Here is a 57,671-nt window from a genome sequence, read left to right as displayed (position 1 = left end):
GGTCCGCTCATCGACATCGGCGTGCATATGCTCGACCTGGCGTTCTTCCTCATGGGCGAGCCGAAGCCGGTTTCGGTGTACGGCGCGGCATACGCGGAGTTCGGTCCCCGAAAGAAAGGCATCGGCACGTGGGGCAAGCCGGACTGGAACGGGACGTACGACGTTGAGGATCTGGCGACGGCGCTGATCAAAATGGAGGACGGCAGCTCGCTCACGCTCGAGGTCAGCTGGGCCGTCCATATGGATACCGACAATTCGCCGTTCGTGCACCTCATGGGCTCGGAGGGCGGCGCCGTGCTGCGCGGATCCGGCGGCAAGTTCCTGACGGAGAAGTTCGACCAGCCGATGGAGGTTTCCCTCGGCGAGCCGGCCGGCGACGAAGGCGCGCGCGTGCGGCTCAGCCGGCATTTCCTGGAGTGCATCCGGGAAGGCAAACAGCCGTGGACGTCCGCCGAGACGGGCCTTCGCAGCAACCTGATCATCGACGCGATTTACGAATCTTCCCGCACGGGCGGGGAAGTCAAGCTGGACTGGAGCTTATAAGGCTTAGGGACTCAATAAGGCGTCCATTGCAAGACGCGCGCTTTGGCGTACCGGCCTTCGACGAACGGCCAATTCACGACGTTCCACCAGTCTTTGACGTAAGCGCCCCGGTCGTTCTGATGCTTCAAGTAATAGGCGTGCTCCCACACGTCCAGCGGCAGCAGCGGCACGACGTCCCATTGCGACAGGTTCTGGTGCTTCTCGGCCGTGAGGATTTCCAGCCGCCGGCTCCGCGGGCTCCAGACGAGGATCGCCCAGCCGCCGCCTTCCACCTTGTTCGCCGCTTCGGAGAACTGCTTCCGGAACGGCTCGAACCCGCCGAAGCTGCGGTCGAGCTCCTGGGCCAAAGCGCCGCCGGGACGGCCGCCGCCTTTGGGCTTCATCGCGTCCCAGAAGATCGTGTGGAGGTAATGCCCGGCCCCATTGAAGGCAAGTTCCCGTTCCCAATGCTTCACCAGCGCGAAGTCCCCGCTCCGGCGGGCCTCTTCGAGCTTCTTCTCGGCGTTGTTCAGCCCGTCGACGTAGGACTGGTGGTGCTTGTCGTGATGGATGCGCATCGTGGCCTCGTCGATCCACGGCTCAAGGGCGTTATACGGATAAGGGAGGGGAGGCAGCGTATGGCCGCCGATCGGCACCGGTTTCGCGCCCCCCAAGGGGACGCCCGAGACGCCGACCGGATTCGACCAGGTGCCTTCGGGCCGAAGCGGGTGGTCGGCCGGCTGCGGGACGTCGATCTCGTCCGGCTCCTGCAGCACGTTCTCGTCGCGCCAGACTTCCGTTTCCCGCAGGATCGGGGAGAACAGCGCATCGGCGGCCGGCATTCGCCGGACGGCGGCGCTTTGCTTCCGGAGCAAGCCGATTTGCCGCGCGAATTCGTCCGACTGGATCCTCGACTCCTCCCACAACAGGCGCGCCGTACCCGCCCCGTTATCGGCGGCCGCTTCGTCTTCCCGGCCGTCCAGTACGCCTTTCAGCCGGCGTGCCGCCTCCTCCGCCGTCCGGCCGAACACGTCCTCCCATTCCTGCATCAGCCGGACATACGGCCACTCCAGCCCCGGCACGACCGCCCGGACCATGGAGGCGAACGATTTCTCGAGCCGTTTGCGCGCCGAGATTTCCTCCAGCAAACGAAGCGGCATCCGATCCCCGTAAACCCGAAGCATCACGAAAACCCTCTCCCCCTGCACACGTCTTGGTACTTTACGTACCGATCGTATGCGGAAGAGAGGGCCGATATGATACGAAGCTCATTTAAATGCTGAGCGCGGGGGCTTCGAAGGATTTCGCGATCGCCGTTGCATGCACTTCTCCCAGGAAATCGGTCACCCGTTGCACGTATTCCTGACGGTGGGTGCGGAAAATCATTTCATGGATGGCGCCTTTCACGACCCACAGCTCCGACCGGGGGTCCGTCTGCGCTTTCGCGACGTCTTCCGCCAGGTAGAGCGGGGCTTTGGCGTCGGCCGTTCCGTGGATCACGAAGATCGGAAAATCGAAGGAAGTGCCCAGCGCCCTCGCGGCCGGGACTTGCTCCAGCCCGGAACCGGCCAGGAGGGGCAGGAACCACTTGACCAGCGGAAGGGTCGGATAGGCCGGCAGTTCCAAATGGCTCATGCGGAGATTGTAAAGCAGGGTGTCGTCCGTCGGGACGAAGGTACTGTCCAAAATCATCGCGTCGACGGGGGCGTGCTGGAGGGCGGCCTGAAGCGCGGTGCCGGCGCCCATGGAGAAGCCCCAGACGACCACTTCGGCGGAACCCCTGCCGCGGGCGTATTCGATGGCGCCGAGCAGCTGCTTGGATTCGAGGACGCCGCCGGTGGCGGGCGCGCGGTGCAGCGCGTCGGCGAAGGCGTAGTCGAACATCAGCACGTTGTAGCCGTAGCCGTGAAGCAGGTCGGCCAAATCGTACATCGGCACCCAGCTTTCCTCGCGGTTCGTCCCGTAACCGTGGCTCAGCACGACGGTTTGCCGGCTGCCATCCGCGGGAATCCACCAGCCGCTGAGCCGGATTTTGCCGTCCGAGCTCGCGAAGGCGACGTCCTCATAGGACAGATGTTTGGCCGACATCGGGTTGGAAACGAGCGGCGCGACGTCGGGATGCGTCAATTTCCAGGCAATAAACGCATGAAGGCCGGCATAGAGTAGAACGAGGGTCAGCAGCGTGGACAGGGCAACGGTTTTGAGCACGCGGAACGCGCGGCGGGCAGCCGGCGTCTCCCTCGTTTCCGGGATGGGGGGGAGAGAGACGCTGCCGCTGAGCGGAATCGGCGCGGGCAAGGAATTCATGGGGCATCGCCTCGTTTATGAAAGCGTTTTAATTTTTGGTGTACCTTAATCGTAGTGGTCGGAAAGTACCCCGTCAACGGTCCTAGGAGATTTGTAAGAGGCGTGTAACCAAACTGTAATGATCGCCTTCCGCGTTTACTCGGAGGGCCGTTTTGCGTTATACTGTGCATAACGGAGTTTCATGCAATGAAACGGAGATGAACCCGAAAATGGAAGAAGAAAAGCGAACCGTCCGCGCGGTGGAGCGGGCCCTCGACATCTTGATCTGTTTTACTTCGAAATCCGAGTGGGGGCTGTCGGAAATCGCCTCGGAGGTCGGGTTGCATAAAAGCACGGTGTTCCGGCTGATGGCCACGCTCGAGGACCGGGGGTTCGTCATCCGCGACGAAGCGACGGAGAAGTACCGGCTGGGACTCCGGATACTCGAGTTATCGTCCAATTTGTCGAGGGAAGGCGATCCGTCCGTCGTGCTGCTGCCGGGGATGGAGCGGCTGCGGGACGAGATCGGGGAAACGGTGAGCTTGTACGTGCGCGACGGCAACGAAAGGGTGCGGATCCAGGCGGTGCAGAGCGCGCAGGCGATCCGCCGGGTGGCGCCCGTCGGCGCGAGGATGCCGCTTTCCGTCGGCGCCTCCAGCAAGGTGCTGCTCGCGTTCGCCGAAGAGCCGGTGCGCAAGGAAGCGATGGCGGACCCGGCTTGGCCGGCGTCGGTCGATCGCGCCGCTTACGTCCGCCAGCTCGACGAGATCCGGGCCGCCGGCTACGCCACCAGCTTCGAGGAGCGCGAGCCCGGCGCGGCGGCGGTATCCGCGCCGATCTTCAACCGCGCGGGCAAGCTGGCCGCGGCGCTCGCCGTGTCGGGACCGTCCAACCGGCTGACGCCGGACGTCATGCACCGCCACGCGCCGGCGATCATGGAAGCCGCCCAGCGGATGGGCAAGCTGCTGGGGTAATGGGCCGTTAAGTTTGCATCGACGGACCGTCCATAAACGATAACGCGGAGACGATCCAAGCGATTCTCATGGCGGCGGAAGAAGAGCAGTCCCCGTGGTGATCCAAATCGGCCAGCGCGTCATCCACCATATCGGGCTCGAACCGATGAAGGCCATGATCGACGTCCTGGCTGCGATCTATTTTCTGTTTCCTTGGACGGTATACGGGGCCGCCCATCTTTCCTTTGCCGCCCAGAAAGACCTCGCGGTCGGCATCACGCTGTCGGCGATTCTCCCGCTCGGCGTCGCTACGTTCCTCCTCGTTGTCCCGCTTCGGCGGATGACGGGCGGAACTTTTTTTTGGGATTTTAGATTGACAGGCTGGGAATGGCCGGTATAGACTTCGATTAAACCGACTTATTTGCTAGGAATAAATGTAAGCATTTTATTTGGAGGATGATCCCATGGCAGAAGAGAGACAGCTTCAACCCGAAACGCTGGCGGTACACGCCGGCCAGCAGCTGGACCCCGCTACCTTGTCCCGCGCCGTGCCGATTTACCAGACGACTTCCTACGGCTTCCGCGATACGGAGCACGCGGCGAACCTGTTCGCCTTGAAGGAATTCGGCAACATCTATACCCGCATCATGAACCCGACCTCGGACGTATTCGAGCAGCGCGTCGCCGCGCTGGAGGGAGGAGTCGGAGCGCTGGCGGTTTCTTCCGGACAAGCCGCCATCACGTTCTCGATCCTGAACATCGCCAGCAGCGGGGATGAGATCGTCTCGTCCTCCACCCTGTACGGCGGAACGTACAACCTGTTCTCGCACACGCTGGCGAAACTCGGGATCACCGTCCGTTTCGTCGATTCCAGCAATCCGGAGAATTTCCGCAGCGCGATCAACGGCAAGACGAAGGCGATTTTCGCCGAGACGATCGGCAACCCGAAGGGGGACGTCCTCGATGTCGCGGCCGTAGCCGCCATCGCCCATGAGAATGGGGTTCCGCTCATCGTGGACAATACGTTCCCGAGCCCGTACCTGCTCCGTCCGATCGAGCACGGGGCCGACATCGTGATCCACTCCGCCACCAAGTTCATCGGCGGGCACGGCACGTCCATCGGCGGCATCGTCGTCGACGGCGGCAAGTTCGACTGGAAAGCAAGCGGCCGTTTCCCCGGCCTGACCCAGGCCGATCCGAGCTACCATGGCGTCGTCTACACGGATGCCGTCGGTCCGCTGGCCTACATCATCAAAATGCGCGTGCAGCTGCTTCGCGACATGGGCGCGGCGCTCTCGCCGTTCAACTCCTTCTTGCTGCTGCAAGGGCTCGAGACGCTGCACCTGCGGATGGAGCGCCACAGCGAGAACGCGCTGAAAGTCGCCCGCTTCCTCGAGGCGAACCCGGCCGTGGAATGGGTCAGCTATCCCGGACTGGAGAGCCACCCCAACTACGGACTGGCGAAAAAATACTTGCCGAAAGGCCAAGGCGCCATCCTGACCTTCGAAATCAAGGGCGGCGTCGCGGCCGGCCGCAAACTGATCGACTCGGTCAAGCTGTTCTCCCATCTGGCCAACGTCGGCGATTCCAAGTCGCTGATCATCCATCCGGCGAGCACGACGCACCAGCAGCTCTCGGAAGCCGAGCAGGCTTCGGCGGGCGTCACTCCGGGCATGGTTCGCCTGTCCGTGGGCACGGAGTCGATCGACGACATCCTGTACGACCTGGAGCAAGCGATTAAAGCCAGCCAGGCTTGATTTGGACTCATCCGGCGCTTCCGGCGCTCGATATCCCGTTTTCCTGAGCGACGGGGATATCCCCTTCAGTCAGGAAAACAAGAAAAGGCCGTTCCGGCGGGCAGAGCCAACGACTCTGCAAGCGGAACGGCCTTTTCCTTACAACGCGTTAACGGCGGCTTCGATCTTGGCCAAAGCCTCCTCGAGCACGGAGCGGGGGGCGGCCAGGTTCATCCGCATGAATCCCGCGCCTTCCTCTCCGAAGCCTTTGCCCTCGTTCAGCGCCACCTTGGCTTTCGAGACCATGAAAGCCTTCAATTCGTCGGGCGCAAGTCCGAGCGGGCGGCAATCGATCCAGGCCATGTACGTCCCTTCCGGCATGACCATGGACAGCCGGGGAATCCGCCGGGTCAGGAAGTCCCGCAGGTACTCGGCGTTTCCCTTGATGTACGCCAGCACCCGGTCCAGCCACTCGTCCCCGTGCCGGTATGCCGCATCGGCCGCGGTCAAAGAGAACGGATTGATCGCCGTAAGATGGGCCTTTTCCATGAAGGTCTGAAACGCCTTGCGTTGCTCCGGATCCGGAATCAGAACGAAGGACATGGCCAGTCCGGCCATGTTGAACGTCTTGCTCGGCGCCATGCAGACGATCGTCCGTCCGGCCAACTGCGGCGCGGCGACGAGCAGCGGAGTATGGCGATGGGGGTTCAGCGCCAGATCCGCGTGGATCTCGTCGGCTACGACGATCAAGCCGAACCGCTCGCAGATCGCGGCCAGCTTTTCCAACTCCCCGCGGGTCCACACCCGGCCGACCGGGTTGTGCGGGTTGCACAGAAGGAGCATTTTCGCCCGGCTCGTTTCCGCTTTCGCCGCCAGGTCTTCGAAATCCATTTCGTATTTGCCGTCTACGAGCTTGAGCGGATTCATGACGGGCTCCCGTCCGTGATCCTGAACCGATTTGAAGAAGGGCGGATAGACCGGAGGCTGAATGATCACGCGGTCGCCCGGTTCCGTGTAAACCTGGACGCACGCGTTCAATGCGGTGACGACGCCTGGGGAAAAACAGATCCATTCCTGGTCGACGCGCCAGCCGTGCCGCCTCTCCATCCAACCGGCCACCGCTTCGTTCAAGTGCGCCGGCCGGAACGTGTAGCCGTATACGCCAAGCTCCGCCCGCCGCTTCAAAGCATCGATTACCGCTTGGGGACCTCGGAAGTCCATGTCGGCCACCCACATCGGCGTAAGGCTTTCTTCCCCGAAAACCTTCTGCGTCAGCTCCCATTTGACGGAGCCGGTCCCCGTCATGTCGATGATGCCGTCAAAGTCGCCTTTCACCGCTGCTTCCCTCCCGCGAGATTCCGATGAGCGTTTTTTGCCATTATGGTTGATCCTGGGCTGCGCCGGCTTTCGGCTGCAGCTTGCGAACGAATTCGAGTGCCTCCTTCAAGGTCGAGACCGGGACGAGCTTGGGCGAAAGCTTCAGGTCCTTGACGGTTTTCTCGGCGTCCTTCCAGTTGGAGAGGCCATTCGCTTTATCGTAAGGAACGAGGAAATAGTCCGCTTTCTCTTTATCGGCCGCCATCAGCTTATATTGGATGCCGCCGATCTGGCCGACGTTGCCGTCCGCGTCGATCGTGCCGGTTCCGGCGATGCGGTAGCCCCGGGTCAAATCTTCCGAGGTGAGCTGGGCCACGATTTCCAGCGTCATCATGAGCCCGGCGGAAGGGCCTCCGACGTCGTTAAAATCGAATTTGACCGGATCGGGCGGCGTCACCTTGATGACGCTGTTGTTCTGGAAGCCGACTCCGGTTTTCTTCGTTTGCGGCATGGAGATGAGCGGGACCGTGACTTTGAAGGGCTTGCCGCCCCGGGTTCCGGCGAGCTCCACCTTGTCCCCGGGTTGATGCGACGTAAGCGCGGCCACCAAGTCTTCCGCTTTGAGCGTGGTTTTGCCGTCGACGGAGGTGATGATGTCGCCTTCCTGAAGGCCGCTCTCGTCGGCTTTGGACTCGGGGAGGAAATGGACGACGATCACGCCTTTCTGCTCAACCGGGACCGTGCGGTCCATCGCCCCGTAAGCGGCCAGCAGGGCCGTCGCTTCCGAGCTGTCGCGCATCCAGGCGAGCAGGTTGCGATAAGCGGCCAGGTTGGTCGTGCCGCCGGTCGCCTCTTCCTGCGTATGGATATCCATGCGCGGATTCATCCACGCGTAGGCCAGCGAGAAGGCGTTGGGCTTGGAGTACGTGCTGACGGTCGTAAACAGGAAAGCGCCTTTTTCCTCCAGCTTGCGCCCGGTTTCCACCCGGGGATGGACGGGCTCGGCCGAGCCCGGTCCGTAAATGACGTAAGGCCAGGACAGGAATTGGGCGGCGCCCAGCGCAAGCAGAAGGAGCACGGCCGCGATAACGGGTAAATATCGCCGAATGAAGGACGGTTTGCGCGAGGCCAACGGCAAGCACCTCCGGATTGGTTGGGATGGGATGAACGGGAAATGTAACGGATGAGACCAAGCGTCAGGTTCCATTATAACCCACCTGGGCATGTCCGACCAAACGGCATCGAACGGGCTTTCGGCCGCGCGAAAAAGCCCTTCCTCCCCGGAGGGAGAAAGGGCTTTGGCGGCTCAAGCCTTATTTCTGGCCGGCCAGCATTTGGCGCAGCACCGTTTGCAGGATGCCGCCGTTGCGGTAGTAGTCCACGTCTACCATGGAGTCCAGACGGACGACGGCTTTGAAGTCGAACGTCGAGCCGTCTTCGCGCTTCGCGGTGACGGTGACGGTCTGGCCCGGCGTCACGTCGTTCGACAGGCCTTGAATCTCGAACGTCTCGCGGCCGGTGATGCCGAGCGACTTCCAGCTTTGACCGGGCTCGAATTGCAGCGGCAGCACGCCCATGCCGACGAGGTTGGAGCGGTGGATCCGCTCGAAGCTTTCGGCGATGACGGCTTTGACGCCCAGCAGGAACGTGCCTTTGGCCGCCCAGTCGCGGGAGCTGCCCGTGCCGTATTCTTTGCCGGCGATGACGACCAGGTTCGTATCGCTGTCCTGGTACTTCATCGAAGCGTCGTAGATGGACATCACTTCGCCCGTCGGCAGGTAGGTCGTCACGCCGCCTTCCGTGCCCGGAGCCACCTGGTTGCGGATCCGGATGTTGGCGAACGTTCCGCGCATCATCACCTCATGGTGACCGCGGCGGGAGCCGTAGGAGTTGAAGTCCTTCTTCTCGACGCCGTGCTGGGTCAGGTACAGGCCGGCCGGGCTGTCGGCCTTGATGTTGCCGGCCGGGGAAATATGGTCGGTCGTGACCGAGTCGCCGAGCAAGGCCAATACTTTCGCCGCGCGGATGTCCGCGATGTCGCCGGCTTCGGTGCCGAGGTTCGCGAAGAACGGCGGATTGGCGATGTAGGTCGACTTCGGATCCCATTCGTAAATTTCGCCTTCCGGCACCGCGATCTCGTTCCAACGCTTGTTCTGCGTGAAGACGTGCTCGTATTTGTCGCGGAACATTTGCGGATTGAGCGCGCCGGCGATCGCTTGCTGGATTTCTTCGTTGGTCGGCCAAATGTCTTTCAGGTAGACCGGCTGATCGTTCTGGTCATAGCCGATCGGATCGTTCGCCAGGTCGATGTTGACCGTGCCGGCAAGGGCGTAGGCGACGACGAGCGGCGGGGAAGCGAGGTAGTTCGCTTTCACCTGCGCGTGGACGCGGCCTTCGAAGTTCCGGTTGCCGGAGAGCACGGCGGCGACGGTCATGTCGTTGTCCGCGATCGCTTGGCTGACTTCGTCCGGCAGCGGGCCGGAGTTGCCGATACAGGTCGCGCAGCCGTAGCCGGCGACGTAGAAGCCCAGCTGCTCCAGGTAAGGCAGCAGGCCGGCTTTCGTCAGGTAGTCGGTAACGACCAGGGAGCCCGGGGTCAGCGAGCTTTTCACGTAGCCCGGTTTCTTCAGGCCGCGCTCGACGGCTTTCTTCGCCACGAGGCCCGCGCCCAGCATGACGCTCGGGTTGGACGTGTTCGTGCAGCTCGTGATCGCCGCGATGACGACGGCGCCGGTCGTGAGCTTGCTCGTTTCGCCGTTCGGATGTTTGACGTCCGCGGTTTGCGCGATTTTATCCTCGGACAGGCCGTAGCCGCCCTTGTCGATCGGCATGCGGACGATTTCGTTGAACGACTGCTTCATCGCGGTCAGTTCGACGCGGTCCTGCGGGCGTTTCGGTCCGGCGAGGCTCGGCACGATCGTCGACAGTTCCAGCTCGATCACGTCGGAGAAGACCGGATCCGGCGTGGCGTCCGTGCGGAACATGCCGTTGGCTTTATAGTAGGCTTCGACCAGTTCGATTTGCTTCTCTTCGCGGCCGGTGAGACGCAGGTAGTTCAGCGTTTCCTGGTCGACCGGGAAGAAGCCGATCGTCGCGCCGTACTCCGGCGCCATGTTCGCGACCGTCGCGCGGTCGGCGAGCGAGATATTCGAGAGGCCGGGGCCGAAAAACTCGACGAATTTGCCGACGACGCCCTTCTTGCGCAGCATTTGCGTAACGGTCAGCGCGAGGTCGGTCGCGGTAGCGCCTTCCGCCAGTTTGCCCGTCAGCTTGAAGCCGATGACTTCCGGCATGACGAAGTAGAGCGGCTGGCCGAGCATGCAGGCTTCGGCTTCGATGCCGCCGACGCCCCAGCCGACGACGCCCAGGCCGTTGATCATGGTCGTGTGGGAGTCGGTGCCGACGAGGGAGTCCGGATAGACTTCCGTTACGCCGTCTTTGTTTTTCGTGGCGGCGACGGACGCGAGATACTCCAGGTTGACCTGGTGCACGATGCCGGTCGCCGGGGGAACCGCGCGGAAGTTATCGAACGCGGTTTGCGCCCAGCGCAGGAAGCGGTAGCGTTCCTCGTTGCGCTGGAATTCGATGTCCATGTTGTAGTTCAGCGCGTCGGGGCTGCCGAAGGCGTCGACCATGACCGAGTGGTCGATGACGAGGTCGACCGGCACGAGCGGGTTGATCCGCTTCGGGTCGCCGCCGGCTTTCTTCACGGTGTCGCGCATGGCCGCCAGGTCGACGACGACCGGCACGCCGGTGAAGTCCTGAAGCACGATGCGCGCGGGGATCAAAGGAATTTCTTTGTCCACGCGGCCTTCCGCCCAGGAAGCGAGCTGCTTGACGTGTTCCAGCGTGATGCCGCGGCCGTCGAACTGGCGGACGGCGGCTTCCAGCAGGACTTTCATGGAAAAAGGCAGTTTGGATACGGGGCCCAGGCCTTGCTCTTCCAGAGCTTGCAAGCGGTAGTACCGGTAGGATTGACCGGACGACTGCAGGTCGGCTTGGACATTGTACGGCAGGTTGGACAAGTGGTTCAGCCTCCTTGCGATGGTTCATGTTTCATTCTGTGAAACGCGATTTCATAATAACATTTCCGATATCCAGTATACTCGCTCGAGGCCGTGCCGTAAAGCCTTTTTGCCTGCGGGAACGCCAAAAAGCGTCTTTCTCCCGTTTTAGAATCCGCATCTTTCGGGGAATCATCCGGTCCGTTCCTGGAATGGTTCGGCATGGAGGGACGCTCCCGCGAATAAAATGAAACGACGCGGTTTTGGCCGGAAAACGGGCGGAAGGGGGCGGATTCGATGCCGGAATCCATCATAAGGGAGGCCGATTGGAAAAACGCCTTGTTTGCGTACGTCAGTTCGGTCAACGAGGCGGGTTTGCGGGGGGACGACGATTTCCTGAGCAAGGTGAAGGACCCCGCGCACCGCAGGCGCCTATCGGCACGGTTGTCCGAGTCGTTGCGCCGCGAAGCGGAAAGGGGGATCCGGGTGTCGCGCTCCGAGGTGCGGACCCGGATCGAGCGCCGTTTCGGCGGCGGCAAAGACGTTGCCGTCGACGTGTCGATGCACGTCGTCCGGACTTGCGAGCAAAGGGGAATCTCGTGGCAGGAGGAACGGGTGGAACGGGAACGGATCCGTTTCGTGTTCGCGGCCGGCCGCTGGGAGATCGATACGGCGGAACCGCTGGCGGGGGAAGGCATGCGGCGCGTTCATGCGCCGGTTCCCGAAGACGATCCGGAGGAGCTGTTCGAACGCAGGGACGCGATGCCTTCCGTACCTTTGATCCACGTTGGGCCGCAGCGGGGCAACCGTTCCAAGGTGTATGCGGGAGGCGGTCCGGACGGAGCTTACGGATACGACCCTTATCGGCGAGGGATCCCTTATCGGCGCGCGGAGGCCGTGGCTTACGCCGAAAGATGGTGGAACGAGATGAATCCCGCATATGAGGGATTCGAGGTGAATTGCACGAATTATGTCTCCCAGTGTCTCTTTGCAGGCCAAGCGCCTATGAACTATACTGGGAAAAGGGAATCGGGCTGGTGGTATAAAGGCCGCCTGAACGGCCGCGAATGGTGGAGCTTCAGCTGGGCGGTCGCCGACGGCCTGCAGCGGTTTTTGTCGCTGCCGCGCGGCTACGGGCTGCGGGCGGAAGCGGTGGATTCCCCCGACTGGTTGCAGCTGGGGGACGTCATCTGCTACGACTGGGACGGCTACGGACGATTCGGACATAACACGATCGTCACCGCGTTCGCTCCGGACGGCACGCCGCTCGTCAACGCGAATACCGTAAGCAGCCGGCACCGCTATTGGGATTACCGGGATTCATACGCTTGGACGGGGAAAACCCGGTACCGTTTTTTCCATATCGCCGATGAGTTTTAAAAGACAGAGATCCGGAGGGTAACCATGGGGAGCAAAATCCGCGTCGGCCTCGTGTACGGCGGAAGATCGGGAGAGCACGAAGTGTCGCTGCAGACCGCGCTCGCGGTTTTGAAGGCGTTCGATTACGACAAGTATGAACTCATACCTTTCTATATCACGAAACAAGGGCAATGGCGCTCCGGTCCGCTGCTGACCGCGCCTCCGGCCGCCGTCGCCGAGCTGCAATTCGGCGGCTCCGCGCAAGGCGAGAAGATGTCGGGGGCTGCCGGGATTTCCGCGCTGCAGCCGATCTTGCGCGGCATGTCCGAGCGGATCCTGGCGGAGCGTGCCGATGCCGCGGCGAACGACGGCCGGCCCGTCGACGTCATGTTCCCGCTGCTGCACGGCACGTTCGGGGAAGACGGGACGATCCAAGGGCTGTTCGAAATGGCTGGTTTGCCCTACGTTGGAGCGGGCGTGTTGGCTTCGGCCGTCGGGATGGACAAGGTCGTGATGAAGACGTTGTTCGCCCAGGCCGGCTTGCCCCAGGCGGCGTATAGGCACTTCACGCGATTCGGCTGGAAAGAGAACCGGCAGGCGAGAATCGCCGAAATCGAAGAACTCGGCTACCCCTGCTTCGTCAAACCGGCCAATCTCGGATCGAGCGTGGGCGTGTCGAAAGCACGCGACCGGGAAGAGCTCGAAGCTGCCGTGGAGACGGCGCTCCGCTACGACCGCAAGGTCATCGTGGAAGAGTTCGTCGATGCCCGGGAGATCGAGGTCAGCGTACTGGGCAACGACGAGCCCCGGGCATCGGTGCCCGGCGAGATTCGCAGCTCGAACGAATTCTACGACTATAAAGCGAAATACGTCGACGGCAAATCCGTCATGGAAATCCCGGCGAACCTTCCGCCGGAGGTGGCGGAGGCCGTCCGCACGATGGCGGTCCGCGCCTTCAAGGCGATCGACGGCTCCGGCTTGTGCCGCGCCGATTTCTTCCTGCGCCGCAGCGACGGCCGGCTGCTTATCAACGAGGTGAACACGATGCCGGGTTTTACGCCGTTCAGCATGTACCCGCTGATGTGGAAGGAAACCGGCCTGTCGTACCGGGAGCTGCTCGATACCTTGATCCGCCTGGCGTTCGAACGCTTCGAGGAGAAGCAGTCGATCGATTACGGCGGTGGGGAGTAACGTATAGGCGTGATGGTACCTCGTGAATAAAGGAATTCAGTTCCTCTATTTCGTAGAATCCGCCATGCACCGCTCGAATAACGGAACAGAGTTCCTTTATTTAGCGGAAACTGCCATGCGCTGCTCGAATAACGGAGCAGAGTTCCTTTATTTAGCGGAAACTGCCGTGCGCCGCTCGATTAACGGAATAGAGTTCCCCTATTTCACGGAAACATCCATACGCCGCTCAAATAACGGAACAGAGTTCCGTTATTTTTTTTATTTTATACCGGGTCCAGCGTTGTTCTCCCGAAGCAGGTTCGAGTAATCGCAAGTCCACCATTTCCCGAAGAATTTTGCGGACGTGTTTGTTGCTTAAACCCGTGGTATCCATCGCATCCGCAGGTGTGATCGGTTTTGCCGCACGTATGGCAAATCTCAAGATCTCCTTCTGATAGACGGATAGTCCCTTCCAATCCGCACTCTCCTCCCCGTACCATCGCTCCAGCATCCGGCGCAACGTTCTGCGGCAGTGTTCAGGATCTTCCCGAATATCGTCCGTGGAGAAACGGAGGATGTTCCAGCCCTTCAGCGCGATCGCGTTTTGCCGCCGGCGTTCTTTCTTGAAGCTGTTGCGGTCGGCATCCCGGGCATGCGGATTGAATCCGTCGGACTCCAGATCGGTCGGCCCAGGATCGCGAAGATAGGCGAAATCCAGATAATAGTAGTTGCCATCCTCATCCACGACCTCGTATTCCGGGTGCAGGTGTTCGAAGCTTCCGACTACGGGCCGCCAAATATGCTCCAGAAGCAGCTTTTCTCCATAACCGTGCCCTTCTTTCAATCGCCGCAAACGTTCGCCTTTCCGCCGCGATAAGTGCATGTCCATCCATTTCCGATACTCCGTTTCGAATCCGCCATGTCCATCCCTCCCCAAAAAATAACCGCCCCCGGCTATTGATGCCGAGGGCGGTGTGCTTCACGCGCCTGATTGCGGATGATTTATCGACTCCAGTCTACATTTTGCCAGTTGGGGGATCAAGACAATTCTGAGCGATTGGGTTATCCGGCTAAGATGTTGTTGGCGAAGGAGGATGTGCCACGATTTCACCGGCAAACGGGATCCTGAGCCAACCGCTATCGCCGATTCATTCGGCCGCATCCAATCTTGATGACGCGGGAGCGGCAGATGTTTTCGGCGGCTCGGCGAAATATTCGACGAGAAAGTCCCGGAACCGGCGGGCCGCCAAGGACAGGTAACGTTTGTCCTGCCACGCCAGATTGAAAGCCCGATGCCACGAGGGCTCTTCGATCCGCACCTGCCAAAACGGCTGCTTCGCCTCCTGCCTGCCCGGCACGAGCGCGACGCCCAATCCGGCCTGCACCAGCTCCGCCAGCGCCGACGGTTCCTCGACCTCGCATACCACGTTGCGCCGGATCCCCGCTTTCTGGCAGAACGCGTCGTTGGCGCCGCGGAAGGGATGCCCCGCCCGATACTCGATGAACGGCTCGCCGGCCGCATCCGCCAGCCGGATGCTCCCCGTGCCTTCGAATCGGTGCCCGGGCGGCACGGCGAGCAATATTTCCGCGTTCAATACGGCGATCTCCCGGATCCCCGGCCGGTCGAGGGGCGCGGCCGTGAAACAGAGATCGGCCTCGCCGGATTCCAGCAGGCGGACCATCTCCTCCGTCGAAGAGGGGGCAACTTGCACGATTCGGAAATTGACTTCCGGGTGCCGCGCGCGGAAAACGCCCAACGAATGGGTTACGCGGTGCAGCGTATTCGTCGCCAAATGAATGCTTCCCCGCTCCATGCCCGCCAAATCGGCCACCTCTTTCCGACCCTCCTCCAACGCCGCCAGCGCGGTGTCTACTTTTCCTAGAAACGCCCTGCCGAACGCGTTCAGCCGGATTTGCCGATTCGTGCGGTCGAACAGCGGAACGCCCAAATCGGACTCCAGGCGGGCGATCGTTTTGCTAAGCGCGGGTTGGGCGACGCGCAGCTCCTCCGCCGCCTTCGTCATATGCTCCAGTCGGGCCACCGTTTGGAAATATTGCAGCTGCAGGAGCTCCATTCAACATCCCTCCGAACGTCAGAACGATATACCTGAAGTTATGGATATATGCTTCAACATATATTTTTCTATATACGATTTCCATTATATCTTATTAACCAAAGAGTGGTAAGGAGGCAAGGAATATGGCGATCGAACAGCCGCTTCATCAACCGAATCCGCAAAACCCGCATCAAAACCGGCAAGATCCGAGCCCCTCGCGGCTTCATCGGCAATCTCCGGAAGATCCGCAATCGACTCCTCAGGTGGAATCTGGGGAAAAACTGATCCGCGTGCTCGCGTTCACTTTGATCCTATCCTCGATGAGCGCGACGATGTTCAATTTCGTGATACCCGAAATCCGCGAGGATTTCCGGCTTCCTTTCTCCCAAGTCAGTTGGGTTTCCGCCATTTATTTGTTGATCTACGCGATCGGGGCGGTGATTTACGGCAAACTCGCCGATACGTTCAAACTCAAAAACCTGCTGACGTTCGGGCTGTTCTTTTTCTTCGCGGGGTCGTTGGTCGGGCTGGCCTCGCAAGCTTATTGGATGGTGTTGTTGGCCCGGGTTCTGCAATCGGTCGGCGCGTCCGTGATCCCGGCGACGGCGATGATCATCCCGGTACGCTATTTTCCCGCCGAAACGCGCGGTCGGGCGCTCGGCATCTCCGCGACCGGCCTTGCGACCGGCAACGCCGTCGGGCCCGTCGTTTCCGCGTTGGTCGTCAGTTTTCTCCACTGGCGCTGGCTGTTCTGCATCCCTTTGCTCGTCCTCTTCACGCTGCCGTTTTACCGGAAATACTTGAATCACGAGCAGGGCGGAGGAGGCCGGATCGACTGGCTCGGAGGCGGCCTGCTTGCCGGCACGGTGGCGCTGCTGATGCTGGCCGTCACGACGGGGGAATGGCAACTCGCCGCTGGCAGCGCCCTGTTTCTTATCGGGTTCCTCGCACGGATCCGGACGGCGAAGGAACCGTTCGTCCAGCCCCGGCTGTTCCGGAACCGCCAGTATACGCAGGGGCTTGTCCTGTCGGTGTTGATCATGGGAGTCGGATTCTCCCTTTCCTTGCTGACTCCGCAATTGTTAGCCGACGTGCACCGGTTGGAGCCGGGTTGGATCGGCTTCGCGATGGTGCCGGCCGCCGTCATCTCCGCTTTATTGGGGCGCAAGGGGGGCAAATTGGCGGACGCGAAAGGCAATCCGTTCCTGTTCATGACGGCGTCCGGGCTGCTGATCGTCTGTTTCGCTTTGATGTCCTCTTTCACGGGAATCTCGCCGGTTTGGATCTCGGTTTTTCTCGTGTTCGGCAACGTCGGCCAAATGTTCATCGGGATCGCCCTGTCCAACACCCTTTCCCGGACGCTGCCGAAGGAGCAGACCGGGGTGGGCATGGGGCTCATGCAGCTTCTGAGTTTCCTCAGCAGCGCCGTATCCGCAGGCATTTACAGCAAAGTGACGGACCACGGGGCCGGCCTGTCGCTGAATCCGCTCAACGCCGAGCCGGAATCTTATATTTACGGCAACGTATACGCGGTGCTGGCCCTCTCCCATATCGGCATTCTGGTTTTTTACCGCTTCGTGTTCAGCCGGGTACGGCAAGCCGGGGATTGACCCGTCCGCCCGCTTCCTTTTCCTCCTCCGGCAAGCTTATAATAAGTCAAACGAGAGGAGGAGGGACCCCTCATGGGCTTCCAGACGGAATTCAATTCGGTATGCAAATTCAAGTCGGAGCAGGAGCTCTACGAGCTGCTGGAGTATGGCCGGGGCAAAATGGTGAAGAAGCAGTTCCGCGTCTACCCGACCGGCCAGAAGGTGATCGCCTACGCGCCGGACAACACCGCGGTCGCCATCGTCCGCATCGTGGCTTCGATCGCGGAGATCAATTTCCAGGGCGAAGAAGTGACCGAAGTTGAAATGGAGCTCATCCGCAAGCTGACGGAGGAAGAATCGCGCGTGCAGACGGCGCTGGCGCATGAAATGTTTTTCGGGGAGCAAAAGTAACCTTGGCGCCGTCGCCGCGCTTTGACGCGGCCGGGCCAAGGGGGCTCTACCATGAAAGTCCGGTTCGGTTACGTGGCGATGTCCGTCCAGCTCGAGAACGCCTCGCCGTCGAAAACGATGACGATGAAAACTTTCTCCAAGCTCGCCGACCGTCCGGCCGCCCTGCGGAGGCTGGAGTCGATCGCGCGGGAAAATCTCCATAATACGCTCCGTTTGCTGAAGCATAACCGGTACATGGACGTTCACGTCTACCGGCTGACCTCCAAGCTGATCCCGCTCGCGACCCATGGCGACCTCGAAGATTGGGACCCTTATACGCCGCTCGCCGAAGCATTCGCCGAAGTCGGGGCGTTCGCCAAGGAGCACGAAATCCGCCTGTCGTTCCATCCGGACCATTTCACGGTGCTCAGCACGCCGCGGCCCGAGGTTTACGCCAGCTCGGTGAAGGACCTCGCCCATCACGTCAAGATGCTGGAAATGATGGGGTTGGACGAGCGGGCCACCTGCAACATCCACGTCGGCGGCACCTACGGCGATAAGGAAGCGGCGGGCCGGCGGTTCGTGGAGCATTTCGGCGAGCTCGAGCCCAGGATCGCCCGGAGAATCACGCTCGAGAACGACGACAAAACGTTCACCGCGTCCGAAACCCTCGCCATTTGCGAGCGGGTCGGCGCTCCCATGGTGTTGGACTTGCATCATCATGCCGTGAACAACCCGGGCGGCATCGAAGCGGAAGCGCTGTGGCCCCGCATTCTCCGCACGTGGGACCGCCGCTACGGCGGCAACCTGCCGCCCAAAATCCACGCGTCCAGCCCCAAAAACGCCGGCGATCCGCGCGGACACGCCGATTACGTCGACCCGTTGCCGCTGGTCGATTTCCTGACCCGGGTTGCGCCGGATACGCCGGCCGTCGACGTCATGATCGAAGCCAAGCGAAAGGACGAGTCCCTGTTCCGGCTGATGGAGGACCTGAAGCGATTGGAGGCCGACGGCGCTCCGATCGCGGTCACGGGCGGGGCCGGCATCGAAGTGTATTGCAAACGCTCCTGAAATGCGTTACGTTGGACAAGGAGGCTGCGGGTTCCATTTTTGGCAGCCGTTCCATATCCACGGAGGAGGAGCCGAGAAAATGAGCGGATTGCTGGAAGGCAAAAATATCGTGGTCATGGGCGTGGCGAACGAGCGGAGCATCGCCTGGGCCATCGCGCAATCGTTGGCGTCCCAAGGGGCGCGCCTGGTGTTTACATACGAAAGCGAACGGGTGGAGGAACGCGTGAAAAAGCTGGCGGACACGATCCCCGGCTCGCTTACGCTGCTTTGCAACGTCGGCTCCGACGGGGATATCGAAGCGCTGGCCGCCCGGTTGAAGGAAGAGGTCGGCGTTCTGCACGGACTGGCGCACTGCATCGCCTTCGCCAAGTCGGAGGAACTGGACGGCGAATACGTGGCGACGTCCCGCGCCGGCTTCGCGCTCGCGCACGACATCAGCGTCTATTCGCTGACGGCGGTCGTGCAGCGGCTGTATCCTTTGATGACCGAAGGCGGGAGCATCGTGACGATGACGTACCTCGGCGCGGAACGCGTGCTGCCGAACTACAACGTCATGGGCGTCGCCAAAGCGGCCTTGGAAGCCTCCGTCCGCTATATCGCCGGCGACGTGGGCAAGCACGATATCCGCGTGAACGCCATTTCGGCCGGTCCGATCCGCACCTTGGCGGCCAAGGGCATCGCCGGCTTCAATACGATCCTTAAGCAGGTCGAGGAGAAAGCCCCGCTGCGCCGGACGACGGAAGCCTCCGAGGTCGGCGACACCGCGCTGTTCCTCATGAGCCCATGGGCTCGCGGCATTACGGGAGAAGTCATCTACGTGGACAACGGTTATCATATCATGGGGATTTGAGCTTTCGGACGAAGCTCGGACAATCCCAGAGCAGCAGCCATGACGGCTGCTGTTTTTTTTGTAGGCCGGTGACCGGGAGTTGAGGGCCGGTCGGCGTCGTGGTACAGTGAGGAGAATGAAGGAAAGCTGGTGAAAGGCATCATGTGGGGCAGTTTGCTGATTTTGTTCGCGATCGGGGTCGTATCGGCCGTGTTCGGCAGCATCGTGGGACTGGGAGGAGGCGTCATCACCGTTCCGGTTCTGGTGCTGACAGGACAAGCGCTGGCCGGGGAGCCGGTATCGGCGCAGACGGCGGTCGGGACGTCGCTCGCCGTGCTGATTTTCACGGCGCTGTCCGCTAGCTGGACCTATGCGAAGCAGGGCAAGGTGGACTTCCGCAGCGGCTGGCTGATCTTCGCCACCAGCGGCCCGGCGGCCATGGTCGGCGCCCAAGTGTCGCGTCTGATCCCGCAAGGGCCGTTCCAGCTGGCGTTCGGGATCTTCATGTTCGTCATGTTCGGCCTGATGATCGCCCGCGAGAGAATGGCCCCTTTGCAAACGGAGTGGAAAATCAAGCGCACGTTCACGGACGGAGCGGGTAACCGTTACGAATACGGATATAATGCCGGTCTCGCGCTGCTGATCGGATGCGGGGTCGGGGTGGCTTCCGGGCTGTTCGGCATCGGCGGCGGCTCGCTTTTCGTCCCCCTGATGGTGCTGCTGTTCCGGTTCCCGCCGCATGTGGCTTCGGCCACGTCGATGTTCGTCATTTTGCTGTCCTCGGTATTGGGTTCCGCCGTTCACGTATGGCACGGGCACGTCGACTGGCTGCTCTTCGCCGCGCTCGCGCCTGGTGCCCTGGCGGGCGGACGGCTCGGCGCCGTCGTCGCCTCCAAGCTCACCGGCCGCCAGCTCATGCTGCTGCTCCGGGCGACGCTGCTGGCGATGGCCGTGTATCTGATCTACAAGGGCGCGTCCGAAATGTAGAAGATCCGCCACTGGGCGCGCAACCGCGAAGCCGGAGTTTCGTATAAACTATCGACTGACCGATATCATTCATCGCGTAATCTTTTTTCATGATCGAAGCGATTTGAGGGATGCATATGGATAATCAAAGTCCGGAGACCATCGTAGGGGGCAAAAGCTTCACGGCGGTGGCCATTAACTGCGCGGCGAAAGCCGGAGAATGGGTGAAGAGCAGAAGCGGCAATTTCACCCAACTCGATCAGAAGTTTTCGCAGCACGATCTGGTGACGGAAGTGGACAAAGGCGCCGAGAGGCTGATCCGCAATCTGATCGCCACCCATTTTCCCCACCACTCCTTTCTGGGGGAAGAAGGCGTGGAGCCGGGACCGGAGGCTTCGGCCCGGGCGCTGGAAAGCGCGGCTGACGCGGAATATTTGTGGATCGTCGATCCGATCGACGGCACGACGAATTACGTGCACGGCTTCCCGTTCTATTGCGTGTCCATCGCGCTGGCGCACCATGGGCAGGTGATCGTCGGCGTCATTTACGATCCGGTCCGGGACGAATTGTTCCTGGCCGAAAGAGGCAAGGGCGCTTACGTACACGGACGCAAAATGAAAGTGTCGGAGGACGGGGAACTCTCCCGAAGTTTGATCGCCACCGGGTTACCCGCGGACCATTTGCAAGCGCTGCCCGCCAACCTGAAGGGCATCCAGTCGCTTGCGCCGAAGGTTAGGAACCTGAGAGTCGCGGGCTCCGCCGCGCTGCACCTGGCTTACGTAGCGGCCGGACGGCTGAGCGGTTTTTGGGAAGTCGGGCTGAACGCATGGGACATCGCGGCCGGTTCGCTGCTGGTCGAGGAATCCGGCGGGACGATCACGGACATGAACGGGGAGCCCTACCATCTCGGGGTGCGCAACGTGGCCGCCAGCAACGGCCGGATTCACGGGGAATTCATCGGTGCTTTGAAAACGGTTTGACAGGCAGGCCGGTTCGAGGCTATAGTAAAAGCAAGTTAATCATCGTCGGAGAAACGGAGAACACGACGCCCTGTGTGCATCTACGGGTACGTCTGTGTTCTTTTTTGTTTCGCGGAGAGGAGAGTCGGAGCTTTGGAATCCGGATACGTACTGGCGATCGACCAAGGAACGACGAGCTCGCGGGCGATATTGTTCGACCGGGCGGGCCGGGTTTTCGCGATGTCCCAGCGGGAGATCAAGCAGCATTATTCCCAGCCCGGCTGGGTAGAGCACGATGCGAACGAAATTTGGCTGACCGTCCTGGGCGTGATCGCGGGGGTCATTTCGGAGAGCGGGATCCAGCCGGAGGAGATCGCGGCGGTCGGCATCACGAACCAGCGGGAGACGACCGTCGTGTGGGACCGCGTCACCGGCATGCCGATCCATCGGGCGGTCGTGTGGCAATCCCGGCAGACGTCCGAGATTTGCGAGGAGTTGAAGGCGCAAGGGCATGAATCGTTGTTCCGGAGCAAAACGGGGCTGCTGATCGATCCCTACTTCTCGGGTACGAAGGTCAAATGGCTACTGGACCATGTGGAAGGCGCGCGGGAAAGGGCCGAACGGGGGGAGCTGCTGTTCGGCACGATCGATACGTGGCTCGTCTGGAAGCTGACCGGCGGAAAGCGGCACGTAACCGATTACTCGAACGCGTCCCGCACGCTGATGTACAACATTTACGAGCGGAAATGGGACGAAGAGCTGCTCCGAATCCTCGGCGTCCCGGCCTCCTTGCTGCCGGAAGTGCGTTCTTCTTCCGAAGAATACGGGTACACGGTGCCGCACCATTTCTTCGGGAGGCGCATTCCGATCGCGGGCATCGCCGGGGATCAGCAAGCCGCGTTATTCGGCCAGGCGTGCTTCGATAAAGGGATGGCGAAAAACACCTACGGGACCGGCTGCTTCATGATGATGAACACCGGAACCGAACCCGTCGCCTCCGAGCACGGGTTGCTGACGACGATCGCCTGGGGCATCGACGGCCGGATCGAATATGCTTTAGAGGGAAGCATTTTCGTCGCGGGATCGGCCATTCAATGGCTGCGCGACGGACTGCGGCTAATCGGGGACGCGGCCGAAAGCGAGACGGCCGCCGCCCAGGTCGAATCCAGCGAAGGAGTGTACGTGGTCCCCGCGTTCGTCGGTTTGGGAACGCCTTATTGGGACAGCGACGTGCGGGGTTCGGTGTTCGGCCTCACCCGGGGCACGACGAAGGAGCATTTCGTGCGGGCTACGCTGGAATCGCTCGCGTATCAGACCCGCGACGTGCTGGACGTAATGAGGCGGGATTCCGGCCTTAAGCTGCAGGTGCTCCGCGTCGATGGCGGGGCGGTCGCGAACGAACTGCTCATGCAATTCCAGAGCGACATTCTGAACGTGCCGGTGGAGCGTCCCGTCGTGAGCGAAACGACGGCGCTCGGGGCGGCTTACTTGGCCGGCCTGGCCGTCGGGTATTGGAGCGATCCCGGCGAAATCCAGCGGCAGAGGGAAGTCGCCGCCTGCTATACGCCGGCGATGCCGGAGGACCGCCGCGAGAAGCTGTATGCGGGATGGAAGGCGGCCGTCCACGCCGCCATGGCCTTTAAGGTTTGAAATCATAACATCATACTCGGTAGGAGTTTCGGAGAAGCCGCGCGGCATCGCCTCCCCAAAGGACGGCGGTGTATTTGCGGCTTCTTTTCGTTGTTGGCGGAGCCGGGACATCCTCCCGAAATAAAGGAGAAGATCAACCATGAATGGAACTTCGAATGCAAGCATCGCCTTTTCCGGAAAAAACCGGGGAGAATGGATTCGGAAAATGTCCTCCGAGACGTTTGACGTGCTGGTGGTCGGAGGCGGCATCACGGGTTCGGGAATCGCGCTCGACGCCGTGACGCGAGGCATGAAGACGGCCTTGATCGACATGCAGGATTTCGCGGCAGGTACGTCCAGCCGCTCGACCAAGCTGGTGCATGGAGGACTGCGCTATCTCAAGCAGTTCGAAGTGAAGATGGTAGCCGAGGTCGGCAAAGAACGGGCCGTGGTTTACGGCAACGCGCCTCATGTCACCACGCCGGAATGGATGCTGCTGCCCATCTATAAGGGCGGCACGTTCGGGCGTTTTACGACCTCCATCGGGCTCAGGCTGTACGACTTTCTCGCGGGCGTCAAACGGGAAGAAAGAAGAAGCATGCTAAGCGCCCGGGAAACGTTGAATAGGGAGCCGCTGCTTCGTACGGAAGGACTGCTTGGCGGCGGTTACTACGTGGAGTATCGGACGGATGACGCGCGGCTCACGATCGAAGTCGTCAAGAAGGCCGTCGAGCAAGGAGCGGTTGCCTTGAATTACGTCAAGGCGGCACAGCTGCTGTACGATGACCGCGGACAGGTGAACGGGATCGAAGCCCAGAACGTGTTGACCGGGGAAACGTTCGAAATCCGAGCCCAAAAGATCGTAAACGCGGCGGGCCCCTGGGTCGACGTGATCCGCGAAATGGACAAGTCAAGAAAAGGAAAAACGCTGCGACTGACCAAAGGCGTTCATTTGGTTTTCGATCAGAGTCGGTTTCCGCTGCGCCAAGCCGTTTATTTCGACGTCCCGGACGGCCGGATGATTTTCGCCATTCCCCGGGACGGGAAAACGTATGTCGGAACGACCGATACGGACTTCGTCGGGGATCCTTCCGAGCCGGGCGTCACGCCCGAAGACCGCGATTACATCGTGAAAGCGGCGAATGAGATGTTTCCTTCTCTACGCCTAACGACCGCCGATGCCGAATCGGAATGGTCGGGCGTTCGCCCGTTGATTTACGAAGAAGGAAAGTCGCCGTCGGAGATCAGCCGGAAGGACGAAATCTTCCAATCCCATTCGGGTCTCATCACGATCGCCGGAGGAAAGCTCACCGGTTACCGCAAAATGGCCGAGACCGTCACCGACCTGCTGGCGCGCAAGCTTTCCCAGGAAGGCCGCGGGACGTTCGGGCCTAGCGTGACGAAGACGCTGCCGCTTTCGGGAGGCGATTTCGGCGGCGATGCCGCCCGATTCGAGGCGTTCGTGAAAGAACAGACGTCCGCGGGAATGGAGCTGGGCCTTTCGCGGGATGAAGCGGAACGGCTGGCGCGGCGCTACGGCACGAATGCGCCCGCCGTGTTCGCCCTCGTTCCTAAAGTGCGGGAAGACGCGCATCGAAATGAAATTCCGCTGGACCTTTATGTCTCATTGCGATACGGTATGGACGGAGAGATGTGCGCGTTGCCCGAGGATTTCCTGATCCGAAGGACCGGAGCGCTGTTCTTCTCCGTAGATACGGTCCGCCGCCATTACCGGAAGGTTATCCGAATCATGGCGGAGGAATACTCCTGGACGGAGGACGAAATCGCCCGGTACGAACAGGCGATGGATAGGAAAATTCAAGAGAGGAGCAGGCGCATTTGAAGCGTTTCGAGCAGAAGATCATACCCGCCATCCGGCAATTGAAGGACTTGGAAGCGGCGTTCCGGACGGACCATGAATACGTGGTCCTCATGAACGTCCATGTGGCCATGGCCCGGTCGATCGTCTCCCAAGCCGAGAAGAACGGCAAAAAAATCCTTCTCCATGCGGATTTGATCGACGGGCTGAAGTCGGACGAGTACGGCGCCGAGTTTCTCGCCCAGGAAGTCAGGCCGGCGGGGATCATCTCCACGCGGAATAACGTGTTGCTCACGGCCAAGAAGAAGGGTCTGATCACCATCCAACGTTTTTTCCTGCTGGATTCGACCGCATTGGAAAACAGCTTCGTGCAGATCGAGAAAACAAAGCCCGATTTCGTCGAACTGCTCCCGGGCATTATGCCCGTCATCATCAAACAATTCGCGGAAGCGGCCGCCGTTCCGGTCATCGCGGGCGGCTTGATCCGAACCGAGGACGATGTCCGGTCGGCGCTCGAAGCCGGAGCCGTGGCCGTCACGACGTCCCGCAGACCGCTCTGGAACGTTAGTTGATCAGCTTTCGGAGTGAGTATAGCCAGAAATGTCCATCCTATAACCGGGAGTTTGGCGGAGTCGAACTCTCTCTGCGCGGAATAAGGGGGTAACGAACTTGGACAAGAACAAAGAACAGGAAGAAGCGGAGCGACTGCTCGCCGAAAGGCTGACCGAAGGAGAGCCGATATCTTCGAACCCGCAGGAAGAGGCCGTCAGGCGGCTTCCCCCGCGTTGGGAAATTCGGATTCAAACCGAACGCGACCCGGTCGCCGAAGAAACGGCCAAATACCGGACGATGGCGAAGGAAGTCGACGGGCGTTACGACGACCGTTCCGGCGGCCAATAAAGCTAACAAGCGATACGACGCACGCGCATGACATCAAGTGAAGCTAACAAGCGATACGTTCGCACGCTCATCACAGCCAATGAAGCCAGCAAGCGTTACGAGCCCGTTCATCACAGCCAATGAAGACACCAAGCGTTACGATGCGCGCACATGACGACAAAATAAGCGAATGATCGAGTAATGGCCACATTGCCCGCGAATCGAAGTGTTGACCTAACCGCGTGAAAGTGCCTGCCGGGAGACGACCCAAAGCGCGGTTTGGCCCCACGCGGATTTAGCCCCCCGTGCTCAGCTTACCAACCATAAGAGCGTACCGTGCCAACCACACTTTCTTCGAAAACCTTTCATTCCTAAATCCAACCACCTTAATCCATGCAAACAGATCCTGAGGCCAATTACCTTTTACTTGCATCCCGGCCAAATTATCTGGAATGTCCGGATCGTATACTTGCAATTCTAGACTGCGTTCCATCGACGGGCATGCCTAGAGCGTCTTGCCGCCGGATCGAACCGCCTGTCTCCGATTCCTTGCGTAAGCTCTTTACCCGTGATCCTTGGAGTAATCGCACTGAAGTTCAATAGTTTGTGAAAAAGAGCGATGTGGTCATTTGCACCAAATATATAACAAATTTGATTCAAGTAAGCTTGCAGGTGCTTATCTCCGATTCCGCCGCTGAACATGCTGTTGATCCACGTCCTCGCTCCTAGGATCGCGCGGTTTAGATTGCGATTCCTCTCAGGGCCGTAATCCTGAGGGACAATCTTGGGTTCGGGCGCAGAGGGGTCCACGTATTTCTTGATGAGTGCTTGAATGGGCGTCGGCTGAACGACCCGTCTATGGACTTGATCGTCGTCCACCTTGACGATCCGAAGTTGCATGATTTCCCCAAGACGGCTGAACTGGGCAACGCCCAAAACCGTTTTTGTCCATTCCGTCAGGTATGCCGCGGTCGGCATGATCGTCCTACGGTAACGGGCGGGTTGGATTCGAACGATTCCGGTTAGAATCTCTTTCACTAGCGAGTGTCCCATGGCATGACGGATCTTATGGCACATGAGCCATGCTGTCTTATAGGTAACTTGAAGGATTCGGGAAATTTCTTTGGCGCTGTACCCGCTCGGGAGGGCGTGCAAAATCATGGCATGAACCCATTTTCGCAACGGGGTCCGACTGCCCTCCATGATCGTTCCCGAGGTGAGAGAGCTTTGATGGCGGCATTTCCTGCATTCGTATAATTTCCTGCTTCTCGTGTGAATGACGTATGGGTACCGGCCTCCGCAAATCGGACACGAGTAGCCGTTAGGCCATTTCATCCGGAAAATCGCCCGTTCGCAAGCTTCTTCCGTATCGTATTGGCGGCACAATTGCTCATATTCTCGATATGCGGTTGGCAAGAGCATTCGTGAACACTCCTCAAAACTTCCTGTTTTCTTCCATTATACCAAACATATGTTCCTATTTGAAGGAGGGGAATACAGATTCTTGAAAAATTAATCGCTGCGAGCGCTTGGACGGATCGGATACTGCCTCTCTCGCTGCGGATATGGATTAAGAATCGAGGAGGTAATGATGTTCAATACAACGTGATTCCTATTTCCTGACTGACGGGGATATCCCGCTCAATCAGGAAAACGGGAAGGTCAGTCTGGGAACGAGATTACGCACGGCGTGAACACGAGGAACTTTCGAGTAGCCTTTATCGAGCAAGTCGATGAAGATTGAAAATGATTTCGGAAAGTAAGAAAGGGGAGGTGAAAGGAAGGAGGGTGGCGGAGCGTGAAACGAGCGAGATGAAGCGATGATCCAGGCTAGAAAAAACTCCGCCCGTCACCGGACCATAAAACTTGGCCGATTCAGGGGCGGAGTTCAGCGTCAATGCTGCGAAGCCAACTCACGGAAACTGGCGTCCGCCGCGTCCAAAGTCAGATCGATGTCCGACTCCGTATGGGCGGTCGTAAGAAACCAGGCTTCGTATTTGGAGGGGGCCAAGTAGATCCTGCGGTCGAGCATGAGCCGGAAAAACCGGGCGAACGCTTCGCCGTCGGTGTCCTGGGCTTCATCGTAGTTCGTAACCGGATGCGAACAAAAATGGGTGGAAAGGGCTCCGACGATCCGGTTGACGGTCAGAGGCACTCCCCAGCGGTCTGCGGACTCCCGCAGCCCGGCAGCCAAGCGGGCTCCCAGAGCGTCCATCCTCTCGTACACGCCCGGCTCGCGCAAGACTTCCAGGCAAGCCAGCCCGGCCAACATGGAGGCGGGATTGCCGGCCATCGTGCCGGCCTGGTAGGCGGGGCCGAGCGGGGCGACGCGGTCCATGACTTCGGCGCGGCCGCCGTAAGCGCCGATGGGCAACCCTCCGCCGATGATTTTGCCCAGAGCCGTCAGATCCGGCTGAATCGCCGCCGGATCTGGGAACGCTCCGTACGTTTGGGAGGAGCCGTAATGGAAGCGGAACGCGCTGATGACTTCGTCGAAGATGACCAAAGCGCCGGCATCCCGAGCCATGCGGCAGAGGCCTTCCAGGAAGCCGGGCTTCGGCATGACCATGCCGAAGTTGCCGACGATCGGCTCGACCATTACGGCCGCCACATCTTCTCCCCATCGTTCGAGAGCGGCTTTCAGGCCGTCCAAGTCGTTATAGGGGACGGTAATCACTTCGCTGGCGATGCCGGCCGGCACGCCCGCGCTGTCCGGGATGCCCAAGGTCGAGGGGCCCGAACCCGCCGCGACCAGAACCAAGTCGGAGTGTCCGTGATAGCAGCCGGCGAACTTGACGATTTTGGTCCGTCCCGTGGCCGCCCGGGCCACCCGGATCGTCGTCATGACGGCTTCCGTGCCGGAATTGACGAACCGGACCTTGTCCATCGACGGAATCGCGGCTTTCAGCGTCTCGGCCAGCCGGATCTCATGCTCCGTCGGCGTTCCGTACAAGGTGCCGGTTTCGGCTGCACGCACGATCGCCGCCGTTACACTCGGATGGGCATGGCCGGTAATGATGGGCCCGAAGGCGGCCAAATAATCCAAGTAACGGTTGCCGTCGACGTCCCAGAAATAGGCGCCGCTTGCCCGTTCCATGAAAACGGGGGCGCCGCCCCCCACCGCCTTGAACGAGCGGGAGGGGCTGTTCACCCCGCCGACGATATGCCGGAGCGCTTCTTGATACAGCTGCTCCGAACGGTTGCGATTGTTCATTCGCTTTGCTTCCTTTGCTTTCGTTTATTGGGACGATTCGGACGAGTCTTCGGCGGAATCGGTCGATTCGCCTTGAGCGGAGTCCGCCCCCGTCCCTTGGGAGGAATCCTGGGCCAGCGTCGCGGAGACGAACCCTTTGAGGGCGTCCGAATCCCGAATGCCGATGACCGCCGAGCCTCCGACCGTCTCCTCGGAGATCAGTTCCATCGGAGGGATTTGGGCGGAGCCCGCTTGATGGGATTTGTACCCCAGGCTGGCGAGCTTCAGCATGTCGTCGGGAGACATGTTCGTTTCGACGTAAGGCGTCACTTTGGACAAAATGTCCGGGAAGCGGATCAGGTTCCAGCCGGATTTCAGCTTGTCGGCGATGGCCTTCAGGAAATTGCGCTGGCGCTCCGTCCGCGTGTAATCGCTCATCGCGTCGTGGCGGAAGCGCACGTATTGCAGCGCCTTCTCGCCGTCCAGGTGCTGCTGCCCTTTTTTGAGATCGATGTCGAACTTATGGTCGTCGGCCGCATCGGTATAGTGCATGTCTTTTTCGACGTAGTAATCGATGCCGCCCAGGGCATCCACCAGTTTGATGAAGCCTTGGAAATCGACGTAGACGTAATATTGGACGTCCAGCCCGAGCAGGTTGCCGACCGTCTTCATCGCGAGCTCCGGTCCGCCCAGCGTAATGGCCGTATTCACGCGCCCTTTGCGATGATCCGGAATGTCCACGTACGTGTCGCGCAGCACGGAGGACAGGTGGACTTTTTTCGTGGTAGGATCGAAGGAGGCGACCAGCATCGAGTCGGATCGCGCGACCTCTCCTTGCCTAAGCCCCCGTTCGTCGCCTCCCATGAGCAGGACGTTGACCCTCTCCGTACCGGTCCATTCCGGCGGTTTGTACTCCGGCTTGCTATCGAATTGCTTAAAACGGGATTCCGTTTGGGGTTTGCTTAATTGATCGACTTGATGGTAAAAGGAATAGGTCCACCAGGCGGCATAGCCCGCAAGAACCGCCAAGAAGGCGCATATGCCGACCAGCGTCCATTTCTTTCGTTTGGTCATCGGTGACTTCCTTTCCGGACGGATCCTGGGGTAAGATAACATATTATAAAATTATAAAGTTTCGACAGGCGGCGAAGCAAGTTCGCCGTACGGGAGGAAAAACGTGCCGGCTATTGACGTATACGAACTGCGGAAAGCGTTCAAAGTGCAAAAAAACCGCGAAGGATTGGGAGGCGCGCTGAAGGATCTGTTCAAACGCGAATATACCGAAGTCGCGGCGGTGAAGGACATCAGCTTCCAAATCCCGGAGGGGGAAATCTGCGGCTACATCGGGGAGAACGGGGCGGGCAAATCCACCACGATCAAAATGCTGACGGGCATCCTGGTCCCCACCTCCGGACGGATTCGGGTGAACGGCTACGTTCCGTTCGAGGATCGCGAAGAATTCGTCCGCGGCATCGGAGTCGTATTCGGCCAGCGCAGCCAGCTCTGGTGGGATATCGGCGTCATCGAATCGTTCCGGCTGCTGCGCAAGGTATACCGGGTCGGCGAGGCCGACTTCCGCCAAAGGCTGGACGAGCTGGTCTCGACGCTCCAGCTCGAGGAATTGCTGCATCGGCCCGTCCGCAAGCTGAGCCTGGGCCAGAGAATGCGGTGCGAATTAGCCGCGGCCTTGCTGCATCGGCCGTCCATTCTGTTCTTGGACGAGCCGACGATCGGGCTCGACATCGTGGTCAAAACCGAAATCCGGGAATTTCTGAAAAGGCTCAACCGGGAGCATGGAACGACCATTTTGCTGACCACGCACGACTTGCAGGACATCGAGGCGCTCTGCTCGCGCGTCATCATGCTCGATGACGGCCGGATCATCTACGACGGAGGGCTCGACGAGCTGAAGGAAAGATGGAGCAAAGGCCGCGAGGTGCTGTTCCAGTTTACGAACCCGCTTGAAACCGCGGAATTGTCCGGGCTGACGGACGGGCTTCCGGTACGCTGGACGAAGGAAAACGATTTGACCGCCAAAGTGTGGATCCCCCGGGAGCTGAACGTTTCGGACGTGTTGTCGAGGGTCGTCGGCTCGAAAGAAATCAGCGACATCAAAATTTTCGAAACGAACACCGACGAAATCGTCCGGGAAATTTACCAGTCGGGAAGCGCGCAGACGGCGGAAGACGCGAGACGGCTGACCGGCGATGGGCCCGGCGAAGGCGGTGCCGAAGGTTCGGACGGCGTCCGGGAGCCGATTCGCGAGAAAGAACCGGCGGGAGGCGTGCGTTCGTGACCTCCGCGTATCTGGAACTGATCCGTATCCGATTCCTCATGATGCTCGCCTACCGGGTGAATTATTACAGCGGCATCCTGGTTTACGCGATCAACATCGGGGCGTACTACTTTACCTGGAAAGCCATTTACGGGAACGCGGAGACGCTCGCCGGCTTTACGGCCGGGCAGATGACGACTTACGTGGCCGTCTCCTGGATGGCCCGGGCTTTCTACTTTAACAACCTGGACCGGGAAATCGCGAACGAAATCCGGGACGGCAGCGTGGCGGTGCAAATGACCCGGCCGTACAACTACTTGCTCGTGAAAATGATGCAGGGCTTCGGGGAAGGGATTTTCCGCCTCGCCTTGTTCATGGTGCCGGGGATGATTCTGGCGTGCTTGATCTTTCCCGTGCAGCTGCCGACCGATCCGGTCCGCTGGGCGCTCTTTTTCGTCATGATCTGGTTCAGCTTCCTGATCAATTCCCAGCTCAATATCCTGACCGGCTTGTTCGCTTTCTTCGTGGAGAATAACGAAGGCATGATGCGCATGAAGCGGGTCGCGGTCGACCTGTTGTCCGGCGTCATCGTGCCGATGGCGTTTTTCCCGCGATGGTTCGAATCCGTCCTGCAGTGGACGCCGTTTCCCGCGATCACGTATTTGCCGAGCTCGGTCTTCACCGGGCGGATGAGCGGAGCGGAAGCCTGGCAGGCGCTGTTGGTGCAGGCCGTCTGGTTCGCCGTTCTGATCGTCCCCATTCTCGCGATGTGGCGGGCGTCCCGGCGACGCCTGTTCGTGCAGGGAGGTTGATTGGATGAACGGATGGTCGTTCCATTTGTCGCTGTTCAAGGAATACGTCGGGAATTATTTGAAAACGAAGCTGACGTATCGGGCCGATTTCTGGGTCGAGGTGATGTCGGACCTGCTGTTCTCGGCGATGAACCTGGTGTTCATCTTCGTCGTGTTCCAGCACACTCCATCGCTGGCCGGCTGGAGCCGGGCCGAGGTCGTATTCGTATACGGTTATTTCATGATTCCGTACGGCGTTTTCGGAACGTTCTTTAATTTATGGAATTTCGGCGAACGTTATATTGCCAAGGGGGAGATGGACCGCGTGCTGACAAGGCCGGCCCATTCCCTCGCGCAGGTGTTGCTGGAAAACGTAGACCCGCCGTCGATGATCGGATCGTTCGTCGGGCTGGCGATCATGATCTCCGCCTGGTCGACGCTCGGCCTGCCGTTCCACTTGTACGATCCTTTCGTCTTGTTGATCTTCGTGGCGGGCTCGGTTTTGATTTATGCCGGAATCTACATGACGCTGGCCGCGATTTCCTTTTACTCCGACGCGCCGACCGGCATCATTCCGCTCATGTTCAACATCCAGAGTTACGGGCGGTATCCGGTCCAAATCTACAACAAAGGCATTCGGTTCCTGCTGACGTGGGTGCTGCCCTTCGCGTTCGTGGGCGTCTATCCGGCTTCGTTCTTCCTCCAAAGCCATGGGGATTGGACCATGCCGCTGCTGACGCCGATCGTCGGGATCGTCTTCTGGACGATCGGCCTGACGATTTGGAACCGGGGCGTGAAACGTTACCGCGGAGCGGGATCCTAAGAGAGGATGGCGGAGAAGGAATGAAACCACTGGAAATCGGCAAAACCGTCCCCAACTTGGAACTGCCGGCTTCGAACGGGGAGACGGTCAAGCTGAGCGATTTTCGCGGGCGCAAGGTCGTGCTGTTCTTTTATCCGCAAGACTTGACGCCTACCTGCACGAAAGAAGCCTGCGAATTCCGGGACGCGCACGCTTCCTTCGGCGAAGAGGATGCGGTGCTGATCGGAATCAGCCCGGACCCGGTGAAGTCGCATTTGAAGTTCATCGAGAAAGAAGGGCTTCCTTTCCTGCTGCTCTCCGATGAGAAGCTAAAGGCGGCCCACGCTTTCGGGGTGTGGCAGGAGAAGCAGCTGTATGGGCGCAAATACATGGGGATCGTCCGGTCCACCTTTCTGATCGACCGCAAAGGCAGGCTTGTCCAGGAGTGGCGGAACGTCCGGGTCAACGGGCACATCGACCGGGTGCTAGAGGCCGCAAAAAGATTGAAATAGACGGCTCGCAGGGCTATAATAGCGACAATTGATCGAGGGGAGCTCGGCAGACAAAGTGAAGAATCAATCGCATGAAATGATCGTCGTCCTGGATTTCGGCGGCCAGTACAACCAGTTGATCGCGCGCCGGATCCGCGACCTGGGCGTGTACAGCGAGCTGCTGCCGTACAACACGCCGGCGGACAAGCTGCGCGAAATGAACCCGAAAGGGATCGTGTTCTCCGGGGGACCGTCCAGCGTCTACGCGGAGGGAGCTCCGGCGGCCGACCCGGGCGTGTACGAGCTCGGCGTGCCGATTCTCGGCATCTGCTACGGCATGCAGCTGATGACCCACCAGCGCGGCGGCAAAGTCGAACCCGCGGCCAAACGGGAGTACGGCAAATCCGACGTCGATTTCGCCGGCGCCTGCGACCTGGTCCACGGGCTGGAAGCCCGCCAGACCGTCTGGATGAGCCACGGCGACCACGTGACGGAGCTGCCGGCCGGCTTCCGCGTGGACGCCAGCACGGAGCATGCGCCGGTCGCCGCCATGAGCGATCCGGAGCGCAAGCTGTACGCGGTCCAGTTCCATCCGGAAGTGCGCCATTCCGTCTACGGCAACGACATGATCCGCAACTTCCTGTTCCGCGTCTGCGAATGCCGCGGCGACTGGACGATGGAATCGTTCATCGACGATACGATCGCGGACATCCGCGCGGAGGTCGGCGGCCAGAAGGTGCTTTGCGCCTTGTCCGGAGGCGTCGATTCCTCCGTCGTGGCGGCGTTGATCCATCGGGCGATCGGGGATCGGCTGACCTGCATGTTCATCGACCACGGCTTGCTTCGCAAAGGCGAAGCCGAAAGCGTCATGGAGACGTTCGCCGGCAAATTCGACATGAACGTGGTCAAGATCGACGCCCGCGAGCGGTTCCTCGGCAAGCTGAAGGGCGTGGACGATCCCGAGCAGAAGCGGAAAATCATCGGCACGGAATTCATCCGCGTTTTCGAAGAGGAATCCGCCAAGTTCGCCGACTTCGCTTTCCTGGCGCAAGGAACGCTGTACACCGACATCGTGGAAAGCGGCACGGCGACGGCGCAGACGATCAAGTCCCACCACAACGTCGGCGGCTTGCCGAAGGACATGAAATTCAAATTGGTCGAGCCGCTCAAGACGCTGTTCAAGGACGAGGTCCGCAAGGTCGGCGAAGAGTGCGGCCTGCCGGCCGAAATCGTCTGGCGGCAGCCGTTCCCGGGACCGGGGCTCGCGATTCGGGTGCTTGGCGAAGTGACCGAGGAAAAGCTGGAAATCGTCCGCGAATCCGACGCGATCCTGCGCGACGAGATCGCCAAGGCCGGGCTCGACCGGGAAATCTGGCAGTATTTCACCGCGCTGCCGAACATGAAGAGCGTCGGCGTCATGGGCGACGGCCGCACCTATTCCTATACGGTCGGCGTCCGCGCGGTCACCTCCATCGACGGCATGACCGCCGACTGGGCCCGCATTCCTTACGACGTGTTGGAGAAAATCTCCAATCGGATCGTCAACGAAGTGCAGAACGTCAACCGCGTCGTGTACGATATCACTTCCAAGCCGCCGGCCACGATCGAGTGGGAGTAAGCGGACCTCGCGTTTTGGCGAAACGATCCGAAAAAGCCGTTCGGAGAAATTTTGTTCTCCGCGCGGCTTTTTTCGGTTAATTTTGTGTGATTGACGAATGTCGGGATGCCCCGTAAGATAGGAAAAAGGCCTGTCCTTCCGGAATTTAGGGAAAGCCGCGCGCTTTTGCTTATGCGCTTTCATGGAGCAAAGCGCCGCATTGCCGAAGCGGAACGGAACGCCGATCGACCAACCATCGGAGAGGAGCAACATTCGTTATGAAGAAATTCACCGTGCTTGCACTGATTTTATCCCTCGTTCTCGTAGTCGCCGCGTGCGGCAAACGGAACGAAGCGGCCGGCGGCAGCGCGTCCGCGCCGTCCAGCCCGAGCGCCAGCCAAGAGGCGGCCAGCCCGAGCCCGAGCGACAGCCCGGCGGCGGGCAAAAGTTACAAGATCGCCATTTCCCAAATCGTCGAGCATCCGTCTCTGGACGCGACCCGCGAAGGCTTCCTGGCCGCGCTGAAAGACGCGGGCCTCGAAGAAGGCAAAAACCTGACGGTCGACTTCAATACGGCCCAAGGCGACGCGTCCAATAACCTGGCGATCGCGCAGAAAATCGCGGCCGACAAGTACGACCTCGTGCTCGGCATCGCCACGCCTTCCGCCCAGGCGCTCGTCCAGAACGTGAAAAACGCGCCGATCCTGTTCTCCGCGGTCACCGACCCGGTCGCCGCCCAAATCGTGACCGACCTGCAGCATCCGGGCGGCAACGTGACCGGCGCTTCGGACACGAACCCGGAAGCGACGACGAAGCTGGTCGATTTCATCGCCTCCAACTTCCCGAACGTCAAGACGGTCGGCATCGTCATCAACGAAGGCGAGACGAACGCCGTCGTCATGGCGAAGAAAGCCGAAGAAGAGCTTTCCAAGAAGAACATCAAAGTGATCAAAGCGCCCGTCACGAACACTTCCGAAGTGAAGCAAGCCGCCGAATCGCTCGTCGGCCGCGCGGACGCCATCTACATCACGCTGGACAACATGGTCGTCAGCGGCGTGGATTCCATCATCCAGGTCGCCAAGAAGAACAAAATCCCGTTTTTCTCCGCCGACCGCGACACCGTCGAAAAAGGCGCATTCGCGACCGTAGGTTTCAAATACTATGACCATGGCTACCAAACGGGCCAAATGGCGGCGGACATCCTCCTGAACGGCAAAAAACCGGGCGACATGCCGGTCCTGATGCAACAGAAACTGGACGTCATCCTGAACCTGAAAGTCGCGCAAGAGTACGGGATCGAAGTGACGGACGCCATGAAGAGCGCCGTCCAGGACCAAGCGCAAGACCTGATCCAATGATCGGAGGCGCTTTATGCTTGCATCTATGATCCACTCCATTCCGGGAGCGGTGCAGCTTGGTCTGCTGTATGCCTTTATGTCGCTGGGAGTGTACATGACATACCGGATCCTGGATTTTCCCGATTTGACCGTAGACGGCAGCTTTACGACCGGCGGCGCCGTCGCCGCCGTCATGATCACGCACGGCCAGTCGCCCTGGGTGGCGACGGCCTGCGCTTTCTTGGCGGGCTGCGCGGCCGGGTCCGTCACCGGGCTGCTGCACACGAAAGGCAAAATCAACGCGCTGCTGTCCGGGATCCTGATGATGATCGCGCTGTACTCGATCAACCTGCGGATTTCCCGCGTGCCCAACGTTCCGCTCATCAACGCGGAGACCGTGTTCTTCGGAGTGGAATGGAAGGATTGGGTGCTCATGATCGTCGCGGTCCTGATCGTCCTCGTGCTGCTGGACATGTTCTTTCTCACGGATCTGGGGCTGTCCTTGCGGGCGACCGGGGATAACCCCCGGATGATCCGCAGCTTCGGCGCGCATACCGACAACACGAAAATCCTCGGCGTCGCCCTGTCCAACGGCTTGGTCGCCCTCTCCGGCGCGTTCATCGCGCAGCAGCAGGGTTATTCGGACCAATCGATGGGCATCGGGATGATCGTCATCGGCCTGGCTGCCGTGATTATCGGCGAAGCGATCATCGGGGCCCGGTCGATCATTTGGGCGACGCTCGCGGCCGTGGTCGGCATGATCCTCTACCGGATCATCATCGCGATCGCGCTGCAGATTCCGTGGTTCCAAGCACAGGACCTCAAGGTCATCACCGCCGTCATCGTCATCATCGCGCTGGTGGTTCCGACCGCCCGGCGGCACTGGAAGCAGAAAATCGCCGCGCGGCGCCGTACGGCCGAATTGGCCGCCGCCGCCGGCGCGAGACGGGGGGGCGGGCAGTAATGCTGGAACTCACCCAAGTATCGAAGGTGTTTTTCCCCGGCTCCCCGGACGAGAAGGTGGCGCTCGCGGGCATCGACCTGGCGCTCAAACCCGGGGATTTCGTCACGATCATCGGAAGCAACGGGGCCGGCAAATCGACGCTCATGAACATGATCTCGGGGGTGCTGACCCCCGACGTCGGCGAGGTCAGGATCGACGGAAATCCGGTGCACCAGCTGCCGGAGTACAAGAGAAGCCGCTGGATCGGCCGCGTGTTCCAAGACCCGATGGCCGGCACGGCGCCGAACATGACGATCGAAGAAAACCTGGCCATCGCGTACGCGAGAAACAAGCGGCGGGGACTGGGATTCGGCGTTACGCGCGCCAAGCGCCGTTTCTTCCAAGAGCAGCTGGGACGCCTGAACCTGAGGCTGGAAAACCGGCTCAAAGCGAAGGTGGGGCAGCTCTCCGGCGGGGAACGCCAAGCGCTCAGCCTGCTGATGGCGACCTTCACCCAGCCGCAGATCCTGCTGCTCGACGAGCACACGGCGGCGCTCGACCCGGCCCGCGCCGAGCTGGTGACGCGTCTGACCGAGAGCATCGTACGGGAAATGAAGCTGACGACGCTGATGGTCACCCATAACATGGAGCAGGCCATCCGGCTCGGCAACCGGCTCATCATGATGGACAAAGGGCGCATCATTCTCGAAGTCGGCGAAGACCGCAAGAAGGAACTCACGGTGGAACGCCTGCTCCGGGAATTCGAAAGCATCAGCGGCCATAAGATGGCCGATGACCGGGTCGTGCTCGGGTAAAACTTCGAATGGTCGTAAGTGCGTGCGGCCTTAGAGATCGGAAAGAGCGAAGGGCGTCTGCCGGTGCAGGCGCTCTTTTTGCTGGAGTCCGTGCAATTTCCGAACGAAAGTATAGTGAAACGTCCAAATTATTCGTCAAAATTTGTTGACAAATCTCAACACCAGGTCCTAAAATAAGAGGGTAATCGTGAATATGACGGCTTTTCGTATAATCCCGGGAATCGGCTCGGGAGTCTCTACGGGGTCACCGCAAATGATCCATCTACGGAAAGTGAAAACGCGTATGTCCGGCAAGAAGCGCGCGATTCTTGGCGGACGTATGATTTTCACGGTAGTGCGGAACCTAGAGGAGATCGCTCTTCTGGGTTTTTTTGTTTGTTTCGCCTGGTTTTCCGCAATCAACCGCACTTATAACAAGCAGAAGGAGTCGAAACCATGGACCGTTTCTTTAAGCTAAAGGAACTGGGAACGAACGTACGCACTGAGATCATGGCAGGCTTGACTACTTTCATGACGATGGCTTACATCCTGGCCGTCAACCCCAGCGTGCTGGGCGCATCGGGCCTGGACGCCTACGGCATTTTCCTCGCGACCGCGCTCGCCGCCGGCATTTTCACGATCGCCATGGGGCTGTTCGTGAACTTCCCGGTCGCGCTTGCGCCGGGCATGGGCCTGAACGCGTATTTCGCGACGACGGTGCTCGCGTCCAAAGCGACGGACCACCCGATCAGCGCGTCGATGGGGCTCGCGGCCGTGTTCATCTCCGGTATCATTTTCCTGATCTTGACCATCACGCAGATCCGCCAGCTGCTGATCGTCGCCATTCCGGACAGCCTGAAGCACGCCATCACGGTCGGCATCGGCTTGTTCATCGCGATCATCGGCCTTAAGAACAGCGGCCTGATGACGATCGCCCTGGATGCTTCCGTCACGGACGTCGCCAAGGGCCAATTCACGGATCTCCAAAGCTTCGAGACGGTCATCCATATGGGCAATCTGGAAAGCACCAACGTCTGGCTGACGATCGTAGGCCTGGCGATCATCGCGATCCTCATGGTGCTGCGGGTGCGCGGCGCGATCCTGTTCGGCATCCTGATCACGACGCTGATCGGCATGATTCCGGGCGTGGACGCCGTCAATTTCGATTCGCTGAACAACCAGAAATGGGTGCCGGATTTCGGTCAATTGAATTTCTGGGACTTCGACTTCGCGGACCTGTTCACGACGGGCCTTCTGACCGCCGTCGCAACGTTCACGTTCGTCGAGCTGTTCGACACGTTCGGCACGCTGGTCGGGACGGCCAACCGCGCCGGCTTCTTCAAGAATAAAGAGGAAGGCAACAAACGCGTAGGCAAAGCGATGTTCGTCGACGCCGTGGCCGTCAGCGGCGGCGCGATGCTCGGCACCAGCACGGTCACCGCCTACGTGGAAAGCTCCGCGGGCGTCGCCGAAGGCGGACGCACCGGCCTGACCGCGGTCAGCACCGGGGTACTGTTCCTGCTCTCGCTGTTCCTGGCGCCGATCGCCCTGCTCGTGCCGTCGTCCGCAACCAGCGCGGCGCTGATCGTCGTCGGGGTGCTGATGATCCAATCGATCCGGGAAATCGACTTCTCCGACTACGTCTATGGCATTCCGGCCTTCCTCACGATCGCCCTGATGCCGTTCACGTACAACATCGCCAACGGCATTTCGTTCGGGATCGTCTCTTATGTCCTGCTCGCGGCCGTTTCCAATCTGTTCGGCGGCGGCAAGCACAAAATCCACTGGCTGATGTGGGTCCTGTTCGTACTGGTGATCGCCCGTTACGCCTTCATCGGCTCCCAGGGCTGATCGTTTGCTCCGCAAACGTTAAACCGCGTGAACAACCCCGTCTCACTTCCCGATTAGGGGAGGTGGGGCGGGGTTTTTTAACGGGGTAGTCCCCAACGCCGTTACCTCTGGTGCTCCAAAAGCTTCAAGATGACGGTTACCGCTTCGGCTCTCGTTGCCGAGGCGTTCGGAACGAAACGGTTGCCGCTTCTGCCGATGAAGATCGATGGAACGCGAACGGCTTCAACCGCGCCTCTCGCCCATCCCGGGATTTCGGCGTTGTCCGCGAAAGCGGACGCAGCCTCCGGTTCTACCGGCAGGCGAAGGGCTCTTGCGATCATCGACGCCATCTCGGCTCGGGTGATGAACGCATTCGGCCTGAAGCTGCCGTCGTCGTATCCGGATAGAATACCCGCCCGAACAGCTTGAGCAATCGCTTCCGACGCCCAGTCCCCGATCGCGCTTTTATCCGAGAAAGTCAAGTTTGCCCCGCCTGTCTGCGGCTTCAACGCATGGACGAGCATGACGGCGAATTCCGCACGCGAAATCGATCGGTTCGGCTTAAACGTGCCGTCGGGATAACCGCTGGCGATGCCTTGCTTCACGGCTTCGACGATGGATGCCGCAGCCCAATGGCCGGCAATATCGCTGAAGCCGGGGGAATCCGCGGGCGTCGAATCTGCCGGTTTCTCGTCATCCGCGATCATAAGCTCCGCTGTCGTCGGCGTTCCCAGCGCAGCGCCTGAGGAAGGCTCGCTGATTTGAATTTTCACGGTTCGATTTCCTTTGTATGCCTTGTCGTCGATAATCGGAACCGAGAACGACTTGCTCGTTTCCCCATCCTGGAAAACAAGCGTGCCGGAAACGGCCGTATAGTCGCTTCCTGCCGCGGCGGTTCCGTCTGAAGTCGCGTATTTGACGCTAGCCGTTCCATAGCTGCCGCCGCTGCGGATAACCGTGATCGATGCGTTTCCTCCGTTCTCGCCGGCGTTGAAGACGCTGGACTTCAAAGCGAACTGCCCGACGGAAGGGGACGGCCCCGAAGAGAACGGCCCCGAAGAGGAAGGCGAAGACGGCGGCGCTGTCGGCGGATTCTCGTCGTCGGCGATCGTGAGCACGGCGGTCGTTTGCGTGCCCAGTACCGCTCCGCCGCCGGGATTGCCGATTTGGATATTCACGGTTCTGCTTCCCGTATAGACATGATCGTCGAGAATCGGAATCGTGAACGATTCGGCAGTATCCCCATCCGGGAATACGAGTTTGCCGGATACGGCGGTATAGTCGATACCCGCGGCCGCGGAACCGTTGGAAGTCGTGTAAGCCACGCTGACCTTGCCGCTGCCGTCGGTGCGGACGACCGTAACCGCAACGCTGCCGGCGTTCTCGTTCACGTTGATCGCCGCAGGCTGCAAATCCAATTGCCCGCCGTACGGGAAAGGCGAATAGACGGATACCCGTTTCCAATTGGAGTCCGCAACGGCCAATTCCGACATCGGGCCCCCGCCGAAGTCGCCTGAAACGACGGCAACGGGAGCGGCAAATTTGCCGATAAACAAGGTGTCTGCCGCGGCGAAAGCCCCATCGGGAGATCCGTTCGCGTCCTTATTCCCAATGAGAACGGAAACGGTATTCGAGGCTTTGTTGGCCACCGCCAAATCCCACACCATGTCCCCGTTGAACAGCCCGATCGAGATGAATTGCGGGTTCGAGCCGACCGGATAATCGCCTGTTTTGCTGAATGTTCCGTCACCGGCGCCGTTTGCGCCATTCCCCCGCAAAATGGAGACATTGTCGTCTCCGCTATTGGCCACGGCCAAATCCAAAATATTGTCCTTATTGAAGTCGTCTGCGGCAATGTAAGACGGACTTGCGCCCGTCGAGTACGAGGTTGCCGTACCGAACGTCCCGTCTCCTTGTCCGTTGGCACCGTTTCCCGGCAAAATCGAAACGTCGTCCGTATCTTTATTGGCTACAGCCAAATCGAGTACCGAGTCCCCGTTGAAGTCTCCCGCTACGATAGACTGCGGATGCGTTCCGGTCGCGTAGCTGCTGCCGGCGTTGAACGCGAACACGCCTGAGCCGTCCCCCAATAAAATGGTGACGATGTTATAGCCCGAGCATGCAACGGCCAAATCCGGGCTGCCGTCCGAATTGAAATCTCCTATGGCGACGGAAACCGGCAACGCCCCGTTTACGTTAAAGACCGCGGAATCCATCGCATTGCCGAACTGCCCGGCCGATTGATCCCACGAGAAAACGGAAACGGTCCCGTCATTCTCGTTGACCGCGACCAAATCCAGGTCGTTGTCCGCGTCGATATCTCCCGCGGCAATGAACCGGGGGCCGCTTCCGGCCGTCAGGATTTGCTTCATCTGAAAGGTCCCGTCGCCTTGGCCGAGCAGGATGTCGACAAAGCTGTTGGAGTCGCTGAGGACGGCCAAATCCGTTATCCCGTCTCCGTTGAAGTCTCCTGTCGCGACGGATGCCGGCGTGCCGATGAACGAATAAGCATAGGGCGACAGAAACTTGCCGTGGCCGTCGTTTATCAAAATCGAGACATTATTCGAACCTTCATTCGCGGCGGCCAAATCGGGGAAACCGTCATGATCGAAGTCCGCGGAAACGACGGATACCGGCTTGAAGTCGGTTGCGTATCCGGCTTGAGGCAGTAACGTTGCGCCTCCTTGCTGCCATACAGCAATCGTATGCGTGAAATTACCGGCGCCTGCCACATCCGTTTTTCCGTCTTGGTTGAAATCCGCGGCGGCGAGAGCGTATAAGGTAGAAGAGGGATGGTTGTCTTGCGCGGGGTTGAAGCTGAAACCGCCGGTACCGTCTCCGTGCAAAATCGTCATCGATTGAAGCGTGCCCGCAGCGATGTCGATTCCGGCGGTGCCGTCGAATTCGCCTACGGCTACCGATAACGGATTGTATGTCAACGCGATGCTGGCAGCCGTCCCGAACGTTCCGTCGGCTTGATTCGCTCCGTCCAGGTTACCCGGCAAGAGGGAGAGGGTTGCAGAAGCGTAGTTGGCCGTGACCAGATCGAGCGCACCGTTGCCGTCGAAATCGCCGACGGCAATCGATTGAGGGCTGGTTCCCGTTCCCAAGCCGTAGCTGGGCCCTAGCTGAAAATTCCCGGCTCCGTCCCCGAATAGGAGGATCACATTATTATTCAGGATAGAAGTGATGGCAATATCGGAATGATCGTCCGTATTCCGGTTGAAACTGCCAACGGCAATCGCATACGGTCCGGTTCCCGTTCCGGTGGAAAAGTGCGTGGCCGGCTGGAACGTTCCGTCCCCTTTACCGAGCAAAATCGAGACGCTGCTGGAACCGTAGTTGGCGACTGCCAGATCCGGATACGTATCCGTGCTGTTGAACTGTCCTACCGCAATCGCATTCGGTTTCGATTCGACCGGATAATCGACTTTCGCGCCAAACGTTCCGTCCCCTTGACCCAAAAGGATGGAGACCGTACCGTCCGCCGCATTCGCAACGGCGATATCCGGATTTCCGTCGCCGTTGAAGTCTCCCGCGGCCACGGCTTTGGGCTGCGCGCCGGTTCCGAAGAGGGTTGACTCTTGAAACCAAGACGAAGCAAAAACGTTCATCGGCGCAACGGCGGTCATGAGACCGACCAGGCCGATGCATAACCGAATGCGGAGGGATTTCCTTCTTTTTAACAACATCGTTCTTTCCTCTCCTTAGCATCGAACTTCAAAATAAAGACGGGCGGTGACCGGCGTGCCTTCGGCGCTCTGGGGTCTCCCGATTGCCTACCATTCGAAAACGATTTTTTGATCCGACATCAAGTTGGGCTGGAACGTCAATTTTCCGGACGAATCGTCTTTCGGATGCTCGAAGGGAATGATCCCGCTCACTTTGGATCCTGGGTCCAGGTTGCCCTGACGCAACTGGCCTTCGCCGGCCAGGGTGGTGACGTTCAAATCCGGCTTGCCGCTGGAGGAGATGAGCTCGAAGGAGTGGGCGTTGTATGGCTTCGCCTCTTTTCCGGCGTTCTCCAGCGTCACCTTGACCAGGATGAACTCCATGCCTTCCTGAAGCACCTCCTGATTAAACTCGGATTTCTTATCCACTTGGTCGACCGTCAGTTTGAGGCCGAATAACTCCGCGGTTTCTCCGATTTCGTAAGTTTTGGCCGTCTCGGGCGAATTCGAGCCGTCCGCTTCGTTGGCGGGCGCCTGTACTGACGAAGCTCCGGAAGAAGATCCATTCGAAGGTCCGCAGGCGGTTAACGCGGCCGTCAGCAGCAGGATCACCATGGCGGAAACAAGCGGTTTCTTTCGTTTTGTCTTGCGTAGAATAGACATCCACGGTCCTCCTCGTATCGCCGGCCATGCCCCCCCCTACGAATTGGAGATGCATGGCCGGCGTTTGAGCCATTGCGATGTTTACGAGTTCCCTTTCGGCTCGGCCAGTATTTTCAAGATGACGGTTACGGCTTCGGCCCGCGTGGCGAGACCGGCGGGGACGAACCGATTGTCGTTGCGGCCCGCTAAGATGCCTCGAACGCGAAGAGCTTCTACCGCGCCTTTCGCCCATTCCGGAACGGCTTCGCCGTCGGCAAAGCCCGCCGGGCCTTTCGACTCGGTCGGCATGCCGAGCGCCTTGGCGATCATCATCGCCATTTCGGCCCTGGAGATCGAAGCGCCGGGACGGAAAGCGCCGTCGTTATAACCGACGATGATGCCCGCCTTCACCGCTTGGGCCACCGCCTGCTTCGCCCAATCTCCGATCGTTTCCCGGTCCGTGAAAGGAAGATTCGCGCCCTCCCCCTCCAGCTTGAGCGCCTTGGCCAGAATCACGGCAAATTCGGCTCTGGTGACGGCGCTGTCCGGTTTAAACGAATGATCCTCATATCCGCAAACGATCCCCTGCTTTACCGCCAGACGGATCGATGCTTCCGCCCAATGCCCGGCTATATCGGTCAAATCGGCGTTGCAGACCGGAGCCGGAGATGCCGGCGTATCGTCCACGATCGTAAGCACGGCCGAAGAGGGGGAACCGATCTCCGCGCCTGTGGCGTTGGTGAGTTTGATATTCACCGTCTTGTCGCCTTTGGTCGCGGATGTTTTGCTGAAGGGGATTTCGAACGTTTTGCTCGTTTCCCCGTTGCCGAACGTCAGCGTGCCGCTCGTAGCCGTGTAATCCGTCCCGGCGACGGCGGTGCCGTCCGCAGTCGCGAATTGCACGCTATCCGTGCCTAGGCTGCCTCCGCTCCGGACGACGGTTACCGTTGCGCTGCCGCTGCTCTTGTTCGCACGATACGCGTCCGATTGGAACTGCAAACGATCCGGATTTACGGGAGGGCCGTAAGAGCCTCCCGAACTCGTCGGACTCGGAGGCGTCTCGTTGTCCAGGATCGTCAGCACCGCTGCCGACGGCAGGCCGAGCCCGGCGTTGGACGACGGATGGCTCAGTTGGATGTTGACCGTCCGGTTGCCTTGATAGACGTTATCGTCGTTCAGCGGAATCGTGAACGATTGACTTGCCTGCCCGTCACCGAAAGATAGCGTGCCGGCAGTCGCCGTATAGTCGTTGCCAGCGTGCGCTGTTCCATCGTAAGTGGCGTACTGCACCGTGATCGCCCCTTGCGTGCTGCCGGTGCGCATCACCGTGACCGTAGCGCTGCCGCTGTTCTCATAGGCGCCGATGGCGGCCGACGGAAACGACAGGAGCCCCCCATGCGATGTCGTCGTCAAGACGACTACGCGATCCAAACCGAAGTTGGCAACGGCCAGCTCCGATTTTCCGTCACCGTTCAGGTCTGCGGCGGCAACGGCACTCGAATCGGCTGCGGCGTTGGCCGGGCCGAAGCCGTAGTCGGCAGCGGCCTGGAAAGTGCCGTCGCCGTTGCCCAGCAGGACGGACACGTCATGAAACGGGAGGGCATTGTAGTTGGCGACGGCGACATCCGGGTTCCCGTCGCCATTGAAATCGGCTGCGGCGATGGATGCCGGATAAGAACCTGCCGGTCCGACCGGATTAGCCGCGGGCTGCAGCGTGAACGACCCGTCCGCCGCTCCATTCGTCTTGTTGCCGAGCAAGATCGAGACGTCTTTCGATCCGCTGTCGGCCACGGCCAAATCCGGAACGCCGTCCTGATTGAAATCGTTCGCGGCGAGGGATACCGGATTGTTTCCCGCGGGGAAGTCGGCGCTGCTTTTCAAGTTGGAATCCCCTTTTCCGAGCAGAACCGTTACGTTATCGGATCCCTTATTGGCTGCCGCTAGATCCGGATTGCCGTCCGAATCGAAGTCGCCGGCAATAACGGGACCTGGGTTGGAACCTGTCGGATAAGAGCCGAATGCGAAATAATTGCCTGCGACCGAGTCCCAGTTCAGGAAGTTGACGGATTGGTTAAGGGAGTCGACGTAGGCGATCTCCGGACTCCCGCCTTTGAACCAGTCGACGACGGCAAGGGAGTTCGGGTCCACGTTAGTTCCAAGCCATACGGGCGTTTTTTCGCTTTGAAACGTCCCGTTTCCGTTGCCGAGAAAGATCGTGACATACCCCTCGCTCGTAAAAGGGTTTTTATAGCCGACGGCCAGATCCCAATGTCCCGCGGCGTCCTGATCGAAATTGCCGACGGCCAGCGATAACAAATAAGCGCTGGAATCCAGCAGCGCCAACTCCGCCCCGGGTCGGAAGGTCCCGTCGCCGTTGCCCCACAGGAGAGACACCTTGTGCGAGTGGCTGTTGGCCACGGCCAAATCGGCGTTGCCGTCGCCGGTGAAATCGGCGAAGGCGATGGCCGCCGGACCGTTGAATAGGCCGTACGAGACGGGGGCTTGCAAAGTTCCGTCTCCATTCCCCAACAAGGTGGAGATCTCGTCCGTCCCATAGTGGGCGACGGCCAGATCGGCCTTCCCGTCTCCATCGAGATCGCCCGAGGCTACGGAAAGGGGCTGCGAATCCACTTGCTCGTTCAGGATATAATTGTTCGTTCTGTCCGTCGCGAATGCGCCTGCTCCGTCGCCGAGCAGAACGGTTACGCTGTTGTCGAAATTGTTCGTAACGGCGAGATCCGGCCTTCCGTCTCCATTAAAGTCCCCGACCGCGTTCGCCCAAAGCGGGGTTTCCGTCCAGTTGTCGATTTTATTCACGGTATCGAACGAACCGTCGGAATTGCCCGGGAAAATCGTAACGCCCAATACGCTCACGAGAGCCAAATCCGGGATGGTGTCTCCGTTGAACTCCGCAATCGCAACCGAGGCTGCCGGAGCGCCGTTGGAATAGGAGACCGGCGCTTGGAACGAGCCCGTGTTGGCGTAATCGTTCAACAGGACCATCGCATCGCCCGTGTTGGCGACGGCTAGATCGTCATACCCGTCATGGTCGAAGTCGCCGACGGCGATTCCGTGGGGGAAGCTGCCCGCGCTAACAACCGTCTGGCTGCCGAATGTCCCATCCGCCGTTCCGCTTGTCACGTTTCCCAATAAAACCGACACGTTGTTCGAAGCGCCGTTGGCGACGGCCAAGTCCGAAGCGCCGTCTGCGTTGAAGTCTCCTACGGCTGCGTATTGGGGCATGTCGCCCGCCCCATATCCGGCTGCCGGCAGGAACGTTCCGTCCCCATGGCCGTTAATCGCGTTGCCGATCAGGACGAATACCTGGTCCAATCCGGCGTCGGCCACGGCCAAGTCCGTTGCGCCGTCTGCGTTGAAGTCCCCAGTCGCCACGGAACTCGGCGACGAACCGATTCCGCCGACGGCATAGTCGGTTGCCGGCAAATAAGTTCCGTCGCCGTTCCCGAGCAGGATCGAAACGTTGCCCGCACCTTCGTTCGCCACGGCCAAATCCGCCTTGCCGTCCCCGTTGAAGTCGCCTATGGCGACGGAGGTCGGATCGGCGCCGGCCGGGTCGTGGGGCGCGCCGTGAAACAACGCTCCCGACGCGAAGACATTCATCGGCGCCGCGACGAGCAGCAACGCGCCTAATCCGACGCCTATCCAGATGCGCAGACGTTTCCTCCATTTTTGCAACATTGTATGTTTTCAGCTCCTTCCGCTGCGATTTCAAACCGATGATAGCAGGAAAGGAGGCAAAGAAAACTACTCGAAAATGTAGGTAGTTCCTCTCGAAAATGCAGGTAGTTCCTATGGTAAAATAAGCGCAGGAAAAAATTGGACGCCGGTCGGAATGAAGGGGAAGCCTATGTCGAAATTAGCCGTGTTTTCCGTGAAGCTGCTGTTCGCGGTCATTCTCATGAAAGACCGGAAAGACGAAGTCAAGTTGTGGTCCGCCGTCTGTTTGTTCTGCGCCAGTCTGTTCGAGGTGACGGAATATATCCATACCAAGCTTCTTCCCTTTATGAAGGATCGGGGCTGGAGCACGGGGGCCGAGGCCGTTCGGATCGGGCGGCTCATCTTGTTTTTCGTGCAGGAGACCGGCATCCCTTACGCCTTCCTTATGGCTGCCATCGCTTATTCCGGCTTCTTCTCGGAACGAACGCGCATGAGGATGGGGCTTTGGCTGCTTCTCCCTCCCGCGTGCACGGTATTTTCGCTTCGCGGCGGCGCGCTGAACCTGGACGATCCGTACTTTCTCGCCTGGACACCGCTCTATCTGGTCGTATCCTCGGCGCTTATGACGGCGGGCGCGTTCGGAAAACGGCAAAACCGGCCGAAAAACAAAAAAATCGCCGAAGCGCTCATCATCATTCCGAACATTCTGGCCTTGCTCGTTTTCCATTACGCCTCCGAGATCGTGGAAAACTGGGCGGAATGGTCGGATACGATACTGCTGATCGTGATCGCAACGTTCGTTCTGTTCCTCGTCGTCATTTCCAGATCGGGGATTCTCGGCATCAAGCTCAGGCTGGAGCGGCAAGTCGTGATGAGCACGTTCCGGTCCGTGACGAGCGGTACGGCGCTGCTGCACCATTCGATCAAAAACCGGCTGACGAACATCGACCTGCTGGCCAAGCAGATTCTCGAGCAGCCGGGCATGGCGGCCAACGGCACCGTCCGGGAAGACGTGGCGCAGATTCATGCGGAAACGCGGCGGGTATTGGAGACGATCCTGCACATCCAACAACGCACCGAATCGATTCTGTTAAACGAACAAGTTTGCCGCTTGGGCGAAATCGTTCAAGACGCGGTTAACGCTTGCGCGCTGTACCGCAGCGAGAAGAAGGCGAACGTTCGCATGGAGATGCCGGACGACGCGGCGATATTCGGCGACCGCTCGCATCTGCGCGAGACGATCGTCAACCTGCTCCATAACGCGCTGGACGCGCTGCCGGAGAAGGGCGGGGAAATCCGCATCGCGGCCGAGCCGGCAGGCAAAGGCATGGCGCTGGAGGTTCGGGACAACGGGGCGGGAATCGCGGCAGAGCAGCTCGGCAAAATCATGGAGCCCTTCTATACGACGAAAGACCGATCCGATAATTTCGGTCTCGGCCTTACATACTGCTATTTGGTTGTCGAAAAGCATAACGGTTCGCTGCAAATCTCCAGCCGCCCCGGCGAAGGGACGGCCGTACGGATTTTATTTCCGCCGCGGCGGATCGTAAGCGAGCTTCGAATACAGGAGAGGGAGAGCCGGAACGCCGCCCGCACGATTTGAGATGGGATTGAATCCCGAGTAAGGTCATGGGGGAGCGATCAGGCGCTTTTCGTACAGCCTCAGCAGGATGCCGTTCTCTTTCCGCTCTTCGTAGAACGCCTCGTAACCCGCCTTCTTGTACACGTCGAAGCATTTCGCGTTCCTATGCGCCGCTCGCACGTGGAACGTCGCGCGGTTCGGAAACCGGCCCTCCAGCTCCCCGAGCAGGAGCACGCACAGTTCCGTTCGGCGCGCGAAATCCGGCACCCATAAGGCGTCGACGTAAACGATCCGGCCGCGATCCTGCCCTCTCACCACTCCGGCGATACCGCCGCGCCGTTCGGCTTTCAGCCAGATGCGCGTTTTCAGGCTATGCTCGATGGACCACGCGTTCTCCATACTCTGAATCGCCGACAATCCCGGTTCGCAAGCGAAATGGCGAGCTTGAACCGAGAGGATCTCCTCCGTGTCGCCTGCGGCCGCTTGTACGATTTTCAAGGAATCCCCTCCTTGCGGTGTTCGGTCAAAGCCGATCATAGCAGAGAAGGGGAAACGGAAAACTACTCGAATTCGCAGGTAGTTCGCTTTCCATCGTCAAATCAGATGAAGCTGCTTGGCGAGCTCCAGAATTTCCTTGGAGTTGTGCTTCTTCAGCCGCAGCCACTCCAGATACGGAAACTTCCCTTTCAGCGCCGAAGACACTTTGCACAGCTCGTTATTGATCGTATATTCGCTGTAAAACAGCATGTCGGATATTTCCCGACGGTTGTAACCGGAGTCGAGCAGCTTCAGAATTTGAAGCTGTTTCGGCGAGATCTTTTTTTTCAATTCCTGCTGCTGCTGCGCGCCGAGCACGCTCAGCACCTTCGGGGCGGCGGAGTGGTGGATGCCGGAACGGCCGAAGTAGGCCGACCGAACGGAGGCGGGGATATCGTCCAGGAACTCTTTGGTGATGTAATTCGCGACGCCGCCGAATCCGAGCATGTGGGAGACAATCTCCTCGTCCTCGATGGAGGAAAGGACGATGACCTTGAGCCCGGGATAGCGGTTGCGGAAATCGAGCGCGATTTCCAGTCCCTCCATCTGCTTGTCGGCCAAATTCAGATCGAGCAGCAGCACGTCGAACGCCGCGGATTCGGCCGCATGCGCCAGCGTCTCCCGGCTGACGGCGGTGCCGGCGAGTTCGAGATCGGGCTCCTTGCCCAGGCGCTCCAATAGCAGGCGCGTATAGACCTTATCGTCTTCGCAGACGAATACGCGGATGTTATGCTTCGTTTCCATTCCGGATGAGCCCCTCCTAACCCTGCGTTTGGCGCAGAGCCCGCTTGCTTGCGAATTTCCCGTTCCACCGCGCCGTATCCAGCGGAAGCCTCAACGTGAATTCCGTGCCTTGCCCTTCTTCGCTGTTCACCAGCAGATCCCCGCCGTGCTTCTGCGCGACCATTCTGGCGTAGGGCAGGCCCAGCCCGAAATTATGCTCTCCATGCTTGGTCGAATAGAAGGGATCGAAAATGCGGGCCTGTTCTTTCTTCGCGATCCCGGTGCCGTTATCTTTCAGCAAAAGGTCGACGGACCTGGTTTTCTTCACGATGCGGATCGTGAGGACGCCCTCTCCCGGCTTCATCGCCTCGATCGCGTTGCGGATCATGTTGCCCAGCGCTTCTTGCAAGTGCAAGGAATCGCATGGCAGCGTCAAATCGGCCGACTCCTCGAAACGCACCGTTACCCCTTTGCTGTGAATGAACCCGTCGTTGGACCGGATCGCCAGCTCGATGACGTCCGCCAGCCGGTTCGGCTTTTTGTCGAGGGTGACTTCTTCCAACTGCTTCTGCATGCGCGCGATCATCCGGTTCAAACGGTCCATTTCTTCCACCATCAAATCCAAGTCGCGAACGATGTTCGGACGGTCCGGATTCGCCGCTTCCTCCTTGACCTTCCGCGCGAGAATCGTCATGTTGGTCAACCGGTTTTTCATGAGGTGGTTCATGGCGCCCCTGTTGCGGGCCAACGCTTCGAACGTGTTATTGAATACATGCTTCTCGAATCGGATGCGAATGCCGAACACCCCGTAACGGTAGACGCTGTACCCGGTGAAAACCAAAGCCGCCGCGGCGAACGGGGTGAAAAAAGCGCGCCAATTCCCGCTTGCGTGGAAAGCGCGGGGGAAAATATTGAACAGGATGTTGAAAAATTCCGGCGATAAGATCAGGAAGGTGACGAGAATTTTCTGGACGCGGTTGGCTTTGGAAGGTTCGTTCACCGTCGCGCGCACCAGGAAATAGGCGGAAACCATATGATACAGCAGCGCCCATGAGCCGAAAAAGGCGTAATTCATGCCGTCCTCGACGGTAAGAGGCGTCGTGAACAGCATATAGACGATCGGAGCGAGCAGCGCGAACGCGAGCGTTCGCTTCGTCCGCCTGGCAACCGGGCCCGAATACGTGATGGCGAACATCAAGGTGCCGTATGGCGTATAAGTGTAGCCGGCAAAGTCGGACAACGGCTTTAACCCGCGCAGGAATTCGACCGTCCGCGGGCTCAGGTAGGGCGAAACGGCCGGCAGGATATCGTCCGGCAGGATGTAGGAGACGAGGATCGCCAGGCAGCCAACCGACAAGACCGAAATGAACCATTTGACGGGTTCGTTTCGGTCGCGAACGAAATTCGCTACGATAATCATCATGTACAGAAACATAAGGATCAAGCCGCAACACCCCGGATGCCGATGTTCGGCGATTGGATAAATCCATTGTACTATAGAAGAGAGAATGAAAATGTCGGTTGCTGTCGCTTAGAAAGCAGCTACCGTTATTATCGACACGGCTTCGGGCAAATTGCAGCGGCTTAGCGGATTCATCTAAATCCGAACATTTGTATTTTTTAAGCCTAAAAGCGTTCGTCTTTGATTGACATTCCTATAGGTATAAGGTACACTTAAGAGCGTCTAAAGTGCCATTATTCGTTCGAACGGAATCAAGCGGGAAACGCGTATATACTCGGGAATCGGCCCGAGTGTCTCTACCCGGAAACCGGAATTTCCGGACTACGCGGCAAATCGCCCTCGGCAAATCGGAAGGCGCGGATCCCCGAATCGACGGCGGATCCGTTCTTTCGTCGTCGCCGCTTGGGCTGAATTGCCTCGAAATGGAGAAGAAAAGGGCCGATAGGGTAACATGAAAGTATACCCGTCGTCCTTTTTTTGCTTTATCCGGGTGCATTCAGCCACATTAACTAACGGGGGATGTGTGGAATCATGTCGGTGCTCGTCGGCGTCATCATGGGCAGCACGTCGGATTGGGAGACGATGAAGAAAGCTTGCGACGTGTTGGAAGAGTTAGGCGTGCCGTATGAGAAAAAGGTCGTTTCCGCGCACCGGACGCCCGATCTCATGTTCGAGTACGCGGAGACGGCCGAGTCCAGGGGACTCAAGGTCATCGTCGCGGGCGCCGGCGGCGCGGCGCATTTGCCGGGCATGGTCGCGGCCAAAACCGTGCTTCCCGTCATCGGCGTGCCGGTGCAATCGAAGGCGCTGAACGGCCTCGACTCCTTGCTTTCGATCGTGCAGATGCCCGGCGGGATCCCGGTCGCGACGGTCGCGATCGGGCAGGCGGGCGCGACGAACGCCGGCCTGCTGGCCGCCCAAATCGTGGGAGCGTTCGATCCGCAGGTTCGCGAACGGCTGAAAGCCAGGAGGGAGCGGATCACCCGGGAAGTGCTGGAAGGAGAGCTGCCATGAGCGGACTGAAACGGCTGGACGATTGGATGGGAGGCGCGCCGGAAGGCGCGGCGTGCGGAGTCGATGGCTGCGAGCCGACGCTTCCCCCGCGGAGGATCCTGCCCGGAGCCACGATCGGCGTGTTGGGCGGCGGGCAGCTGGGACGGATGCTCGCGCATGCCGGAAGCCGCATGGGCTACCGTTTCGTCGCGCTGGATCCGACGCCGGATTCGCCTTGCGGCCAGACGGCCAGTCAGATCGTCGCGGCGTACTCGGACCGGGAAGCGGCCCGCGAGCTGGCCCGCCGGTCGGACGTGATCACGTACGAGTTCGAGAACGTGGACGCCGACGTGGCGGCGATGCTGGAATCGGAGTCGTACGTGCCGCAAGGAAGCGCGCTGCTGTACACCACGCAGCACCGGCTCCGCGAGAAGCGGGCCCTCGAGGCCGCGGGCGCGCGGGTAGCGCCGTACGCCGAAATCGGCAGCCTGCAAGAGCTCCGCGAAGCGGCCGCCCGCCTTGGGCTGCCGGCGGTGCTCAAGACGGCGACGGGCGGCTACGACGGCAAAGGCCAATGGGTGCTGCGCGCGGAAGCCGAACTCGAGCCGGCTTGGAGCGAAGCGTCCCGGGCGGGCACGGAGCTGGTGCTGGAGAAGTTCATCTCCTTCTCCAAAGAGCTGTCCGTCATCGCGGCCCGGCGTCCTTCGGGCGGCGTGACGACGTTCCCTCCGGCGGAGAACGTGCACGTGAACAACATTTTGCACCTGTCCATCGTGCCGGCCCGCGTACCGGATAAGATCAGGGTCGAAGCGGAGAGCCTCGCCGTTTCCATCGCGGAATCGCTGGGGGTCGTCGGGCTGATCGCGGTCGAGATGTTCCTGGGCGCCGACGGCACGCTGTACGTGAACGAGCTGGCGCCGCGCCCCCACAATTCGGGCCATTATACGCTCGACGCCTGCCGCACTTCCCAATTCGAGCAGCATATCCGGGCGATCTGCGATTTGCCGCTCGGCGACACTTCGCTGCTGACGCCCGTCGTCATGGTGAACGTGCTGGGCCAGCACATGGAGAAGCTGATGGAGTGGCTCCCCGCCTGCGATCTGGAAGCGGAAAAGCTGGGCGTCGAACCGAAGGTGCATCTGTACGGCAAAGCGGAGGCGAAGCCGGGCCGCAAAATGGGACACGTCAACGTGCTGGCGCCCCAGATCGGCGCCGCCCTGGCATGGGTCGAACAATCGGAGATTTGGAGGAATGACAAGGCATGATCGAGCGATACAGCCGCCCGGAAATGCGGGCCGTTTGGACCGAGCAGAACAAGTTTCAAGCCTGGCTGGAAGTGGAGTTGTGCGCCTGCGAGGCTTGGGCCGAGCTGGGGCACATTCCGAAGGAAGACACCGTGGAGCTGCGCAAGAACGCGGGGTTCGACATCGACCGGATTTACGAGATCGAACAGGAGACGCGCCACGACGTCATCGCCTTTACGCGGGCGGTATCCGAAAGCCTCGGGCCGGAACGCAAATGGGTGCACTACGGGCTCACCTCGACCGACGTCGTGGACACGGCGATGGGCTATTTGCTCAAGCAAGCCAACGCGATTTTGCGCAAAGACCTCGAAAACTTCATCGCCATCCTGCGGGAGCAGGCGATTCGCTATAAAGACACGCAAATGATGGGCCGTACGCACGGCGTGCACGCCGAACCGACGACCTTCGGACTGAAGCTGGCGTTGTGGCACGAAGAAATGAAACGAAATTTGGAGCGGTTCGATCATGCGGCGCGGGGCGTCGAGTTCGGCAAAATGTCCGGCGCGGTCGGCACGTACGCGAACATCGATCCATTCGTGGAACAGTTCGTGTGCAAAAAGCTGGGCATCTCGCCCGCCCCGATCTCGACGCAGACGCTGCAGCGCGACCGCCACGCGGAATACATGGCGACGCTGGCGCTGATCGCCACGTCGATCGACAAGTTCGCGACGGAAATCCGCGGCCTGCAGAAGAGCGAGTTCCGCGAGGTCGAGGAGCCGTTCGCCAAAGGCCAGAAAGGCTCGTCGGCGATGCCGCACAAGCGCAATCCGATCGGCTGCGAGAACATGAGCGGCTTGTCCCGCGTCATCCGGGGCCACATGCTGACGGCCTACGAGAACGTAACGCTCTGGCATGAACGCGACATTTCGCATTCCTCCGCCGAACGGGTCATTTTGCCGGACGCCACCATGCTGCTGAACTACATGCTGAACCGTTTCGGCAACATCGTGAAAAACTTGACCGTGTTCCCCGAGAACATGAAGCGCAACATGCGCAGCACCTACAACGTGCCGTTTTCCGGCCGCGTCATGACGAAGCTGATCGACAAAGGATTCAGCCGCGAGCAGGCGTACGACACCGTACAGCCCCGGGCCATGCAGGCATGGGAGGAACAGAGGGATTTCCGCTCCATCGTGGAATCGACGCCGGAGATCACGTCGCGGCTGAGCGCGGAAGAGATCGCGGACTGCTTCGATCCTTCCTGGCATCTCAAGCACGTGGACACCATTTTCGAACGGCTCGGATTGAAATAAGAGGGGGCGGCCGCGTTGCCGAATATCACGGAAGCATTGTCCACCGCGGAAGGTCTCATCGACGCTCCGCTGATTCATAAAGGCAAGGTCCGGGAGCTGTACGACCTGGGCGAGGAGCTGCTCATCGTCGTCACCGACCGGATCAGCGCGTTCGACTACGTGCTGGATCCGCCGGTACCCGGCAAAGGGCAGGTGCTGAACGGGCTGAGCGCGTTCTGGTTCGAACGGACGGCGGGCCTTCAGCCGAATCACGTCGTGCATACGGACGTAAAGCGGCTTGGCGCGGTCGCGAAGGAACCGGACAAGCTGGAAGGCCGCATCATGGCGTGCCGCAAGGCGAAGCGTATCGACATCGAGTGCGTCGTCCGCGGGTACATCACGGGCGGCGGCTGGCGGCAGTACCAGGCGAGCGGCGAAGTGAACGGCATCCGGCTGCCGGAAGGTTTACGGAAGAACAGTAAGCTGGAGGAGCCGATCTTTACGCCGGCGGGCAAAAACGACGTCGGGCACGACGAGGACATCCCGTTCGAGGAGATGGCCCGCCGCGTCGGAAGCGGGCTGGCCGAAGAGCTGCGGGAACGCAGCCTTCGCTTGTACGAAGCGGGACGCGACTTTTGCGCCGTCCGCGGCATCCTGCTGGCGGACTGCAAATTCGAATTCGGAGTGCTGGACGGCAAAGTCATCCTGATCGACGAGCTGTTCACGCCGGATTCCTCGCGATTCTGGGCGGAGGAGAAGTACGAGCTCGACATCGAGATCGACAGCATGGACAAAGAACCCGTCCGCACTTATTTGCTTCATTCCGATTGGGATAAGAACAGCCCGCCGCCTCGTCTCCCGGACGCGGTCGTGGAAGCCACCTCGGCTCGCTACAAGGACATTTATCGCCGGTTGACGGGCGAGAGCCTGGATTGAGAACGATCGCTGAGCTTACACGCATGGGCATTACGCTTTTTCCTGACTGAGCGGGATATCCCCTTCGCTCAGGAGAAAGCGGCACACGTTTCCCGTTTACCTGACTGACGGGGATATCCCCTTCGCTCAGGAGAATGGGAATCGGATGCCGCAGGACGATTCCGTCAGGTTGACTACGGCGCAGGCCGAAGGGCATCAGCCCATACGGTGAGGGATTGACCCCGTCAATCTCCCAAAACGGAGAGAGTTTGACTTCGTCAAACTCCCGATTATAGGAGGATAACGATGAAAGCCAAGGTTTACGTGACGATCAAGGAAAACGTGCTCGACCCCCAAGGCAACGCCGTGCAAGGCGCGCTGCACACGCTGGGCTTCGGCGAGGTCTCCAAGGTCCGCATCGGAAAATTCATGGAAGTCGAGCTGGACACGTCCGACCGGGCCCAAGCGGAAGAACAGTTGAAATCGATGTGCGAGAAGCTGCTGGCGAACACCGTCGTGGAAGATTATCGATTCGAATTGGAGGGCTGAGGCGCGCATGAAATTCGCAGTACTCGTGTTTCCCGGCTCCAACTGCGACCTTGACATGTTCCACGCGGTGCAAGACACGGTCGGCCAAGACGTCGACTACGTCTGGCACACGGCCACCGACCTGTCGGCTTACGACGCCATCCTCGTCCCCGGCGGATTCTCCTACGGCGACTATTTGCGATGCGGGTCCATCGCCCGGTTCGCACCCGTCATGGCCGAGGTGTACAAAGCGGCGGAAGCCGGCAAATTCGTGCTCGGCGTCTGCAACGGCTTCCAGATCCTCACGGAAGCGGGCCTCTTGCCCGGCGCGCTGATCCGCAACAACAGCCTGAAGTTCCGCTGCCATCCGGTCGACCTCGTCGTCGAGAACGCCCGAACGGCTTTCACGAACGCCTATGCCCAAGGGGAATCCGTCCGCATCCCGATCGCCCACGGCGAAGGCAACTATTACGTAGACGCCGAAACGCTCGAGCAGCTGAAAAAGAATAATCAAATCGTGTTCCGTTACGCGGGCGAAAATCCGAACGGTTCGATCCACAACATCGCCGGCGTCTGCAACGAGCGCGGCAACGTCGTCGGCATGATGCCGCACCCCGAGCGGGCGGTCAGCGAGCTGCTCGGCTCGAAGGACGGCGCGCGCATGTTCACGTCAGTACTCAACGCTTGGAGGGAACGCCATGGCGCAGCAATTGGCCGCTAAGGAACCGACGGTCGAACAGATCGCGGAGCAGAAAATCTACAAGCAGTTCGGCGTATCCGACAGCGAGTTCGAGCTCATTTGCGAGTTTCTCGGAC

The 57,671-nt window shown here is 60.0% G+C and carries 49 protein-coding genes, 1 pseudogene and 2 riboswitches (2 of these 52 cut by a window edge); of the genes and pseudogenes, 33 read left to right on the top strand and 17 right to left on the bottom strand.

The genetic code is table 11. From position 1 onward, the window contains the following. A protein-coding gene (locus PTZ19_RS18865; RefSeq protein ID WP_276356683.1) for a Gfo/Idh/MocA family protein crosses the window boundary here: on the top strand, positions 1 to 543 show its 3' portion. It extends 534 nt beyond the left edge of the window; only the last 543 of its 1,077 coding nucleotides appear in the window; the start codon falls outside the window, past its left edge; it ends in the stop codon at positions 541 to 543. An 11-nt stretch (positions 544 to 554) separates the two neighbouring features. Here the strand turns inward: PTZ19_RS18865 and PTZ19_RS18860 are convergent, their stop codons facing one another. Together PTZ19_RS18860 and PTZ19_RS18855 are read right to left on the bottom strand one after the other, a co-directional pair. Beyond that, complete coding sequence (locus PTZ19_RS18860) at positions 555 to 1,706, bottom strand: superoxide dismutase (protein ID WP_276356717.1); 1,152 nt, start codon at positions 1,704 to 1,706, stop codon at positions 555 to 557. Positions 1,707 to 1,794: 88 nt separating this feature from the next. Next, positions 1,795 to 2,829: an alpha/beta hydrolase gene (locus PTZ19_RS18855; RefSeq protein ID WP_276356681.1), complete on the bottom strand. Its 1,035-nt coding sequence runs from the start codon at positions 2,827 to 2,829 to the stop codon at positions 1,795 to 1,797. 209 nt (positions 2,830 to 3,038) lie between these two features. Between PTZ19_RS18855 and PTZ19_RS18850 the strand changes: the two genes are divergently transcribed. The 3 genes from PTZ19_RS18850 (at position 3,039) to PTZ19_RS18840 (ending at position 5,518) form a co-directional block, all read left to right on the top strand. Continuing rightward, a complete protein-coding gene (locus PTZ19_RS18850; RefSeq protein WP_276356680.1) occupies positions 3,039 to 3,782 on the top strand; it encodes an IclR family transcriptional regulator in 744 nt (247 codons plus the stop codon). A gap of 94 nt (positions 3,783 to 3,876) precedes the next feature. Continuing rightward, positions 3,877 to 4,161, top strand: coding sequence for a hypothetical protein (locus PTZ19_RS18845; RefSeq protein WP_276356678.1), 285 nt, complete (start codon positions 3,877 to 3,879; stop codon positions 4,159 to 4,161). Between the two features lie 64 nt (positions 4,162 to 4,225). Then, on the top strand, positions 4,226 to 5,518 hold the full coding sequence (locus PTZ19_RS18840) for a homocysteine synthase (protein WP_276356676.1): 1,293 nt from the start codon (positions 4,226 to 4,228) through the stop codon (positions 5,516 to 5,518). Positions 5,519 to 5,656: 138 nt separating this feature from the next. Here PTZ19_RS18840 and PTZ19_RS18835 read toward each other — a convergent pair whose 3' ends face one another. From PTZ19_RS18835 to acnA, 3 genes are all read right to left on the bottom strand, one after another. Continuing rightward, entirely contained in the window at positions 5,657 to 6,832 is a 1,176-nt protein-coding gene (locus PTZ19_RS18835; RefSeq protein WP_276356674.1) for a MalY/PatB family protein, read from the bottom strand. Between the two features lie 43 nt (positions 6,833 to 6,875). Beyond that, positions 6,876 to 7,946 (bottom strand): SepM family pheromone-processing serine protease, encoded by a 1,071-nt coding sequence (locus tag PTZ19_RS18830; RefSeq protein WP_276356672.1) that lies wholly within the window; start codon positions 7,944 to 7,946, stop codon positions 6,876 to 6,878. 181 nt (positions 7,947 to 8,127) lie between these two features. Next, positions 8,128 to 10,839: an aconitate hydratase AcnA gene (acnA, locus tag PTZ19_RS18825; RefSeq protein WP_276356671.1), complete on the bottom strand. Its 2,712-nt coding sequence runs from the start codon at positions 10,837 to 10,839 to the stop codon at positions 8,128 to 8,130. A gap of 276 nt (positions 10,840 to 11,115) precedes the next feature. Here acnA and PTZ19_RS18820 point away from each other — a divergent pair, with 276 nt between their 5' ends. Together PTZ19_RS18820 and PTZ19_RS18815 are read left to right on the top strand one after the other, a co-directional pair. Continuing rightward, the gene (locus tag PTZ19_RS18820) at positions 11,116 to 12,198 is read left to right on the top strand and encodes an amidase domain-containing protein (protein ID WP_276356670.1); all 1,083 of its coding nucleotides are present in this window, start codon (positions 11,116 to 11,118) and stop codon (positions 12,196 to 12,198) included. Between the two features lie 24 nt (positions 12,199 to 12,222). Further along, positions 12,223 to 13,368 (top strand): D-alanine--D-alanine ligase, encoded by a 1,146-nt coding sequence (locus PTZ19_RS18815; RefSeq protein WP_276356668.1) that lies wholly within the window; start codon positions 12,223 to 12,225, stop codon positions 13,366 to 13,368. A gap of 226 nt (positions 13,369 to 13,594) precedes the next feature. On the opposite strand, the gene PTZ19_RS18810 is transcribed toward PTZ19_RS18815, so the two are convergent. After that, on the bottom strand, positions 13,595 to 14,236 hold the full coding sequence (locus PTZ19_RS18810; protein WP_276356667.1) for a DNA-binding response regulator: 642 nt from the start codon (positions 14,234 to 14,236) through the stop codon (positions 13,595 to 13,597). Positions 14,237 to 14,495: 259 nt separating this feature from the next. Next, entirely contained in the window at positions 14,496 to 15,422 is a 927-nt protein-coding gene (locus tag PTZ19_RS18805; protein ID WP_276356666.1) for a LysR family transcriptional regulator, read from the bottom strand. 125 nt (positions 15,423 to 15,547) lie between these two features. On the opposite strand from PTZ19_RS18805, the gene PTZ19_RS18800 reads away from it, so the two are divergent. The 10 genes from PTZ19_RS18800 (at position 15,548) to PTZ19_RS18755 (ending at position 25,556) form a co-directional block, all read left to right on the top strand. After that, entirely contained in the window at positions 15,548 to 17,014 is a 1,467-nt protein-coding gene (locus tag PTZ19_RS18800; protein WP_422615016.1) for an MFS transporter, read from the top strand. Positions 17,015 to 17,086: 72 nt separating this feature from the next. Next, positions 17,087 to 17,404 (top strand): hypothetical protein, encoded by a 318-nt coding sequence (locus PTZ19_RS18795; protein ID WP_276356665.1) that lies wholly within the window; start codon positions 17,087 to 17,089, stop codon positions 17,402 to 17,404. A 51-nt stretch (positions 17,405 to 17,455) separates the two neighbouring features. Beyond that, positions 17,456 to 18,454, top strand: coding sequence for a UV DNA damage repair endonuclease UvsE (gene uvsE, locus PTZ19_RS18790; protein ID WP_276356664.1), 999 nt, complete (start codon positions 17,456 to 17,458; stop codon positions 18,452 to 18,454). 79 nt (positions 18,455 to 18,533) lie between these two features. Then, complete coding sequence (fabI, locus tag PTZ19_RS18785; protein ID WP_276356663.1) at positions 18,534 to 19,304, top strand: enoyl-ACP reductase FabI; 771 nt, start codon at positions 18,534 to 18,536, stop codon at positions 19,302 to 19,304. A gap of 129 nt (positions 19,305 to 19,433) precedes the next feature. Next, entirely contained in the window at positions 19,434 to 20,270 is an 837-nt protein-coding gene (locus PTZ19_RS18780; protein ID WP_339329342.1) for a sulfite exporter TauE/SafE family protein, read from the top strand. A gap of 116 nt (positions 20,271 to 20,386) precedes the next feature. Beyond that, complete coding sequence (locus PTZ19_RS18775) at positions 20,387 to 21,229, top strand: inositol monophosphatase family protein (protein WP_276356662.1); 843 nt, start codon at positions 20,387 to 20,389, stop codon at positions 21,227 to 21,229. Positions 21,230 to 21,361: 132 nt separating this feature from the next. Continuing rightward, positions 21,362 to 22,858 (top strand): glycerol kinase GlpK, encoded by a 1,497-nt coding sequence (glpK, locus tag PTZ19_RS18770; protein WP_276356660.1) that lies wholly within the window; start codon positions 21,362 to 21,364, stop codon positions 22,856 to 22,858. A gap of 163 nt (positions 22,859 to 23,021) precedes the next feature. After that, on the top strand, positions 23,022 to 24,680 hold the full coding sequence (locus tag PTZ19_RS18765) for a glycerol-3-phosphate dehydrogenase/oxidase (protein WP_422615017.1): 1,659 nt from the start codon (positions 23,022 to 23,024) through the stop codon (positions 24,678 to 24,680). After that, positions 24,677 to 25,228 (top strand): glycerol-3-phosphate responsive antiterminator, encoded by a 552-nt coding sequence (locus PTZ19_RS18760; RefSeq protein WP_276356658.1) that lies wholly within the window; start codon positions 24,677 to 24,679, stop codon positions 25,226 to 25,228. Before PTZ19_RS18765 ends, PTZ19_RS18760 begins: the two co-directional genes overlap by 4 nt. A 97-nt stretch (positions 25,229 to 25,325) precedes the next feature. Beyond that, entirely contained in the window at positions 25,326 to 25,556 is a 231-nt protein-coding gene (locus PTZ19_RS18755; RefSeq protein ID WP_276356657.1) for a hypothetical protein, read from the top strand. A gap of 456 nt (positions 25,557 to 26,012) precedes the next feature. Here PTZ19_RS18755 and PTZ19_RS18750 read toward each other — a convergent pair whose 3' ends face one another. From PTZ19_RS18750 to PTZ19_RS18740, 4 genes and pseudogenes are all read right to left on the bottom strand, one after another. Next, positions 26,013 to 26,717, bottom strand: a complete 705-nt coding sequence (locus PTZ19_RS18750; protein WP_276356656.1) for a hypothetical protein — start codon at positions 26,715 to 26,717, stop codon at positions 26,013 to 26,015. 57 nt (positions 26,718 to 26,774) lie between these two features. Further along, positions 26,775 to 26,957: pseudogene (locus tag PTZ19_RS25460) on the bottom strand (transposase); the annotation flags it as partial. Positions 26,958 to 27,429: 472 nt separating this feature from the next. Beyond that, the gene (locus PTZ19_RS18745; protein ID WP_276356655.1) at positions 27,430 to 28,749 is read right to left on the bottom strand and encodes a glutamate-1-semialdehyde 2,1-aminomutase; all 1,320 of its coding nucleotides are present in this window, start codon (positions 28,747 to 28,749) and stop codon (positions 27,430 to 27,432) included. A 24-nt stretch (positions 28,750 to 28,773) separates the two neighbouring features. Beyond that, complete coding sequence (locus PTZ19_RS18740) at positions 28,774 to 29,802, bottom strand: LCP family protein (RefSeq protein WP_276356654.1); 1,029 nt, start codon at positions 29,800 to 29,802, stop codon at positions 28,774 to 28,776. A gap of 103 nt (positions 29,803 to 29,905) precedes the next feature. Between PTZ19_RS18740 and PTZ19_RS18735 the strand changes: the two genes are divergently transcribed. The 9 genes from PTZ19_RS18735 to PTZ19_RS18695 all read left to right on the top strand — a co-directional run bounded on the left by PTZ19_RS18735 (position 29,906) and on the right by PTZ19_RS18695 (position 39,609). Beyond that, entirely contained in the window at positions 29,906 to 31,024 is a 1,119-nt protein-coding gene (locus tag PTZ19_RS18735; protein ID WP_276356653.1) for an ABC transporter ATP-binding protein, read from the top strand. Continuing rightward, positions 31,021 to 31,815, top strand: a complete 795-nt coding sequence (locus PTZ19_RS18730) for an ABC transporter permease (protein ID WP_276356652.1) — start codon at positions 31,021 to 31,023, stop codon at positions 31,813 to 31,815. The genes PTZ19_RS18735 and PTZ19_RS18730 overlap by 4 nt, the downstream gene beginning before the upstream one ends. 4 nt (positions 31,816 to 31,819) lie before the next feature. After that, on the top strand, positions 31,820 to 32,617 hold the full coding sequence (locus PTZ19_RS18725; protein WP_276356651.1) for an ABC transporter permease: 798 nt from the start codon (positions 31,820 to 31,822) through the stop codon (positions 32,615 to 32,617). 20 nt (positions 32,618 to 32,637) lie between these two features. Next, positions 32,638 to 33,108, top strand: coding sequence for a thioredoxin-dependent thiol peroxidase (gene bcp / locus PTZ19_RS18720; protein WP_276356649.1), 471 nt, complete (start codon positions 32,638 to 32,640; stop codon positions 33,106 to 33,108). 76 nt (positions 33,109 to 33,184) lie between these two features. Next, complete coding sequence (gene guaA, locus PTZ19_RS18715; RefSeq protein ID WP_276356713.1) at positions 33,185 to 34,705, top strand: glutamine-hydrolyzing GMP synthase; 1,521 nt, start codon at positions 33,185 to 33,187, stop codon at positions 34,703 to 34,705. A 257-nt stretch (positions 34,706 to 34,962) separates the two neighbouring features. Then, a complete protein-coding gene (locus PTZ19_RS18710; protein WP_276356648.1) occupies positions 34,963 to 36,042 on the top strand; it encodes an ABC transporter substrate-binding protein in 1,080 nt (359 codons plus the stop codon). 25 nt (positions 36,043 to 36,067) lie between these two features. Beyond that, positions 36,068 to 36,985: an ABC transporter permease gene (locus tag PTZ19_RS18705; protein ID WP_276356712.1), complete on the top strand. Its 918-nt coding sequence runs from the start codon at positions 36,068 to 36,070 to the stop codon at positions 36,983 to 36,985. Then, positions 36,985 to 37,779: an ABC transporter ATP-binding protein gene (locus tag PTZ19_RS18700; RefSeq protein WP_276356647.1), complete on the top strand. Its 795-nt coding sequence runs from the start codon at positions 36,985 to 36,987 to the stop codon at positions 37,777 to 37,779. The genes PTZ19_RS18705 and PTZ19_RS18700 overlap by 1 nt, the downstream gene beginning before the upstream one ends. Before the next feature lie 184 nt (positions 37,780 to 37,963). Then, positions 37,964 to 38,064: riboswitch (purine riboswitch) on the top strand. A 150-nt stretch (positions 38,065 to 38,214) separates the two neighbouring features. Then, complete coding sequence (locus PTZ19_RS18695; RefSeq protein ID WP_276356645.1) at positions 38,215 to 39,609, top strand: NCS2 family permease; 1,395 nt, start codon at positions 38,215 to 38,217, stop codon at positions 39,607 to 39,609. A 101-nt stretch (positions 39,610 to 39,710) separates the two neighbouring features. Here the strand turns inward: PTZ19_RS18695 and PTZ19_RS18690 are convergent, their stop codons facing one another. The 3 genes from PTZ19_RS18690 to PTZ19_RS18680 all read right to left on the bottom strand — a co-directional run bounded on the left by PTZ19_RS18690 (position 39,711) and on the right by PTZ19_RS18680 (position 47,600). Continuing rightward, entirely contained in the window at positions 39,711 to 43,280 is a 3,570-nt protein-coding gene (locus PTZ19_RS18690; protein ID WP_276356643.1) for an FG-GAP-like repeat-containing protein, read from the bottom strand. 87 nt (positions 43,281 to 43,367) lie between these two features. Then, positions 43,368 to 43,922, bottom strand: coding sequence for a DUF4352 domain-containing protein (locus PTZ19_RS18685; protein ID WP_276356642.1), 555 nt, complete (start codon positions 43,920 to 43,922; stop codon positions 43,368 to 43,370). Between the two features lie 81 nt (positions 43,923 to 44,003). Next, positions 44,004 to 47,600: an FG-GAP-like repeat-containing protein gene (locus tag PTZ19_RS18680; RefSeq protein ID WP_276356640.1), complete on the bottom strand. Its 3,597-nt coding sequence runs from the start codon at positions 47,598 to 47,600 to the stop codon at positions 44,004 to 44,006. A gap of 169 nt (positions 47,601 to 47,769) precedes the next feature. On the opposite strand from PTZ19_RS18680, the gene PTZ19_RS18675 reads away from it, so the two are divergent. Then, the gene (locus PTZ19_RS18675; RefSeq protein ID WP_276356638.1) at positions 47,770 to 49,182 is read left to right on the top strand and encodes a sensor histidine kinase; all 1,413 of its coding nucleotides are present in this window, start codon (positions 47,770 to 47,772) and stop codon (positions 49,180 to 49,182) included. A gap of 24 nt (positions 49,183 to 49,206) precedes the next feature. Here PTZ19_RS18675 and PTZ19_RS18670 read toward each other — a convergent pair whose 3' ends face one another. The 3 genes from PTZ19_RS18670 to PTZ19_RS18660 all read right to left on the bottom strand — a co-directional run bounded on the left by PTZ19_RS18670 (position 49,207) and on the right by PTZ19_RS18660 (position 51,856). Next, on the bottom strand, positions 49,207 to 49,659 hold the full coding sequence (locus tag PTZ19_RS18670; protein ID WP_276356636.1) for a GNAT family N-acetyltransferase: 453 nt from the start codon (positions 49,657 to 49,659) through the stop codon (positions 49,207 to 49,209). A 96-nt stretch (positions 49,660 to 49,755) separates the two neighbouring features. Next, positions 49,756 to 50,442: a response regulator transcription factor gene (locus PTZ19_RS18665; protein WP_276356635.1), complete on the bottom strand. Its 687-nt coding sequence runs from the start codon at positions 50,440 to 50,442 to the stop codon at positions 49,756 to 49,758. A gap of 16 nt (positions 50,443 to 50,458) precedes the next feature. Then, complete coding sequence (locus tag PTZ19_RS18660) at positions 50,459 to 51,856, bottom strand: sensor histidine kinase (RefSeq protein ID WP_276356710.1); 1,398 nt, start codon at positions 51,854 to 51,856, stop codon at positions 50,459 to 50,461. A gap of 271 nt (positions 51,857 to 52,127) precedes the next feature. Next, positions 52,128 to 52,227, top strand: a riboswitch (purine riboswitch). Between the two features lie 187 nt (positions 52,228 to 52,414). Here PTZ19_RS18660 and purE point away from each other — a divergent pair. The 7 genes from purE to purL form a co-directional block, all read left to right on the top strand. Further along, positions 52,415 to 52,897, top strand: a complete 483-nt coding sequence (gene purE / locus PTZ19_RS18655; RefSeq protein ID WP_276356634.1) for a 5-(carboxyamino)imidazole ribonucleotide mutase — start codon at positions 52,415 to 52,417, stop codon at positions 52,895 to 52,897. Next, positions 52,894 to 54,141, top strand: a complete 1,248-nt coding sequence (purK, locus tag PTZ19_RS18650) for a 5-(carboxyamino)imidazole ribonucleotide synthase (RefSeq protein ID WP_276356632.1) — start codon at positions 52,894 to 52,896, stop codon at positions 54,139 to 54,141. The genes purE and purK overlap by 4 nt, the downstream gene beginning before the upstream one ends. Continuing rightward, positions 54,138 to 55,433, top strand: a complete 1,296-nt coding sequence (purB, locus tag PTZ19_RS18645; protein WP_276356630.1) for an adenylosuccinate lyase — start codon at positions 54,138 to 54,140, stop codon at positions 55,431 to 55,433. The genes purK and purB overlap by 4 nt, the downstream gene beginning before the upstream one ends. 15 nt (positions 55,434 to 55,448) lie before the next feature. Next, complete coding sequence (locus PTZ19_RS18640) at positions 55,449 to 56,348, top strand: phosphoribosylaminoimidazolesuccinocarboxamide synthase (RefSeq protein WP_276356629.1); 900 nt, start codon at positions 55,449 to 55,451, stop codon at positions 56,346 to 56,348. 285 nt (positions 56,349 to 56,633) lie between these two features. Next, positions 56,634 to 56,876, top strand: a complete 243-nt coding sequence (purS, locus tag PTZ19_RS18635; protein WP_276356627.1) for a phosphoribosylformylglycinamidine synthase subunit PurS — start codon at positions 56,634 to 56,636, stop codon at positions 56,874 to 56,876. A 7-nt stretch (positions 56,877 to 56,883) separates the two neighbouring features. Continuing rightward, the gene (gene purQ / locus PTZ19_RS18630) at positions 56,884 to 57,576 is read left to right on the top strand and encodes a phosphoribosylformylglycinamidine synthase subunit PurQ (RefSeq protein WP_276356625.1); all 693 of its coding nucleotides are present in this window, start codon (positions 56,884 to 56,886) and stop codon (positions 57,574 to 57,576) included. After that, positions 57,554 to 57,671, top strand: partial view of a phosphoribosylformylglycinamidine synthase subunit PurL gene (gene purL, locus PTZ19_RS18625; protein ID WP_276356624.1) — the 5' portion only. It continues 2,126 nt past the right edge of the window; 118 of the gene's 2,244 nt are visible here — the first part of the coding sequence; it begins with the start codon at positions 57,554 to 57,556; its stop codon lies beyond the right edge, outside the window. The genes purQ and purL overlap by 23 nt, the downstream gene beginning before the upstream one ends.

Origin of the sequence: Cohnella caldifontis (genome assembly GCF_029360585.1) — a bacterium.
Taxonomy (GTDB): Bacteria; Bacillota; Bacilli; order Paenibacillales; family Paenibacillaceae; genus Cohnella; species Cohnella caldifontis.
The sequence above is the reverse complement of the archived record's forward strand: the minus strand, read 5'-3'. Positions and strand labels throughout refer to the sequence as shown.

What these genes read in the sequence shown, in the direction of transcription:
- PTZ19_RS18860 (WP_276356717.1), bottom strand. Translation starts at nt 1,706, where the DNA reads ATGCTTCGGGTTTACGGGGATCGGATGCCGCTTCGTTTGCTGGAGGAA.
- PTZ19_RS18855 (WP_276356681.1), bottom strand. Translation starts at nt 2,829, where the DNA reads ATGAATTCCTTGCCCGCGCCGATTCCGCTCAGCGGCAGCGTCTCTCTC.
- PTZ19_RS18850 (WP_276356680.1), top strand. Translation starts at nt 3,039, where the DNA reads ATGGAAGAAGAAAAGCGAACCGTCCGCGCGGTGGAGCGGGCCCTCGAC.
- PTZ19_RS18840 (WP_276356676.1), top strand. Translation starts at nt 4,226, where the DNA reads ATGGCAGAAGAGAGACAGCTTCAACCCGAAACGCTGGCGGTACACGCC.
- PTZ19_RS18820 (WP_276356670.1), top strand. Translation starts at nt 11,116, where the DNA reads ATGCCGGAATCCATCATAAGGGAGGCCGATTGGAAAAACGCCTTGTTT.
- PTZ19_RS18815 (WP_276356668.1), top strand. Translation starts at nt 12,223, where the DNA reads ATGGGGAGCAAAATCCGCGTCGGCCTCGTGTACGGCGGAAGATCGGGA.
- PTZ19_RS18810 (WP_276356667.1), bottom strand. Translation starts at nt 14,236, where the DNA reads ATGGACATGCACTTATCGCGGCGGAAAGGCGAACGTTTGCGGCGATTG.
- PTZ19_RS18805 (WP_276356666.1), bottom strand. Translation starts at nt 15,422, where the DNA reads ATGGAGCTCCTGCAGCTGCAATATTTCCAAACGGTGGCCCGACTGGAG.
- PTZ19_RS18800 (WP_422615016.1), top strand. Translation starts at nt 15,548, where the DNA reads ATGGCGATCGAACAGCCGCTTCATCAACCGAATCCGCAAAACCCGCAT.
- PTZ19_RS18795 (WP_276356665.1), top strand. Translation starts at nt 17,087, where the DNA reads ATGGGCTTCCAGACGGAATTCAATTCGGTATGCAAATTCAAGTCGGAG.
- uvsE (WP_276356664.1), top strand. Translation starts at nt 17,456, where the DNA reads ATGAAAGTCCGGTTCGGTTACGTGGCGATGTCCGTCCAGCTCGAGAAC.
- fabI (WP_276356663.1), top strand. Translation starts at nt 18,534, where the DNA reads ATGAGCGGATTGCTGGAAGGCAAAAATATCGTGGTCATGGGCGTGGCG.
- PTZ19_RS18775 (WP_276356662.1), top strand. Translation starts at nt 20,387, where the DNA reads ATGGATAATCAAAGTCCGGAGACCATCGTAGGGGGCAAAAGCTTCACG.
- PTZ19_RS18745 (WP_276356655.1), bottom strand. Translation starts at nt 28,749, where the DNA reads ATGAACAATCGCAACCGTTCGGAGCAGCTGTATCAAGAAGCGCTCCGG.
- PTZ19_RS18740 (WP_276356654.1), bottom strand. Translation starts at nt 29,802, where the DNA reads ATGACCAAACGAAAGAAATGGACGCTGGTCGGCATATGCGCCTTCTTG.
- PTZ19_RS18725 (WP_276356651.1), top strand. Translation starts at nt 31,820, where the DNA reads ATGAACGGATGGTCGTTCCATTTGTCGCTGTTCAAGGAATACGTCGGG.
- bcp (WP_276356649.1), top strand. Translation starts at nt 32,638, where the DNA reads ATGAAACCACTGGAAATCGGCAAAACCGTCCCCAACTTGGAACTGCCG.
- guaA (WP_276356713.1), top strand. Translation starts at nt 33,185, where the DNA reads ATGATCGTCGTCCTGGATTTCGGCGGCCAGTACAACCAGTTGATCGCG.
- PTZ19_RS18710 (WP_276356648.1), top strand. Translation starts at nt 34,963, where the DNA reads ATGAAGAAATTCACCGTGCTTGCACTGATTTTATCCCTCGTTCTCGTA.
- PTZ19_RS18705 (WP_276356712.1), top strand. Translation starts at nt 36,068, where the DNA reads ATGATCCACTCCATTCCGGGAGCGGTGCAGCTTGGTCTGCTGTATGCC.
- PTZ19_RS18700 (WP_276356647.1), top strand. Translation starts at nt 36,985, where the DNA reads ATGCTGGAACTCACCCAAGTATCGAAGGTGTTTTTCCCCGGCTCCCCG.
- PTZ19_RS18695 (WP_276356645.1), top strand. Translation starts at nt 38,215, where the DNA reads ATGGACCGTTTCTTTAAGCTAAAGGAACTGGGAACGAACGTACGCACT.
- PTZ19_RS18690 (WP_276356643.1), bottom strand. Translation starts at nt 43,280, where the DNA reads ATGTTGTTAAAAAGAAGGAAATCCCTCCGCATTCGGTTATGCATCGGC.
- PTZ19_RS18685 (WP_276356642.1), bottom strand. Translation starts at nt 43,922, where the DNA reads ATGTCTATTCTACGCAAGACAAAACGAAAGAAACCGCTTGTTTCCGCC.
- PTZ19_RS18680 (WP_276356640.1), bottom strand. Translation starts at nt 47,600, where the DNA reads ATGTTGCAAAAATGGAGGAAACGTCTGCGCATCTGGATAGGCGTCGGA.
- PTZ19_RS18675 (WP_276356638.1), top strand. Translation starts at nt 47,770, where the DNA reads ATGTCGAAATTAGCCGTGTTTTCCGTGAAGCTGCTGTTCGCGGTCATT.
- PTZ19_RS18665 (WP_276356635.1), bottom strand. Translation starts at nt 50,442, where the DNA reads ATGGAAACGAAGCATAACATCCGCGTATTCGTCTGCGAAGACGATAAG.
- PTZ19_RS18660 (WP_276356710.1), bottom strand. Translation starts at nt 51,856, where the DNA reads ATGTTTCTGTACATGATGATTATCGTAGCGAATTTCGTTCGCGACCGA.
- purE (WP_276356634.1), top strand. Translation starts at nt 52,415, where the DNA reads ATGTCGGTGCTCGTCGGCGTCATCATGGGCAGCACGTCGGATTGGGAG.
- purK (WP_276356632.1), top strand. Translation starts at nt 52,894, where the DNA reads ATGAGCGGACTGAAACGGCTGGACGATTGGATGGGAGGCGCGCCGGAA.
- purB (WP_276356630.1), top strand. Translation starts at nt 54,138, where the DNA reads ATGATCGAGCGATACAGCCGCCCGGAAATGCGGGCCGTTTGGACCGAG.
- purS (WP_276356627.1), top strand. Translation starts at nt 56,634, where the DNA reads ATGAAAGCCAAGGTTTACGTGACGATCAAGGAAAACGTGCTCGACCCC.
- purQ (WP_276356625.1), top strand. Translation starts at nt 56,884, where the DNA reads ATGAAATTCGCAGTACTCGTGTTTCCCGGCTCCAACTGCGACCTTGAC.